A 55,546-nucleotide genomic window follows, 5' to 3' on the forward strand; every position below is an offset into this window, starting at 1 on the left:
CATAACTATTTTGTGAGGTCAGGAATGGTCAGGATCACAATCACCCCAGTGCGTAACGCCAGGGCATTGAGTGCAGCCAAGGAGCGGCACTGATGCCCAGCCAAGCCAACACCCAATTCCATAGCGATCTGGACAGCTCGCCCCCGCTGCTGCCGGCCAAGGTACTGCGCAACGACGCCGAAGCCCTGCAAGCGGCCCGCGAACTGGCCGATGTCGCCCGTGAGCAAGCTGCCCGGCGCGACCAGCAACGCAAACTGCCCTGGGCCGAAATCGAACTGTTTACCCGCAGCGGTCTGGGCAGCATCAGCGTACCCAAGGCCTACGGTGGCCCCGACGTATCGTTCGCAACGGTCGCCGAAGTGTTCCGCCTGATCAGCGCCGCCGACCCCGCCTTGGGGCAGATCCCGCAGAACCAGTTCGGCATGCTGCAACTGCTGCGCCTGACGGCCAGCGAGGCGCAGCAAGCGCGGATCTTTCGCAGCGTGCTCGACGGCTGGCGCATCGGCAATGCCGGGCCTGAGCGTGGCACCAGGGATACCCTCACCCTCAAGGCCCGAATCACGCGCGCCGGCGACAGCTACCGCATAAGTGGCGAGAAGTTCTACTCCACCGGTGCCTTGTTCGCCCATTGGGTGGCGGTAAAAGCCCTCGACGACGAAGGCCGCCAGCGCCTGGCATTCGTGCGCCGGGGCAGCCCGGGGTTGCGCATTGTCGATGACTGGTCCGGGTTCGGCCAGCGCACCACCGCCAGCGGTACCGTGCTGCTGGACCAGGTGCCGGTGGACGCGGAACTGGTAATCGACAACTGGCGCCAGCGCGATATCCCCAACATTCAGGGCGCCGCTTCGCAGCTGATCCAGGCGGCGATCGACGCTGGCATCGCCGAAGCAGCTATCGATGATGCGATCACCTTCGTGCGCGAAAAGTCCCGGCCGTGGATTGAAGCCAACGTCGACCGTGCCAGTGACGACCCTTATGTAATTGCCGACATCGGCCGCCTGAAACTCGAGCTGCACGCCGCCGAAGCGCTGCTGCGCAAAGCCGCTCGGGTACTCGACGAGGTCAATGCTGCGCCTATCGACGCAGCCAGTGCGGCACGTGCCTCGATTGCGGTGGCCGAGGCTAAGGTGCTGACTACCGAAATTGCCCTGCAGGCCAGCGAAAAGCTGTTCGAGCTGGCCGGCAGCCGCGCCACCCTTGCCGAGTTCAACCTCGACCGCCACTGGCGAAATGCTCGGGTGCACACCCTGCACGACCCGGTGCGCTGGAAGTACCACGCGGTGGGCGCTTACCACCTTAACGGCACCCTGCCTGCACGGCATTCCTGGATCTGATTTGCTGCCTTTGGGGCTGCTGCGCAGCCCTTCGCGGGCTTGCCCGCTCCCACAGGATTGCCACCGCCTGAACTGGCATCACTTCACCTGTGGGAGCGGGTAAGCCCGCGAAGGGCCACAAAGCGGCCCCCGGAGAACTCCATGACAATCGCTATCATCACCAGCGACGCCCAAGCCCTGGCCGTCGCCGAAGACATCGCTCAGCAACTGCGCCGCGACAGCGCCTTGCGCGACCGCGAGCGCCGCCTGCCGCTGGCCGAACTCGAGCTGTTCACCCGCTCCGGCCTGTGGGCCATCAGCGTGCCCAAAGCCTTCGGCGGTGCAGGCGTATCCAACGTCACCCTGGCCAAGGTCATCGCCCGTATCGCGCAGGCCGACGGTTCGCTCGGGCAGATTCCGCAGAATCATTTCTACGGTCTGGAAGTGCTGCGGGTAAACGGCAGCCCCGAACAGCAACAGCGCCTGTACGCCGAGGTACTGGCCGGCCGCCGCTTCGGCAATGCCCTGGCCGAGCTGGGCACCAAGACCGCCCACGAGCGCACCACCCGCCTGAGCCGTGACGGCGACGGTTTCCGCATCAACGGGCGCAAGTTCTATTCCACGGGCGCCATCTATGCCCAGCGTATTCCAACCTCGGTCGTGGATGAACAAGGCATACAACAGTTGGCCTTCGTCCCGGCCGACAGCCAGGGGCTGCAGGTGATCGACGACTGGAGCGGCTTCGGCCAGCGCACCACCGGCAGCGGTTCGGTGGTGTTCGATAACGTGTACGTCAGCGCAGCCGACGTGGTGCCGTTCCAAAGCGCCTTCGAGCGCCCCACCCCGGTCGGCCCGCTGGCGCAGATCCTCCATGCCGCCATCGACACCGGTATTGCCCGCGCCGCCTATGAAGACGCCCTGCACTTCGTGCGCACCCGCAGCCGTCCGTGGGTCGACTCCGGCCTGGACAAGGCCACGGATGACCCGCTGACGCTGAAAAGCTTCGGCCATCTGGCGGTCCGCTTGCATGCGGCCGAAGCCCTGCTGGAGCGCGCAGGCGAATACCTCGACCGCGCCCGCGACGACAGCACTGCCGACAACGTGGCCGCCGCCTCCATTGCCGTGGCCGAAGCACGCGCCATCAGCACCGAAATTTCCCTCACCGCCGGTACCACCCTGTTCGAACTGGGCGGCAGCCAGGCAACATTGGCCGAACACAACCTCGACCGCCACTGGCGCAACGCTCGCGTGCACACCCTGCACGACCCGGTGCGCTGGAAGTACCACGCCATCGGCAACTACTACCTCAACGATGCCAACCCGCCACGCCGGGGGACCATCTGATGACCAAGCAGATTCTGCTCAATGCCTTCAACATGAACTGCATCGGGCACATCAACCACGGTCTGTGGACCCACCCACGGGACACTTCAACCCAGTACAAGACCCTGGACTATTGGACCAACCTGGCACGCCTGCTGGAGCGGGGCCTGTTCGACGGGCTTTTCATTGCCGACATCGTCGGCACCTACGACATCTACGGCCAGTCACTGGACGTCACCCTCAAGGAGTCGATCCAGCTGCCAGTCAACGACCCGCTGCTGCTGGTCTCCGCCATGGCTGCGGTCACCCGTCACCTGGGTTTTGGCCTTACCGCCAACCTCACCTACGAGGCGCCGTACCTGTTCGCCCGGCGACTTTCCACACTCGACCACCTGAGCAATGGCCGGGTGGGCTGGAACATTGTCACCGGCTACCTCGACAGCGCTGCCCGGGCCATGGGCCTGGCGCAGCAACCGGCGCATGATCGCCGCTACGACCAGGCCGATGAATACCTGCAGGTGTTGTACAAGCTGCTGGAAGGCAGCTGGGCCGATGACGCAGTGGTCGCCGACCGCGAGCATCGCGTCTATGCCACGCCCGACAAGGTGCGCAAGGTTCAGCACCAGGGCGAGTTCTACAAGGTCGAAGGCTACCACCTGTGCGAGCCCTCACCGCAGCGCACCCCGGTGCTGTTCCAGGCTGGCAGCTCTGCGCGTGGCTTGGCCTTCGCCGGCAACCATGCCGAATGCGTGTTCATCAGTGGCCAAGACAAGGCAGCCACCCGTGCCCAGGTCGACAAGGTTCGCGCGGCCGCCCAGGCCGCCGGCCGCGACCCGCAGGCAGTCAAAGTGTTCATGGGCATCACGGTGATCGTCGCGGCCACCGAGCAACTGGCCCAGGCCAAACATGCCGAGTACCTGCGCCACGCCAGCGCCGAAGCGGGCGTCGCGCACTTCGCCGCGTCCACTGGCATCGACTTCGCCGCCTATGAACTGGACCAACCCATTGCCTTCAGCCAGGGCAACGCCATCCAGTCAGCCACGCGCCAGTTGCAAGACAACGCCTGGACCCGCCGGCGCCTGTTGCAGCAACACGCCCTGGGCGGCCGCTACGTAACCCTGGTCGGCGCGCCTGAACAGGTGGCCGAGCAGTTGATCGCGTGGATCGATGAAACCGGCCTGGACGGTTTCAACCTGACCCGCACCGTCACCCCGGAGAGCTTCGAGGACTTCGTCGAGCTGGTCATCCCGCAACTTCAGCTGCGTGGCCGCTACAAGACGGCCTACACCGAAGGCACCCTGCGCGAAAAACTGTTCCAGGCCGACCACCCGCACTTACCCGCCGACCATCCTGGCTCGGCTTACCGCTTTACCCCTGCCCCGACTGGAGCCCTGCACCATGCTTGAGAAACTGTTCCGGCCCGTCGCGGCCATTGCCATCACCCTCGGCCTGTGCGCCGGTGCCCTTGCTGCCGAGCCGTTGAAGATCGGCACCACCTCGGCCTTTGCCATTCCGCTGGAAGCCGCGGTGGAAGAAGCCCACAAGCGAGGCCTGGAAGTGAAGCTGATCGAGTTCAGCGACTGGATTGCGCCCAATGTCAGCCTCAACAGCGGCGACATCGACGTGAACTACTTCCAGCACATCCCGTTCCTGGAAAACGCCAAGGCTGCTGCAGGCTTCAACCTTGTGCCTTACGCCCCGGGCATCATCAACAACGTTGGCCTGTACTCGAAAAAGTACAAAAGCTTTGCCGAGCTGCCTGAAGGCGCCAGCGTGGCCATCGCCAACGACCCGATCAACAGCGGCCGTGGCCTGCTGCTGCTGGCCAAGGCCGGGTTGATCACCCTGAAGCCCGGCGTGGGCTACAAGGCCACCGAGGATGACATCCTCGCCAACCCGAAAAAGCTGAAGATCCTTCAGGTCGAGGCGGTGCAACTGGTACGCGCCTACGACGACGCCGACCTGGTGCAGGGTTACCCGGCCTACATCCGCCTGGCCAACACCTTCGATGCCACCTCGTCGTTGCTGTTCGATGGGCTGGAAAACAAGGAATACGTGATCCAGTTCGTCATTCGCCCGCAAAGCAAGGACGACCCACGCCTGGCCCAGTTCGTCGACATCTACCAGCATTCGCCAGTGGTGCGCGCTGCGTTGAACAACGCTCACGGCAAGCTCTACCAAGCCGGCTGGGAAGGCTGACATGAGCCAGGCCAGCGCGCTCAGGGCGCCTACACCCCAAGCACTGCCGCCTATGGCCAGGGAACAGGCCCTGCGCCCCGAGGTCAATGAAGCCCACGTGCGCTTCATCGGCCTGGGCAAGACCTACCCGGGCCAGGCGCAACCGGCCTTGCAAGGCATTGACTTGAACATCCGCCATGGCGAGATCTTCGGCATCATCGGCCGCAGCGGCGCCGGTAAGTCATCACTGCTGCGCACCATCAACCGCCTGGAGCAACCCAGCCAGGGCCGCGTATTGATCGACCAGGTGGATATCGCGCCTTTCAATGAGGACCAGCTTGTGGCCCTTCGCCGGCGCATCGGCATGATCTTCCAGCACTTCAACCTGATGTCGGCCAAGACCGTGTGGCAGAACGTCGAGTTGCCGTTGAAAGTCGCCGGCGTGGCAAAAGCCGAACGCCAGCGCAAGGTGCGCGAGTTGCTGGAACTGGTCGGCCTGCAGGAAAAACATCACGTGTACCCGGCACAACTGTCCGGCGGGCAGAAACAGCGCGTGGGCATTGCCCGGGCACTGGTGCACACCCCCGAGATCCTGCTGTGCGACGAGGCCACCTCGGCGCTGGACCCGGAAACCACCGCCTCGATCCTGGAGCTGCTGCGCGATATCAACCAGCGCCTGGGGCTGACCATCGTGCTGATCACCCACGAAATGGCGGTGATTCGCGACATCTGCCACCGGGTTGTGGTGCTGGAACGCGGCGCAGTGGTCGAGCAGGGCGAGGTCTGGCGGGTGTTTGGTTCACCTCGTCACGAGGTTACCCGCACCCTGCTCGCCCCTTTGCAGGCCAAGCTACCCGCCGCACTTCAAGCCAGCCTCCAGGCCCACCCGGCGAGCGGCAACAGCGCCGTAGTGCTGAAACTGACGGTGCTTGGCGAGCCAGAGCTGTCTGCCCTGTTCAACGACCTGGGCGGGCGTGTGCGTCTGCTGCAGGGCGGCGTGGAAACCATCGGCGACCATGCCTTGGGGCAACTCATCCTCTCGGTGCAACACTCGCCGCACGACACCCATCAATTGCTGGAACGTGCCCGCCGTTGGGCCGAGGACGTGGAGGTATTGGGCCATGTGGTTTGATCGCCTGCTGGAAGGCTTGCTTGATACGCTGCTGATGGTTGGGGTTTCGTCACTGATCGCCCTGCTGGTGGGTGTACCCATGGCGGTGCTGCTGGTCACCAGCGACAAGGGTGGGATCTTCGAGGCGCGGCTGCTGAACCGGGTGCTGGGCGCCTTCGTCAACCTGTTCCGCTCGATTCCGTTTCTGATCCTGATGGTTGCGCTGATTCCTTTCACCCGCCTGGTGGTGGGTACCACTTATGGTGTGTGGGCGGCAGTGGTGCCGCTGACCATTGCCGCCACACCGTTCTTTGCGCGGATTGCCGAGGTCAGCCTGCGTGAGGTCGACCATGGTCTGGTGGAAGCCGCACAGGCCATGGGCTGCCGGCGCTGGCACATCGTCTGGCATGTACTGTTGCCCGAGGCGCTGCCGGGGATCGTCGGGGGCTTCACCATTACCTTGGTGACCTTGATCAACTCGTCGGCGATGGCCGGGGCGATTGGTGCCGGCGGGCTGGGGGATATCGCCTATCGGTATGGCTACCAACGTTTCGACAGCCAGATCATGCTGACCGTGATCGCCATGCTGGTAGCGTTAGTGGCGTTGATCCAGCTGGGCGGGGACCGCCTGGCGAAGGGTTTGAACAAGCGCTGAAATCCAGGGCTGCTTTGCAGCCCGGTCTCAATCCCAGCGAAGATCCGCAGCCGGCACTGGCCGCCCGAACCAGTACCCTTGCCCCAACTGGCACTCCTCCTGCAACAGGAAGCTGGCCTGTTCCGCCTGCTCGATGCCCTCGGCATGCACCTGCATACCCATGCTACGGGCCAAGGCGATGATCACCCGCACAATGGCGATGTCGTCTTCATCCACTGGCAACCCAGCCACAAACCCTTGGTCTATTTTCAGTTTCTGCACCGGCAAACGCTTGAGCCGCAGCAGTGACGAATACCCCGTGCCAAAGTCGTCGATGGCCAGGGTCACCCCCAGTTCGCGCAAGCGGTGCAGTTGCTCCAGCGCCACCTCAGGGTCTTCCATCACCGCGCTTTCGGTCACTTCCAGTTCCAGCAAGGCCGGGGCCAGGCCGGTGTCGTGCAGCACTTCGGCTACCTGCCGATACAGCTCATGCTGGCCAAACAGGCGACTGGAGATGTTCACCCCAACAAATGCCAGCTGCCGGCCTTCAGCCTGCCACTGCACCATTTGCCGACAGGCCTGCTGCAGCACCCAGGTATCGATCTCGGCAATCAGGCCGGTGCGTTCGGCAATCGGGATGAACTCACTCGGCGGTACCAGGCCGCGCCCGGGGTGCTGCCAGCGCACCAACGCCTCGACCCCGACCTGCCGGCCCGTCGCCAAGTCGTGTACCGGCTGAAAGTACACCCGCAGTTCATCCTGCTCCAGGGCCCGACGCAATTCGGCGGCGGTCTCGACCCGATGCTGGGCGTGGGCGGTCAGCTCTTCGGTGTACAGCGCATAACAGGCCCGACCGTTGCTTTTGGCCTTGTACAACGCCGAGTCGGCATTGCGCAGCAACTGCTCGGCACTCAAGGCATCGCTGGGGAACAGGCTGATTCCGACGCTGGCGCTGATGAACAGACGATTACCCTCGAACTGAAACGGCTCACGCATGCGCTCGATGATGCACTGCGCCAGCTTGCCCGCCTGGCCAACCTGCTGGCAGTTTTCGGCCAGCACGCCGAACTCGTCGCCGCCCAGACGCGCCAGGGTCATGCCGTTACCCAACACATCTCCCAGACGCTCGCCTACCAGCTTCAGCAACTGGTCGCCAATGGTATGGCCCAGGCCGTCGTTTATGCTCTGGAAATGATCCAGGTCCAGCAGCAACAGGGCGCAACCGCGCTTGTTGGCCTGCGCCGCCGCCAATGCCTGCTCCACCCGGTCGGTAAACAGCAGGCGGTTGGGCAGGCCGGTCAGCGGGTCGTGGTGGGCGAGGTAGGCAAGCTCTTGTTCCGAATGCTTGATGGCGCTGATATCACTGAACACCGCCACGTAATGGCTGAGCTCACCTTCGTCATCACGAATGGCGCAAATGGTCTGCCACTGCGGGTAGATTTCCCCGCTTTTGCGCCGGTTCCAGATTTCACCGCTCCACTCGCCCTTCTCGGCCAGGGTGGCAAAAATTTCTTGGTAGAAGGCCAGGCCATGGCGGCCCGACTTGAACTTGCTCGGGCGCTGGCCGATGACCTCATCCTGCTGGTAGCCGGTGATGCGCATGAAGGCACGATTGACGTGCACGATCAGGCCTTGGCGGTCGGTCACCAGCACACCCTCGAGGGTACTGTCGAACACCGCGGCAGCCATGCGCAGCCGTTCACGGTCTTCGCAACGCAAACGCGCGCCATGGCCGATGAAATTGAGCAGGCGCACGCGCGACACGTAGATCAGCAAGGCACTGAGCAGCACCCAGACCACCACGTTGATCTGCCGCCCCACAGTCAATGCCAAGGGGTCGTCAGTCATGCTGTGCAGCATCACCTCTGCCAGCGCAAGCCAGAGGATCGAGAGCACCACATACAGCGCAGCCATGCGCAAGGCGTCGCGAACGGAAACAGACATGTCGGGTGGGAAAGGCCATCAAAAAGGAGCGGGCATTATAAAGGCTGAAACATGTCGTGACCTCCTATCTCAACGGTTGACTGGTTTTATTTCCCCGCCAAGGGATAATCAGCCCTTCCCCCTGCATTTCGAGGGTATTTGCACCTATGTGGTATAACGGCCTGCTCGACCTGTCGGCCTGGCAACTGGTCGGCATCACTCTGTTGATGACCCACGTGACCATTGTCAGCGTCACGGTCTACCTGCATCGCTACTCCGCGCACCGGGCCCTGGAGCTCAACGGCGCGCTCAAGCACTTCTTCCGCTTCTGGCTGTGGCTGACCACGGCGCAGAACACCCGTGAGTGGACCGCCGTCCACCGCAAGCACCACGCCAAGTGCGAAACCCCCGACGACCCGCACAGCCCGGTGTACAAGGGCCTGGGCACGGTGCTGCGCAAAGGTGCCGAGCTGTACCGTGAAGAGGCACGCAACCCCGAAACCCTGCGCATCTATGGCAAGAACTGCCCGGATGACTGGATTGAGCGCAACCTGTACTCGCGTTACAAACTGGGCGGCATCGCACTGATGGCGGTGATCGACCTGCTGCTGTTCGGCACCCTGGGCATCACCATCTGGGCGGTGCAGATGATGTGGATTCCGTTCTGGGCCGCCGGTGTGGTCAACGGCCTGGGCCATGCCCTGGGCTATCGCAACTTCGAATGCCGCGACGCCGCCACCAACCTGGTGCCCTGGGGCATCATCATCGGCGGTGAAGAACTGCACAATAACCACCACACCTACCCCAACTCGGCCAAGCTCTCGGTCAAACGCTGGGAGTTCGACATGGGCTGGGCGTGGATCCGCTTGTTCTGCCTGCTGCGTCTGGCCAAGGTGCAGCGCGTGGCGCCCATCGCCCACCGGGTGGCCGGCAAGGCCAGCCTGGACATGGACACCGCCATGGCCATCCTCAACAACCGCTTCCAGATCATGGCCCAGTACCGCAAGCTGGTGATCGGCCCGCTGGTGAAACAGGAACTGGCCCGTGTCGACGCCTCGGTGCGTCACCGCTTCCGCCGTGCCAAACGGCTGCTCTCGCGCGAAACCAGCCTGCTGGAGGACCGCCACCACGTGCGCATCGAGTCCATGCTCGCGCACAGCCAGGCACTGAAAACCATCTACGAAAAGCGCCTGGCCCTGCAGCAGATCTGGGCGCGCACCAGTGCCAACGGCCACGACATGCTGGCAGCCATGAAAGACTGGGTACACGAGGCCGAAACCAGCGGCATCCAGGCACTGCGCGACTTCGCAGCACAACTCAAGACTTACTCACTGCGCCCGACCGGCGCCTGACCGCCGTTGATCGGCACGCCCCGCAACGGGGCGTGCCGTTCGGAACTTCGCCCCCGCCTCTCCACTCGAATCCGGAATATCGCCTGCGTGGCGGGCCGGATGTTGGCCGCACGCTTTCACGTTGAGACCTGCTCCGTGCACATGGCCAAGAACATTCCAACGATTTTCCCCGGCACCCCTCCTCCCGAAGCCGCCCAGACTTTACTGGCGTTGCTCCACGCCCAAGGTGAGGTTGCCCGCCTGAGTGAGCGTGATCAGCTGTTCAGCTCGTTGCTCGACAGCGTCAACGCAGTGCTTTGGGCCTTCGACTGGGAAACCCGTCAGGTGCTGTACGTGAGCCCAGCCTACGAGCGCATCTTCGGCCGCCCGGTCAGCCTGGTGCTGGCTGACTACAACGAATGGCGTGACAGCATCTACCCCGACGACCTCGAGTTCGCCGAACGTAGCCTGGCCCAGGTACTGCTCAAGGGGGCGGTGGAAGACCGCGAGTACCGCATCCTCAATGCCGATGGGCAACTGCGCTGGCTGAGCGACAAGTGCTACATCAACCAGCAGCACGATGGCGACCGGGTAATCATTGTCGGTATCGCCGAAGACATCACCGAGAAGAAGCAGCTTGAAGGCGAACTGCAGCGCCTGGCCACCACCGACGTGCTGACCCAGAGCAGTAACCGCAGGCACTTTTTCGAATGTGCCCAGCAAGCCTTCGACAGTGCACGCGAGGACGGTACACCGCTGGCTTTCCTGCTGTTGGATATCGACGACTTCAAACGCATCAATGACAGCTATGGCCACCAGGAAGGCGACCAGGTGCTGCAACACATCGCCGACAGCGGCAAGGCCGTGCTACGCCGGGGCGACCTGTTCGGACGCATTGGCGGCGAAGAATTTGCGGCGGTGTTTCCGGGCTGCAACGCCCAGGTCGCGGAGCAGATTGCCGAGCGCTTGCAACGGCAGATTCAGCACTTGAGCTTCAGCCATGACCAGCAGACGTACGGGGTGACGGTGAGCCAGGGGCTGACCGAGCTGACCGATGAGGATGTGGCGCTGGACAGCCTGTATGCGCGGGCCGATGCGGCAATGTACCAGGCCAAGCGGCAGGGCAAGAACCAGATAGTCCGCGGCTGATCAGGCGGCAAGGGCACCGGCTTTGGCCGGTATTCGCGGGCCCGGCGCCACACCTGTGGGAGCGGGCAAGCCCGCGAAGGGCCGCAATGCGGCCCCCGAATCTCAGCTGGAAACCTCGGCCCCAGCCACCGGCGGTTCTTCCTGCGGTTTTACTTCCGGGTTCTCCTCTTTGCGCAACCGCCTCAGCTCCGGCAGGCCAAGCTTGAGCAGGCGGGCCGTCTTGCCGCTGGCCACCTTCTCCAGCCCCTGCCCAGCCGGCAGCCGCGACAACTGCCCAGCCAGGTTCATGGCCAGGATCTCCCGCGAGTAAACGCCACCGCCCAACTGGTAGATCGCAGCGATCAACTCGCGCAGTGCCAGCGGCAAACGCCAGCGAGTACGCAGCGCCGAGCCGAACGCCGCACCAAACTCTTCCAGCGATTGCTGCACATTGCGCTCGTCCAGGTCTCCCCCGGCCAACCGCCACTCTTGCAGGCAGCGCAACACCGCCAGGTCGCCCAGGCAATGCAGCAAGCCCGCGCAATAACAACGGCCCTCGTCCAGTTCGAGCATGCGCGCCAAGGTGCGGCCATATTCGGCAGTGTGCAGTGACAGGTCCCAGTAACGGGCTGCGTGCTCTGCCAACAGTGGGTCGCTGAGGCGTGCGCTGCGCTTGAGGGTCATGCCCAGGATCAGGTTCATGCTTTGGGTACTGCCAAGCTTGTTCAGGGCCTGCAGCAACGTCTGCACCGGGGCTTCACGGTGCAATGCCGCACTATTGGCGGCAGCGATCAGCACCGCCGTCACCTGCGGGTCGTTACGCACCTCCTCTTCGAGCACCCTGAGGTTCAGGCCCTGAGGGTTTAGCGCTCGATTGATCGCTACCTGCACATCGGCCAGCAGCGGCCCGCCATCGGCGGTAGCGCGGCGCTGCTCAAGGTAGGCTGGCAGGCTGGCTCCCGCCTGCAACGCCGGTACCGGGCAGGCAATCTCCTCGCCAACGGCCAGCAGCAACTCTTGCAGGCGCTTGCGCAGGTTATCCAGGTTCAGTGGCTTGCTCAGGTAAGCCGTGGGGTGCAGGGGCAGCGCTTCGCGCACACTGGCGCTGTCATTGCGGTTACTCATGAGAATGAACGGCACCCCTGGCCCTTTGGCGCGCACCTTGCGCAGCAGGTCGAGGCCGTCGACACCGGCCAGCTCGCGGGCAGCGATGATCAGGTCCGGCTTGCTGGACAGGGCACTGAGCGCCTGCGCGCCGTCAGCGCATACCTGCAGGCGGGCGTCACAGCGCACGCTGAGCAGCATCTCGCTGAGCATGTCCCGTACCCAAGGATCGCCTTCGACAATCAGTACGCTTGGTGGGGTGGGGGCTGCAGCGCTCATCACCAACTACTCCTGAATACCCTGACACACAGTCCGTCGCAGCTTCCAAAGCCAATCCTCCGATAACCATAGCGCCACATGGCTTATCTGGGCATAAAAAAACCCGCCGAGGCGGGTTTTTTCTGAAGCGCGTCACATCAGGCGATTTCAGCGAAGCACTCTTCGATGATGGCCAGGCCTTTGTCCAGCAGCGCGTCTTCGGCGGTCAGCGGAACCAGAATACGCAGGACGTTGCCGTAGGTGCCGCAAGACAGCAGGATCAGACCCTTTTCACGAGCCTTGGCGACAACCTGGCCAACAGCAGCAGCGTTCGGGGTGTGAGTGCCTTTCTCGAAGACTTCGACTGCAATCATCGAGCCCAGACCACGGACGTCGCCGATGATCGGGTACTTCTTCTGGATTTCGCGCAGGCCGGCGGTCAGGCGCTCACCCACAGCCTTGCTGCGGTCCAGCAGTTTTTCTTCTTCGAACACTTCGATCACGGCCAGGGCTGCGGCGCAAGCGATCGGCGAACCCGCGTAGGTACCGCCCAGGCCGCCAGGAGCGATGGCGTCCATGTATTCGGCCTTGCCGCACACACCGGCCAGCGGGAAGCCGCCAGCGATGGATTTGGCGAAGGTGGTCAGGTCAGGCGCAACGCCCATCTGTTCCATGGCGAAGAAGGTGCCGGTACGGCCAGCGCCAGTTTGTACTTCGTCGGCGATCAGCAGGATGCCGTGCTGGTCGCACAGGGCGCGCAGGCGTTTCATCAGCTCTTTCGGCGCTGGCAGGAAGCCGCCTTCGCCTTGTACTGGCTCGAGGATGATCGCGGCGATGTCGCGCGGCTCGGCGTCGTTCTTGAAGATGCGCTCGACCGAGGCGATGGCGTCGTCAACGCTGATACCGTGCAGTTCGCTCGGGAACAGGGCGCGGAAGATGCCGCCTGGCATCAGGCCCATGCCAGCGGAGTACGGCACGACCTTGCCGGTCAGGCCCAGGGTCATCATGGTACGGCCGTGATAACCGCCGGTGAAGGCGATGACGCCAGCGCGGCCAGTGGCAGCACGGGCGATCTTGACGGCGTTTTCAACGGCTTCGGAGCCGGTGGTGACCAGCAGGGTCTTCTTGTCGAAGTCGCCTGGGACCAGCTTGTTGATCTTTTCGCACAGCTCTACGTAGGGCTCGTAAGCCAGCACCTGGAAGCAGGTGTGGCTGACCTTGGTCAGCTGCTCTTGCACGGCTGCAACCACTTTCGGGTGCAGGTGGCCGGTGTTCAGTACTGCGATGCCGCCGGCGAAGTCGATCAGTTCGCGGCCTTCAACGTCGATCACGGTCGAGTTCTTCGCGGTGTCGACGAAGATCGGGTGGATCTGGCCGACGCCACGTGGGACGGCAGCTACACGACGTTGCATCAAGGATTCGTTGGTTTTGCTCATAATGCCCTCATTGCGCCGACAGGAATGGCGCTTTTATTCGGGGGCGGCTGGGAGTGCTCGCGAACAGTATTCGTTGATCGACTGTCGTGAACGCCCTGGCCACCAGGTACTGCAATGTAAAAAAGGCCAGCGAGACGTCGCTCTCGCGCCCCGCTGGCAGAGGTAAAGCCTTTACCGTGCTATCAGACGCTGATGCACAGGTATTTGATTTCGAGGTAGTCCTCGATACCGTACTTGGAACCTTCGCGGCCCAGGCCCGAAGCCTTGATACCACCGAACGGCGCCACTTCGTTGGAGATCAGGCCGGTGTTGATACCCACCATGCCGTACTCCAGGGCTTCGGCGACACGGAACACACGGCTCATGTCACGGGCGTAGAAGTACGAGGCCAAGCCGAACTCGGTGTCGTTGGACATGGCGATGACTTCGGCTTCGTCTTTGAAGCGGAACAGCGGCGCCAGTGGGCCGAACGTCTCTTCCTTGGCGACAGCAGCGGTCTTCGGTACGTCAACCAGGATGGTCGGCTCGAAGAAGTTGCCTTCGATCAGCTTGCCACCGGACAGCACTTTGGCGCCTTTGCTGACGGCGTCCTCGATGTGTTCCTGGACCTTGGCGACAGCCTTGCCGTCGATCAGTGGGCCAGTGGTGGTGCCTTCTTCCAGGCCGTTACCGATCTTCAGCTTGGCAACTGCAGCGGCCAGCTTCTGGGCGAACGCGTCGTAGACGCCGTCCTGCACGTAGATACGGTTGGCGCAGACGCAGGTCTGGCCGTTGTTACGGTACTTGGAGATGATTGCGCCCTCGACCGCCTTGTCCAGGTCGGCGTCGTCGAACACGATGAACGGGGCGTTGCCACCCAGCTCCAGGGAAACCTTCTTGATGTCCTTGGCGCATTCTTCCATCAGCTGGCGACCGATTTCGGTCGAGCCGGTGAAGGACAGCTTGCGTACCAGGGAGTTGCCGGTCAGTTCGCCGCCAACTTCGCCGGCGCTGCCGGTAACCACACTCAGCACGCCAGCCGGGATGCCGGCACGGTGGGCCAGCTCGACCAGGGCCAGAGCGGAGTATGGGGTTTGCGAAGCCGGCTTGAGGACCATGGTGCAGCCAGCGGCCAGGGCCGGGCCGGCTTTACGGGTGATCATGGCGGCCGGGAAGTTCCACGGGGTGATGGCCGCGGTAACGCCGATTGGCTGCTTGATGACAATCAGGCGCTTGTCTGGCTGGTGGCCTGGGATGGTGTCACCGTAGATGCGCTTGGCTTCTTCGGCGAACCACTCGATGAACGAGGCCGCGTAGGCGATTTCGCCCTTGGCTTCGGCCAGCGGCTTGCCCTGTTCGGTGGTCATCAAGCGAGCCAGGTCGTCCTGGTTCTCGATCATCAGTTCGAACCAGCGACGCAGCTTGGCCGAGCGCTCTTTCGCAGTCAGGGCACGCCAGGCCGGCAGGGCCTTGTCGGCGGCTTCGATGGCACGGCGAGTTTCCGCGGTGCCCATCTTCGGCACGGTACCGATGACTTCGCCGGTGGCCGGGTTGGTCACCTTGATGGTCTGGCCGTTGTCCGCATCCAGCCACTCACCATTGATATAGGCTTGCTGGCGGAACAACTGAGCGTCTTTGAGCTGCATGTCGGCTTCCCGAATTGTTGATTGTTGAAAAGCGCCCAAGGCAGGGCATCGAGCGTTTGAAATCTCAAACGAATGCTAAGCGGCTGCTGGGGTGTTGGACAATAGGCTGTTCGAAAAAAAGAACGAATGGTTGAACAGCCCATCTGAAATCGCCCGCAGAATGGCCGCTGAAGGGTAGACGATGCGGCGGCCGGACTCGGGGCGACGCCAAAAATCGTTTCACTGCTTGTCAAAGCCAATGTTCAACACACCCTGATGGTGGGCTGAAACGATGATGCTGTCGCCATCGGCAGCGTAGTCGACGGCATTGACGCGGGTCCAGTTACGGCCGGTTCCACCCTGGCCGACAGTTTGATCGGTATTGTCGTGTATCCGGCCCCGGGGATCTGCACAGCCAACACGGTAAAAACAGCTACAGATCAAGGCGATGGACGTCAACGATACAGATGGGTATCATGCGTGCGCGTTGCACTCGTAGCTCAGCTGGATAGAGTACTGCCCTCCGAAGGCAGGGGTCGTGGGTTCGAATCCCGCCGAGTGCGCCATATCAAGAAAGCCCTGGGCCTGAGCCCGGGGCTTTTTCGTTTGTGCGCCATGTCACCTTTCTGGTACTCCCGTGCCACGGGTCATTGATGTTAGCGTGGGCGTCTTCCCGTTCTCCGAACGGGTAACCCATAACAATGATTGGCAAAGGAATGCGCACAACCATGCAGTTGAAAAAACTCACCGCCACCACCCTGCTGCTGGCCGGCATTGGCCTGTTCACTCAGCCTGCCCAAGCCAACCTCACCCAGCAGCAGTCCGCAGCTATCGTCAAAGCCTTCGACGGCAGCGACCCAAGCGATTTCAGGCAATTCCTCGGCAAGCTCAAAGGCAGCGACCTGGGCAAGGCCGACAACCTCGAGGCAACCGTCGACGCCTACCTGGCCAACAAGCCATTGGCCGCCGGGCAACAAGACGAGATCAACCGCCTGCTCGGCCTGTATACCCGCATCAAGTACGGCAAAGCCGCTACCGAAACCCTGCGCGAACTGGTAGCCATCCCCACCTTCAATGTCGAGGGTACACCGCAGTACGAAAACCCTGAATTCCTCAAGATCGCCGACAAGATCAAGGCCTTGGCCGACCGCTTCGGCCTGGCCTTCCGCAACATCGACAACCGGGTGTACGAGATCTCGCTGGGCAGCGGGAAGGAAGTGATCGGCATCCATGCCCACGCTGACGTCGTGCCGGTCAACCCGGACAACTGGAAGCTGGCCGACGGTACGCGCCTGGACCCGTTCAAGGTCACCCTGGTGGGTGACCGCATGTACGGCCGCGGCACCGAAGACGACAAGAACGGCATCGTGGTGGCGATGTACGCACTGAAAGTGGCCAAGGACGAAAACCTGCCGCTCGCCCGGCAGTTCAAGCTGCTGATCGACACCACCGAAGAAACCAGCGGTGATGCCATCCCCTACTACTTTGAGCGCAACCCTACGCCCGATTACAACCTGGCCCTCGACGGCGGCTACCCCGTAGTGATTGCCGAGAAAGGCTACGGCACGGTCATGGCCAGCTTCACCAAACGCCCAGCCAGCGGCAAGGGTGCCGAGATCGTCAACCTGACCGGTGGCCTGGCCACCAACCAGATCCCGACAACTTCGGTTGCGACCCTGATTTCTGACAACCCGGCACAGCTGGCCAAGCACCTGCAGCAAGCCGGCGCCAGATATGTGAAGCAGCATGGAAGCGACTTCAGCATCGACGCCAAGGCCGACGGCAAGCAAGTCTTGCTCACCGTGACCGGTGTTTCCGCACACTCTTCGGAGCCGGAATCCGGCATCAACCCGGTGGCGCGTATGCTCGACTTCATCAATGGCCTCGGCCAGCAGGTGTCGCTCAAGCACAACCACTTTACCGACGCGGCCCGCTACGCCGCCGAAAACTGGGGCCTGGACTACCTGGGTAACACGCTAGGCGTGGCCTTCAAGGACCCGTTCATGGGCCCGCTGACCACCTCGCTGACTTTTGTCGGGGTGGATGACAAAGGCTTGAAACTTGCGGTGAATCTGCGCATTCCCAAGGGGAAGCCGATCGCCACGATCAAGGACGAACTGGCCGACAAACTGGGCAAATGGACCCGGCAAAGCAACACCTCGGTGGCGTTCGACTTCAGCCTGGACGAGCCGATGTACCGCAACCCTGAAGGCGAATGGGTCAAGGCCCTGCTCGCTGTGGCCACCGAGAACCTGGGTATGAAGCATGAGTTCGGTACCTCGGCCGGCGCGACTTCGGTGCACGATCTTCCCAACGGTGTGCAATTTGGCCTGGCCATGCCGGACGTGAAGTACACCGGGCACAACGACAACGAGTTCAAGACCGTGGAGCAGTTCATGCTGGACTTGCAGGTGGTGAGCGAAATGGTGGCGCGGATCGGGCAGATGCCGAAGCTTTGATGGGCAGTACCGGCCTTTTCGCGGCTTTAGCCGCGAAAAGGCCGCTACAAGCGAACAGCCATGACGTTTTTCAATCGCCTCCATGCCGTTTCCTGCATTGCCGTGCAGAGCGCCGTACCGGATGCTTTAGTTACTCCGAGACAGTGCTTTTTTCACCCGCAGAGGCCCGTATGAAGACCGTCGAACAAATCCTCAAGACCAAGTCCCAGCACCAGACCGTGTACACCATCGGCCCGGATGACTCGGTGCTCGACGCCCTGAAACTGCTGGCGGAGAAAAACATCGGTGCGCTGCCCGTGGTCGAGGGTGGCCAGGTAGTGGGCATCGTCAGTGAGCGGGACTACGCGCGCAAACTGGTCCTCAAGGGCCGCTCTTCCGCCGCTACGCCGGTACGCGAAATCATGAGCGCACCGGTAGTCACTGTGGATCCCAAGCAAAAGCTCGATTTCTGCATGAACCTGATGACCGACCGGCACCTGCGTCACCTGCCGGTGGTCGACAACGGCAGATTGCTCGGCCTTCTGTCGATCGGCGACCTGGTCAAGGAAACCATTGACGAACAGGCGAGCCTGATCAAGCAAATGGAGCAGTACATCCGCGGCGAATGAAGCGCCTCAATGGTAGGCGCGCTCCAGTTCGTCCAGCTGATGGTCGAAGCTACGCAAGCGCGCCGACCAGGTGTACACCAGCACTTCCAGGTCACGGTTGAGCACTGCCGTATTGCCGTGGCCGCTGTGCGTGGGCTCGCCGAGGTCCAGCTGGTAGCGTTCACGGGCCATCGCCTGTGCCACGCTGGACAGGTCGCGAGCATTGGCCAGCCAGTGGTGATGGCGGTCATGGATTTCGCGGTCGAGCACCCGGCACTGGCGCTTCAGCGCATCCAGGCTCTGCTCCAGCGGAGTGCCCCTGAGCTCGCCCATGACCTCTTCGAAGGTACGCCCCGAATGCCAGTAGCTGCCCCAGAAATAACGGTCGAAAACCGTCTCGACGCGGCGTAGCGCAACCTTGGTGTTCCAGATGGTCAGCAACGTTCGCCCCTGCACCACTTCGCGCTTGTTCAGGCGCAACTGCTGCCAGGCGATCCATGTCAGCGCCAGCAGTGCAACCGCTACAGTGACTGCGGCAGCGGCATACAGGAAATGAACGGCCTGGTTCATCTGTTGCGTCTGCCTGATGCCATAGAAGTAACTGGCCGTCAGGGTGCCCAGGATCGTCACGGAACACCAGAAACCTGGTGCGTAGGGATCTTTCATCGCGCTATCCCCTTATTGTTTTCCTGAGCATAGCAACGGCCGATCACTCGTCAGGTGCCGCTCGGCGCTTTATTTTCGGGGGCGGCGCAAGGCTTCGTTGAGTTGATCGAAGGGCACGGCCCAATCGGAATCTTCAATGATGATGTCCTGGAGAAATGCACGCTGTGAGTCGGTCCAGAACGGCGCATCCACCAGCTTTATTTCGTTCTTCAGCGGGGAATGGCTGCTGATGAACTGATCGATACTCGTGGGATCGTCGGGCAAGCCCAACTGCTTGAACAGGTCGGCAAAGGGATGGATCGGCGCTTCCATGGTTCCTCCTTAGCGCCAGGCAAGCCGTCCACGACGCACGCCTGGCATTGGTTTGAAAACATCAGCACAGCTCGCGCACTTCGGCGTGCGGCACCAGTTTCATGTACTGCTCCATGCTCATGTGAATCAGGTGATCGTGGTCACCCGCCTCCAGGTAGACATCGCCTTGGCGGGTAAGACTCGGGTCGAGCAGCATTTTTATCTGGTAAGCATCGCCAAGGGCCGGCACGGCACCGCGTTCGCAGTCATTGAACAGGCTCGGCAGACCACTTTCACGGGTCAGATGCCAGGCCCCGGACATACGCACCTTGGTCATGTCCAGGTGCCGGTTGGCCGGTAGCACGGCCATGATGTAGTTGCCATGACGGTCATCGAGCATCACCGACTTGGCGACCCGCTCGGCGGGCACGCCGGCCGTTCGGGCCGACTCCAGGCTGGTGGCCGAATGTGGGTGGGGAATGATGTCGTAGTCGCAGTTGGCCTTGTCCAGGCGGGCCTGCAGAGTCTTTGCCATACGCATGATGCACCTCCGGTTTCGCCCCCCAATCTTCAATTTTAGGCCGGGTACGGGTGGGCGGGGCTAAACTTGTGTAATACGCGCAAATGAGGTGACGACAGGTGATCGCCCGCTGCTGGCGTTGGCTGTTGCTACTGTTGTTGCTTGGCATCACGCCAGGTGGCCAGGCAGCGCCCGGCGCGGTGTGGGTGCTGGGCATTGACGACGCCATCGGCCCGGCCAGCGCCGACTACCTGGTGCGCAGCCTCGGCCAGGCCCAGGCGCAAGGCGCGCAACTGGTGGTTATCCGCATGGATACCCCGGGCGGGCTGGACAGTGCCATGCGCCAGATGATCAAGGCGATTCTCGCCAGCTCCGTACCCGTCGCCAGCTACGTTGCCCCCAGCGGCGCCCGCGCCGCCAGCGCCGGCACCTATATTCTCTACGCCAGCCATATTGCAGCGATGGCGCCCGGGACCAACCTGGGCGCCGCCACGCCCGTGCGGATCGGCGGCTCGCCTGGCACGCCCACTGATGACAAGGCAAAAGGCGGCGACGATGAAACCCTTGCACGCAAACAGATCAACGACGCCGCCGCCTACATCCGTGGCCTGGCGCAGATGCGCGGCCGCAACGCCGACTGGGCGGAGAAGGCCGTGCGCGAGGCGGTCAGCCTGTCCGCAAACGAGGCCTTGCGGCTGAACGTGATCGATCAGGTGGCCGATGACCTGCCTGACCTGCTGCGCGAGCTCGACGGCAAAACGCTCCAGGTGGCCGGCCAGCCACGCCAGTTACAGACCGCAGGCGCCAGCGTGGTCGAGCACCTGCCGGACTGGCGCACACGGGTTCTGGCGGTAATCACCAACCCCAGCGTAGCGCTGATCCTGATCATGATCGGCGTTTACGGCCTGTTGTTCGAATTCATGAACCCCGGCTCTGCGGTGGGCGGTGTGGTAGGTGGTATCTGCCTGCTGCTGGCGCTGTATGCGCTGCAGCTATTGCCGGTGAGTTTTGCCGGGGTGGCGCTGATCCTGCTTGGCATCACCTTCATGATCGCCGAAGCCTTCTTGCCCAGTTTCGGCGTGGTCGGCTTCGGCGGCATCGTTGCCTTTGTGGTCGGCGCGTTGATCCTGATCGACACCGACGCCCCCGGTTTCGGCATCCCGCTGGCCTTGATCGGCACCTTGGCGCTGCTCTCGGCACTCCTGATCGGTGGCGTGCTGGGCATGGCCCTCAAGGCCCGCCGACGGGCACTGGTCAGCGGCGACGCCGGCCTGGTCGGCAGCCTGGTTACCGTCACCCAGGTGATGGCAAGCGACCCCTTCTGTGGTGTGGTGCTGGCTCAGGGCGAGCAATGGCAAGTGCAGTGCGCAACGCCGCTGCAAACTGGCCAGAACGTACGGGTGACCGCGCGCCATGGCGTGATGCTGGAAGTGAGCGCCGCCGCCCCAGCGACGCAAGGAGAATAACCATGTTCATGCAAGTCGGTTTCGGCGCCGTTCTGATTGTGCTGGCCATGCTGGTGCTGTCGGCGTTTCGCATCCTGCGCGAATACGAGCGCGGCGTGGTGTTCCAGCTGGGGCGCTTCTGGCAGGTCAAAGGGCCGGGGCTGATCCTGTTGATCCCGGTGATCCAGCAAATGGTGCGGGTCGACCTGCGCACAGTGGTACTGGATGTGCCGCCGCAGGATGTGATCACCCGCGACAACGTTTCGGTCAAGGTCAACGCAGTGTTGTACTTTCGCGTGCTCGACCCGCAGAAAGCGATCATTCAGGTTGAGGATTTTCTGGTGGCAACCAGCCAGCTGGCCCAGACGACCCTGCGTGCGGTGCTGGGCAAACACGAGCTGGATGAGCTGCTGGCAGAACGCGAGCAACTGAACCTGGACATCCGCCAGGTGCTGGACGCGCAGACGGATGCCTGGGGCATCAAGGTGGCCAACGTCGAGATCAAGCACGTTGACCTGAACGAGTCGATGGTACGCGCCATCGCCCGCCAGGCCGAGGCCGAGCGCGAACGTCGGGCCAAGGTGATTCATGCTGAGGGTGAACTGCAGGCGTCGGAGAAACTGATGCAAGCCGCACAAATGCTGAGCAAGGAGCCGGGGGCGATGCAGTTGCGCTATATGCAGACGCTGGGGACGATTGCCGGGGACAAGAGCTCGACCATCGTCTTCCCGCTGCCGATAGATCTGCTGAAGGGTTTGGTGGACAAGGAGAAAGAGTGATGGGCCAATCGCGGGCTTGCCCGCGAATGGCCTGTATGCGGCCTGTCAGACCGGCGCGCGGCGCAAGGTCGCGAGGAAGGTGGCTGCACCAATGAACAACCCGGCAAAGGTGCGGTTCAAACGCTTCTGCTGTTTGGGGGTGCGCAACATGCGCAACACATGCGAAGCCAACCCGGTGTACCCCGCCATCACCAGCAGGTCGACCGTGACCATGGTCACGGTGATCGCCACATATTGCGGCAGCAGCGGCGCATGGGGATTGAGAAACTGCGGCAGCACCGCCAGCATGAACACCAGCGCCTTGGGGTTGCTGATGTTGACCAGGAAACCACGGAACACCAGGCTCAACGGCTTGCCGATCGGGCGCACGCCTGATTCATCGCTCATGTCCATCGGCAGGGCACGCCACTGCTTGTAGGCCAGGTACACAAGGTAGGCGACGCCAAACCACTTGATGACCTGGAACGCCGTGGCCGAGGCGGCCAGGACGGCACCGACGCCGGCGGCGATGATGGCGATCTGCATGATCAGGCCCAGCTGCAGGCCCAGGGCGTTCCAGTAACCACGCCAGAAGCCGTACTGCAGGCCGCTGGACATTGAGGCAATCGCCCCGGCACCGGGTGAAAGGCTGATCACCCAGCAGGCGGCAAAGAAGCCTAACCAAACTTCCATCGACATCACACACCTCGCTCGAACATTTGTTGCAAAACGTTAAGCTAAGGTTTTGGCGAAAAAATAACCAGTGCTTTCTGATGGATTTGTGGTGCCTGACCTGGCCTCTTCGCGGGCACACCCGCTCCCACACCTACAGTGCATTTTCAGACGCTGTGGAATACCTGTGGGAGCGGGCGTGCCCGCGAAGGGGCCAGTACAGGTTCAGTCCGCTTCGGCAGCTGTTTCTTTGTGCAGGGCCTGTACCTCGGCACCGCGCCAGCGCCGCACCGACTTCTGGAAGAACTGACTATTGGGCACCTGCACCAGCGCCCCGCCCGCTTCGGGCACTTCCAGCAGGGTGGTAAACAGCAGGTTGATAGCAATCACCCGGCCTTTCACGCCTGGCTTGTCGAGGGTGTCGACCAGCTCGACCACATCGCCGATGCGAAACGGCCCGACCGTGAAAATCAACACCGCGCACAACAGGTTGGACAGCACGCTCCACATGGCGAAGAAGGCCACCGCCGCTACCGCTACGAAGCCGGAAAGTGCTGTCCACAACACGGTTGCCGAAACGCCCATGCGCTCCAGCACGAACAGCAGCGCGCTGCCCATGATCAGCCAGCGCAGGCCGCCGCGCACGGGCACCAGCAGCTCCGGCGGTAACGGGTAACGCTGGCCCAGGCGGCTCAACCCGCGAGCAATGATGCGCTGCAGGACGAACGCCGCGGCCAGGATCAAGAGGATCTGCAAACCCAGCCAGAAGGTGTCCATCCATTGCCCTGGCAGCAGCGAACGCAGTTCCTCCATCAGGACAACGCCTCGAGTTCGGCCTGCATGCTTTCAAGGGTTTCCAGCGCTTCCATCCAGGCCTCTTCCAGCTCGCCTTCGCGTTGCTTGAGCTTGGTCTGGCGCGCCAGCAGGTCGCGCAACTCGTCCTTGCGCGCCGCCTCGTAAAGGCCACCTTCACCCAGCGCGGTCTCGATCTCGGCCAATTGCGTGTGCACCTGGTTGAGCTCGGTTTCCAGCTTGTCGGCAGCCTTCTTGTGCGGTGCCAACTGCTGACGCAAGGCTGCGGCAGCCTGGCGCTGGGCTTTCTTGTCGGTCTTGTCCGGGTTGGCCGGTGCAGTACTGGCCGGCGCACTGCGCTGGCGGTACTCGACCAGCCAGCGGCTGTAGTCCTCCAGGTCACCGTCGAAGGTGTCGACCTTACCGTCGGCCACCAGCAGGAAGTCGTCCGTGGTGCTCTTGAGCAAATGACGGTCGTGGGACACCACCACCACTGCACCGGCAAACTCCTGCAAGGCCATGGTCAGTGCCAGACGCATTTCCAGGTCCAGGTGGTTGGTCGGTTCGTCAAGCAGCAGCAGGTTTGGCCGCTCCCAGGCAATCAGCGCGAGTGCCAGGCGGGCCTTTTCGCCACCGGAGAAGTTAACCACCGGCTCGTCGCAGCGGGCACCATGGAAATCGAAGCCGCCGAGGAAGTCGCGCAGCGTCTGCTCACGCTCGGCAGGGGCGATGCGCTGCAGGTGCAGCAGCGGGCTGGCCTTGTCGTCCAGCGAGTCCAACTGGTGCTGGGCAAAGTAGCCTACAGCCAGGTTCTCGCCACGAACCAGACGGCCCGACAACGGCTCCAGCTCACCTGCAAGGTTCTTGATCAGGGTCGACTTGCCGGCGCCGTTGGGCCCGAGCAGACCAATACGTGCGCCTGGGGTGAGCTGCAGTTTGACCTTGTCGAGGATGGCCTTGTCGCCATAACCCAGGCGACCTTCGGAAAGGCTCAGCAACGGGCTGGAAATTTTCTGCGATTCACGGAAGACAAAGTCGAACGGCGAATCGACATGCGCCGCCGACAGCTCTTCCATGCGCTCCAGGGCCTTGATTCGGCTTTGCGCCTGGCGGGCCTTGGTGGCTTGCGCCTTGAAGCGGGCAATGTACTTCTCCATGTGCGCGCGCTGCGCTTGCTGCTTCTCGTAGGCCTGCTGCTGCTGCGCCAAGCGCTCGGCACGGGTGCGCTCAAAGGCGGTGTAGCCGCCTTTGTACAAGTTGAGCTTGCGTTGCTCGACGTGCAGCACATGGTCGACCACGGCATCGAGGAAGTCACGGTCGTGGGAGATCAGCAACAACGTGCCGGGGTAGCCCTTGAGCCAGTCTTCCAGCCACAGGATCGCGTCGAGGTCGAGGTGGTTGGTGGGCTCGTCGAGCAGCAACAGGTCGGACGGGCACATCAGTGCCTGGGCCAGGTTCAGGCGCATCCGCCAGCCACCAGAGAAATCGCCGACACGGCGGTCCATCTGTTCGTTGGTGAAGCCCAGCCCAGCCAGCAACTTGCGCGCACGGGCATCGGCGGTATAGCCGTCGGCGCTTTCCAGCTCACTGTGCAGGCGCGCCAGGGCGGTGCCGTCGTGGGCCTGCTCGGCCGCGGCCAGTTCGGCCTGGACCTTGCGCAGGCGCACGTCGCCGTCAAGCACATAGTCCACAGCCAGGCGGTCGAGGGTGTCGACCTCTTGGCGCATGTGGGCGATGCGCCAGTCACCGGGCAGTTGGCAGTCACCGGCATCGGGCGACAGCTCACCGCGCAGCAAGGCGAACAGGCTGGATTTTCCGGCGCCGTTGGCGCCGATCAGGCCGGCCTTGTGACCGGCGTGCAGGGTCATCTCGGCGCCTTCTAGCAAGCGCTGCGGACCACGCTGTAAAGTGAGGTTGGATAGTCTGATCATGATGGTCGCGGAGTCTACCAGCTTCCTCGGCCCATAGCGCGAGTGGAACCATGCACACCGACCTGTGGAATTACGCCCTGGCCCTGTATGCCAGGCCCGGCGTGGAAGCCGCCTGCCTTGAATTGCAGGCACTGGGTGGCGATGTCTGCCTGCTGCTGTGCGCGACCTGGCTGCAAGCACGTGGTGTGGCCGTACTGGGCGAACGTGCGCAAGCACTGCAGGAACTTGCCAAGCCCTGGCAGCGTGACGTGGTCGCCCCGCTGCGCAGCCTGCGCCAGGAATGGCGAGCCACAGCATCGGGTGATACACAACTGGCGGCATTACGTGAGCAGGTGAAGGGGTTGGAGTTGCAGGCTGAGAAAGCCTTGCTGGAGCGCTTGCAGGAACGCTCGCAACAGTGGCCCGTGGGCTCCCATGAGCCCGCGGACGACTGGCTGGCCCGGCTGGCACCGGACCAGGCCCTGCATCATGACGCGCTAGTTCAGTTGCGCGTCGCAGCGGCTGCGCTTCAGGACGCCGAAGGTACCTGAGCCGGAGTACTCACAGGTGCCGACGGTGCAGCAGCAGGCGGGCTCACCGAGTTGGTTGTGGCGGCCGGTGTAGCGGGTTTGGCTTCAGCAGGCTTGGCGGCGGGTTTGGCGGCCGTGCGTGCAGGAGCCTTGGCGGCAGCTGGTTTTGCGGCCGGCTTGGCAGCTGGCTTGGCCGCAGGTTTGGCGGCAGCGGTCGCCTTGGTAGCCGGTTTGGCTGCAGGCTTGGCAGCAGCGGTCGCCTTGGTAGCCGGTTTGGCTGCAGGCTTGGCAGCAGCGGTCGCCTTGGCAGCCGGTTTGGCCGCAGGCTTGGCGGCAGCGGTCGCCTTGGCAGCCGGTTTGGCCGCAGGCTTGGCGGCAGCGGTCGCCTTGGCAGCCGGTTTGGCCGCAGGCTTGGCGGCAGCGGTCGCCTTGGCAGCTGGTTTGGCCGCAGGCTTGGCGGCAGCGGTCGCCTTGGCAGCTGGTTTGGCCGCAGGCTTGGCAGCAGCGGTCGCCTTGGCAGCCGGTTTGGCCGCAGGCTTGGCGGAAGCGGTTGCCTTGGCAGCCGGTTTGGCCGCACGTTGATCAAGGGCCTTGCCTGCAGCTTCGCGTACCTTGCCTACACCCTGAGCCAGCTTGAGGCTGTCCTGAGCATCGCGTTTGAGTTGCTGAATGTAAGAGCGCGTCTGGGTTTGACGCTCCTTGAGAGACTCGAGCAGTTCTTCAAGTTCACCGATGGCTTTTTGCGCCTTGCTTTGCGCCTTGGCTTTACCCGCCTTGGCCGCGTCTTGCAGTTTCAGGCGACCGTTGTGCAGTTTTTCCTGCGCCTTGCCACGCTGCTTTTCCAACTTCGCCAGCAGTTTTTCCGCATCAGCCAGCGCTTGCGAGCAGGCCTCTTCCAAGTGTTCGAGCAAGCTGCCCGAAAGTTGCTGGAGCAGGTGTAACGGCGTACTTACTGGCTTCTTTTTGGCCGACATGGTTTACCTCCTGGCTGACGAGATTGCGGCTCATACTATGCTTCTGCTGCTACCGCCGCTAGGGCATGTTGACCGTAATGTTTACGCCGCGTTGCATGCCTGGGCAAAGTTGTTATCTTGCAGCTGCGTGAAAGTGTAGTTGCTGAATTAATCATTGCTGGTATTTGGGAGTCAGGCGTTGCCTCGATATCTTGTTTTAGGCTTATGCCTGATGGCACCCCTCGCCTTGGCCGACAACGACGACCACGATTTGGCCTACAGCCTGGGTGCCAGCCTGGGTGAGCGCCTGCGCCAGGAGATGCCGGGCTTGCAACTGGACGCACTGGTCGAAGGCCTGAAGCAGTCCTATCAGGGGCAACCCCTGAAACTCGACAAGGCACGCATGCAGGCGGTGCTGCAGCAGCATGAAACCCAGGAAGGCGACGCCGCTGTGCAAAAGCTGCAGGCCGCCGAAACGCGTTTCATGGCTAATGAACGTGGGCGTTATGGGGTGCACGAACTAACGGAAGGTGTGCTGTACAGCGAATTGCAGGCAGGCACGGGTGCACAGCCAAAAGCGGGCGGCAAAGTGCAGGTACGCTATGTGGGCAGATTGCCGGATGGCTCGGTATTCGACCAGAACCAGACCCCCCAATGGTTCAACCTGGATTCGGTTATCGAAGGCTGGCAGGTCGCCTTGCCGAAAATGCACACCGGCGCCAAGTGGCGCTTGGTAATACCTTCAGCGCAAGCCTATGGCGCCGAGGGGGCGGGAGACCTGATTGCACCCTACACCCCCTTGGTATTCGAGATCGAACTGCTGGCGGTTGGCGACTGACGTCAACCTCAGGCCTGCACTGCACCCTCTTCTTTGTGTGCGTTGTGCAGCACTTCGATCAGGCAGTCTTCAAGCTCGAAGCGCTCATGCAACAACCCGCCCAATTTGGCCAGCTTCTCGGCAAAGCGTTCGGTGTCCTTGCACTCCCCCTTGGTGCAATGGTCATTGAAGGCCAGTGCGATCTGAGTACTGTCGTTGATCCGTGGGTTGATCTCTTCGGCCAGCTTCAGCGCCTTCTTGTCTCCGAACGCCTTGGCCTCGCTGACCAGTTGCTCGCAGACTTCGAAGTGCCACGCCGAAACGTAGTCGACCAGAAGGGCACAAAAGTCCCCGTTGGTGTCCTTGTCGGCGAAGGCTGGCCTCACATCGCGCAGGGCGCGGAAAGCCTGCACCAGTTCCTGGCGCTCCTCCAGCCAACGGTCGATCAGCTTGTGAACCCCACCCCAGCGTTCCTGGGCGTTCTGACAACTATCGAGCATGGCGATCTCTTCCCTTCTGGGTAGATGCCGCTGCACCTCGCACCACGACCGCGCAGCACAAAGGTGACATCAGCAGGACGGCATCGAGCAGTTGTTTTTCCGGTATGCGTGCTGGGAGATTATTCCCGCGCGTGCTGCCCTTCAAGGTACGCAGCACACAAAGTTCATACAAGTGTTTAATACCCTGTTACATCACCATTGGTCGCGCTAATGGCACAACCTTGCGCCAGGTCATGTTCTTGCCAGGGTGCGGAAACGATACGCCAGCAGGCAACTCAAGGGCAGCACCGCCAGCAGCAGGAAGGCCAACAGGCTCCATTCCGGCAGTGTCAGATCGAGAAAGCTCCAGGCAAGCGAACGACAATCCGGGCCACCCAGCAACAGTTGCCGTGCCGCCTCACCCCAGGATTGCTCGAACACTCGCCCGATCGGCACCGGGCATACCTCATTGACCCCCTCAGCCCCCTGCAACCAGACATGCCGTGCTGCCAGCAATGCGCCGGCCAGCGAGCAGCCCAGCGCCAGCCGAGCATAACGAAGGATGCCCCGCGTGCCCGGCGCCTGCAGCACGGCTGCGAAGCACAGCAGCGCGTACACGCCAAGCAGCAACCGTTGGCTGAGGCACAACGGGCACGGCATCAGCCCCACTGTGTTTTCCAGACGGAAAGACGCAACCAGTACCGCCAGTGCGACCAGGCAGGCAGGAAGAAAAAAGGTGCGCAAACGGGCCGGCAGCATGGGCGGTGAAGGTCCCGGGGAAAAAGTAGTGGCTTGAAACGGTAGAGGAAAGACACGCTTTGTTTCAAGGCACGACAGCAACGACAAGTCACTGAATCGCGTAGGAAATTTCCAGATATTCCGTAGGAGGCGACGGAAGAAATGGACTTCAGATCAAACTGACAGCGAAAGATAAATTACCTGCCCCCAAAGCCCGCACCTTTGCGCGGGCCTTGGGGTAGGTCAGGCGCGTACGCCTTCTGGCAAAGGCAGCGCCAGCAGGCGCTCGTCCAGCAGGCCAAGGCCCTCCTGGAACAGCTGGTTGCTGCGCTCGGTCTCGCCTAGCCCCGCGAGCAGGCGGGCCAGCTCTGCACAGGCCTCGGGGTTGCGCTCCATGCGCAGGCTGCTTTCAAGGTAGTCACGCGCCTTGCCCCACAAGCGGTTTTGCAGGCTCAGACGGCCCAGGGTCAGCAGCAGGCTGGCGTCTTGCGGGTGAGCCTTGAGCCAACCTTCAGCGGTTTGCAGCTGACGCGCCGGGTCATCACCACGCACCAGGCCGTAAAGGCGGGCCAGGTGGCTTTCGTAGTCGCGCTTGAGGGCCGTGCGCAGCACCTGTTCGGCCTCGTTCTGGGCACCTACCTGGCGCAGTTGCTCGGCGTACGCCAGCACCAGTTGTGGCTCCTGGCGCTGGGCTGCGGTCAGCTGCTGCCAGGCGCGCTCCAAGGATTGACGTGCACTGAGCGCATCTTCGCCACGGGTGGTCGCCAGGCTAAGGTTCTGGCCCCAGGCGCGTTGTTCCAGAGCAGCCAGCTCGGCGGCGGGCAGCACTTTACCCTTGCGCAGGTCGGGCATCAGGCGGATCAGTGCAGACCAGTCGCCGCGCTCCACGTAAAGGCGTTGCAGCAAGCGCAGCACCTGGCCGTTGTGCGGGTGGCGTTCCTGCATGGCCAGCAGGGTTTCCAGGGCCCCATCGTTTTCGCCACGGTCCATTTGCAACTGGGCATGGGTCAGGGCAATGGCCAGCTCCGCTTGCGGTTGGCGCTCCAGGGCACGCTCCAGCAAGTTGTCGCTGTCTTCGGTGCGGCCTTGCTCGTTGGCGGCACGCGCGGCACCAAGGTAGTACAGCAACGGCTGGCGCTCAGCCTCGGCGGCACGGTGCAAGTGCCGTTGGGCACTGGCCCAGCGGCCTTCGGCAAGATCGAGCTGGCCCTGTTCGATCGCCAGGCGGATACGTCGGCTGCGGTTACGCCGTGACCACGGGTTGACCACACCACTGGAAGTCAGCACCAGGCCGACCAGATAGCGCAGCAACCACAGCAGCAGGACGACCGCCAAAATACCCGCCAAGGCAGCCCACAGCCCCGACTGATAACGGAAGCCACCATAGGAAATCAGTACATAGCCGCTGTGCTTGGCGACCGCGATGCCCAGTGCCGCAGCAACCACGATCGCAAGCACGGCCAACAGGTAGACACGCTTCATGGCTTGCCCCCTTCAGCCTCGGCCGGCAGGTGACGGCGCTGAATATAGGCCTGCACTGCCGCCAGGCTTTCACTAAGGTCAGGGGTAACCACCGACACCGGCTGATCGGCCAACGCATTGAGGCTGTCGAGCATGGCCTTGCTTTGCGGGTTGTCTGCATTGAAGTTGGCCAGCAGTACGCTGCGGGCGTCGTCCAGCGCCTGCGTGTAAACCTTGGCATCACCATTGAGCGCCGCCCACTGGGCCTGCTCGATAGTCAGGCTCAGGGCCAGGCGCAGCTGGTTCAGTTGCTGCCCGGCCAGCAACGGACGCACGTTTTCATCAGCGTTGAAGTCAATCTGGAAGTACTTGGATATTTCTGCCCACCACTGCGACAGCCTGCTGGCACCATCACCGTCGGCGGTCAGGGCGCCAAGCGCATCGGCGTTACTGTCGAACTCGGGGGACTGGGCGCTCAGCTGCTGTACCAGCTCACGCTGCGCAGCCAGCTTCAAGAACAGGCCTGTGCGGTCCGGTTGCTGAGTGCTGTTGAGCGTGGCCAGGCTGCGTGCCAGTTGCTCGCGGGCAGCGAAGGCACCCGGGTCGCTCTGCTCGCGCAGGATCTCGTCGGCGCCTTCGACCAGGGCTTTGGCACTGGTGATGTCCTGCAACGCCGAAAGGCGCAGGGTAGCCAGCCGCAGGAGGTGCTCGGCTTCGGCCAGGCGCCACTCTTTGCGGCTTTCTCCCAGCACGGTTTCCAGGCGCTGGCTGAGACGCTGCTGGTCGCCCTGCAACTGGGCTACCAAACGCCGGCGGTCTTCCAGCTCACTGGCGGCTGGCAGACTGGCCAGTTGCGCACTGATCTGCTGTTCACGTTGCTGCAGCGCCTCGGCGCGCTGGGTCAGCGCCTCGATGTGCTGGCCCTGGTTGAACTCACTGCCCTGCAGTTGACGCACCTGCCAGACACCCCAGCCACCTACCGCCACCCCGGCCGCACCCAGCAGCAAGGCCAGCGCTGCCAGGCCACTGCCGGAGCGCTTGGCAGGTGGGGTGGTAACGGGTTCCGCAGGCGCCTGTGCCGACGGTTGATCGTTATTGGACAAGACAGTCTCGCTCACGTATCCATCCTTTGCATGGGGGCGCACCGCATTCAGCTTAGCGCCTTAAGAGGCAGGTGCAGCGCTACGCTGCACGGCTGCCAGCAAGGCCGTGGCACTGGCGCCACGGCAATCCACAACCTGTTGGGCCCCGGCGGCCTTGGCCTGCTCGGCGACCCGCGGGCTGGGCACGAACAACGGCAACTGGGCCAACCGCAGCCAATCGGCACCGGCCATCTGCTGCAAATGTTCAAAACCCTGCCCACTGCTGACCACCAGGCCATTGAGGCGTTCCGCTTCAATGCGGCGCATCAGCGTACCCGCCGGGTAGGCCGGCAGGCAGCGACGATACAGTTCCAGATATTCGACACTAGCACCTTGCTCTGCAAGACGCTCTGCCAGCAGTTCGCGACCTCCGACGCCGCGAACGATCAAGACACGCGGTGCCGGCTCGGTAAGTGCCTGGCGCAGGGCCGGCAGTGCCAGCAAGGCTTCGCTGTCATCGCCACGCGGCGGAAAGCTTACCTCCAGCCCTGCACCCTGCAGCACCCCAGCGGTTGCCTCACCCACGGTGAACCAGCCCCGCTGCGGAGGCTGGATGCTGGTCTCGGCCAGATGCTCAAGCAACAGCCGGGCGGCCGGTTTGCTGACCACAATGATCGCCTGGAAGTCATGCAAGCCCTCCAGCGACAGTCGCTGTGGGGCTTGCACGGTAATAGGTTCAATTTCCAGCAGTGGCAGGCAACTGCTACCCACGCCCGCTGCCGCCAGGCTTTGCGCCAGCGCCGCGCAGTCCTCGGCAGGCCGGGTCAGCAACAGGCGCCATTGGCTCACGGGTGACCGGCCTCGCCGTAGACTTCCTTCAGAATGGCCTCGGCGCCCTGCCCCAGCAGGTCTTCGGCCACCTGTACGCCCAGGGCCTCGGCAGCGGCACGGGGTGCACGGGCATCGGCCACCAGCAAGGTCCCGCCGCTAGGCTGGCCGACCAGGCCACGCAGCCACAGCTGGTCACCTTCAAGGACCGCGTAGCAGGCGATCGGCACTTGGCAGCCACCATTCAGGCGTTTGTTCAGGGCGCGCTCGGCGATCACCCGGTCAGCGGTGTCGACATGGTGCAGTGGCGCCAGCAGTGCATGGATCTCAACGTCGGCACTGCGGCACTCGATGCCCACCGCGCCCTGACCACCTGCCGGCAGGCTGTCATCGACGCTGATGGTGGAGGTGATGCGGTCCTCGAAGCCCAGACGGATCAGGCCCGCCGCGGCGAGGATGATGGCGTCGTACTCGCCGGCATCCAGCTTCGCCAGGCGGGTGTTGACGTTGCCGCGCAGAAAGCGGATTTGCAGGTCTGGGCGGCGCGCCAGTAACTGGGCCTGACGGCGCAGGCTTGAGGTGCCGACGATACTGCCGGCGGGCAGTGCTTCGAGGCTGTCAAAGGTATTGGAAACGAAGGCATCACGCGGGTCTTCACGCTCGCAGATGCAGTACAGGCCCAGGCCCTCGGGGAAGTCCATGGGCACGTCTTTCATCGAGTGCACGGCGATGTCGGCTTCGTTGTCCAACAGCGCGGTTTCCAGTTCCTTGACGAACAGCCCCTTGCCGCCGATTTTTGCCAGCGGCGCGTCGAGCAACTTGTCGCCGCGGCTGACCATGGGCACCAAGGTCACCTGCAGACCGGCGTGGGCCTGCTCGAGGCGGGCCTTGACGTATTCGGCCTGCCACAGGGCCAAAGCACTTTTACGGGTGGCAATGCGGATTTCGCGAGTGGACATGAAACGCCCCGATCCAGAGAAATACCGCCGATCATAACAGCATCGCCGGTATCGCTTGCAGATACGGATCAACAGGCCACACGCAGTCAGGTGCAGGAGCGGCCCGAGTCCAAGGGCCTCAGAGGGTCTGCATCATCTTGCGCACACCGGCCACATGGCGACGGCTGACGGTCAAGGCATCGCCGTCCAGGCCTTTCAGATACAGCTGAAAGTGCCCCAGCGGGGTGCGCTGCAAGCGTTCGATGCGCTCGCGGGCGACCAACGCATTGCGGTGGATGCGCACGAAGCGTTCGCCGAATTCGTCTTCCAGGGCTTTGAGTGGCTCGTCAAGCAGCACCTCCCCGGTTTCGTGACGCAAGGTCACATACTTGTGGTCGGCAATGAAATAGATCACCTGGGATAAAGGGATCAGTTCGATGCCTTTACGCGTGCGGGCACTTATATGGCTGCGAGGGCCGCCGCCTTCATTGGCCGGCCGGGTAAGCGCCGCCAATTGGGCGCGGTTGGGTTTTTCGGCCTTGCGCAAGGCATCGCGCAAGGCCTGGGCCTGGAAGGGCTTGGTCACATGGCTGAGGGTACTGTCCTTGAATGCCTCTGCACCGTATTCATCATCCCCGGAGCAAAACACCACCGCCGGCGGCGCCTCGCGTTCGCACAGGCGAGCGGCAACCTGCAGGCCATCCAGGCCTGGCATGCCGATGTCCAGCAGGACCACATCGGGCTTGAGGCTTTCAATCAGCGCCAAGGCCTCATCGCCGTTGGTGGCGCTGGGCTCCAGCACAGTGTAACCCTCCAGTTCGCCGAGCAGCCGGCTGAGGCGTTCACGGCCTTGGGGTTCGTCATCAACGATCAGGACATTCATAATTGCGCTGGATTCCTGAATGAGTCTCGCACAGGTATAGCGTAGACAGGTGTGGTTCGAGCGACACTGCGGTCACGCTCTAGACCGGTGCGATGGCCAAAGATTCACTCGGCCCGGCAGATTCACTGCCAGTCCTTTGTCCAACTGTAGACGGTCCGTGGAACACTGCCGTTCATTCCTTGAAATCCTTCTATGCGATTTTCCGGGCATTTCTCTCGACCGGCGCCCTGCGGCAGCCAGCCCAACCCTGCTATCATCGACGCCACTTTTTCGTTCACGCCTGCAATGAGTGAATCCATGAGCACCGACAAGACCAATCAGTCCTGGGGCGGCCGCTTCAGTGAGCCCGTCGACGCCTTCGTCGCCCGTTTCACCGCCTCGGTAGATTTCGACAAGCGCCTGTACCGTCACGACATCATGGGTTCGATTGCCCATGCCACCATGCTGGCGCAGGTCGGCGTGCTCAGTGATGCCGAGCGCGACACCATCATCGATGGCCTGAAAACCATCCAGGGCGAGATTGAAGCCGGCAACTTCGACTGGCGTGTCGACCTTGAAGACGTGCACATGAACATCGAAGCACGCCTGACCGACCGCATCGGCATCACCGGCAAGAAGCTGCACACCGGCCGTAGCCGCAACGACCAGGTGGCCACCGACATCCGCCTTTGGCTGCGCGACGAAATCGACCTGATCCTGGGCGAAATCACCCGCCTGCAGCAGGGCCTGCTGGAGCAGGCAGAGCGTGAAGCCGAAACCATCATGCCTGGTTTCACCCACCTGCAGACGGCGCAGCCGGTTACCTTTGGCCACCACCTGCTGGCGTGGTTCGAAATGCTCAGCCGCGACTATGAGCGCCTGGTCGACTGCCGCAAGCGCACCAACCGCATGCCACTGGGCAGCGCCGCGCTGGCCGGCACCACCTACCCGATCGACCGTGAACTGACCTGCAAGCTGCTGGGCTTTGAAGCCGTAGCCGGCAACTCGCTGGATGGCGTGTCGGACCGTGATTTCGCCATCGAATTCTGCGCCGCTGCCAGCGTGGCGATGATGCACCTTTCGCGCTTCTCCGAAGAGCTGGTGCTGTGGACCAGTGCGCAGTTCCAGTTCATCGACCTTCCGGACCGCTTCTGCACCGGCAGCTCGATCATGCCGCAGAAAAAGAACCCGGACGTGCCAGAGCTGGTACGCGGCAAGAGCGGCCGTGTGTTCGGCGCCCTGACCGGCCTGCTGACCCTGATGAAAGGCCAACCACTGGCCTACAACAAGGACAACCAGGAAGACAAGGAACCGCTGTTCGACGCCGCCGATACCCTGCGCGACTCGCTGCGGGCCTTTGCTGACATGATCCCGGCGATCAAGCCCAAGCACGCCATCATGCGTGAAGCGGCCCTGCGTGGCTTCTCCACCGCGACCGACCTGGCCGACTACCTGGTTCGCCGTGGCCTGCCATTCCGTGACTGTCACGAGATCGTTGGCCACGCGGTGAAGTATGGTGTGGACACTGGCAAGGACCTGGCCGAGATGAGCCTGGACGAACTGCGCCAGTTCAGCGATCAGATCGAGCAGGACGTGTTTGCCGTGCTGACGCTGGAAGGCTCGGTGAATGCGCGTGACCACATTGGTGGTACGGCGCCGGCGCAGGTGCGTGCTGCCGTGGTTCGTGGCAAGGCCCTGTTGGCGTCTCGCTAACCTCCGGGGCGAGGGCTTCGCCCTCGTTCGCGGGTAAACCCGCTCCTACAACGGTTGTGCTTTACCTGTAGGAGCGGGTTTACCCGCGAATGACCCAACACAAATCTTAGCGCTTGCCGCTGCGGATCATCTCCATGAAGGCCGGCATCGACGCTTCCTTGTCCGCCAAGATCCGCGCCATGTGCGGGTTTTCCCCCATCAGTTGCAGCAACGCCTTGGCCTGCGGGAAGTCCGCCAGGAAGTCGATGCTCAGCACCTTCTTGCCCACCGCGTTGGCCAGGTCGACCGAGAAGCAGAACATCAGGTCTGCCAGCGTCAACTGCTCGCCCGCAACATAGGGGGCAAAGCGCCCGTTGCGCTTGAGCGTGGCAAACCCGGCCAGCAGGTCCGCACGCGCTTTCTCTTTGATCAGCGAGTCGACCGACATGCCAAAGAACGACTCGGCATAACAGGTACGCGCAGGCAGCTCGATGTACAACTCGATTTCCTTGAGCAGCTCCCGCACCTTGGCTTGGCCGAACGGGTCGGCTGGCAGCAGCGCCTTGCCGCCCTGGGTCTGCTCGATATAGTCGAGGATCACACTGGTTTCGCTGAGGAAGCCATGTTCGGTTTCAAGCACCGGCACCTTGCCCCGCGGGCTCACTTCCAGCGCCTGTGGCGCCTGGCCGCCATAGAAGGTGACTTCCTCGAAAGGCAGGCCTTTTTCGAGCAGGGCCAGCTTTACCATGTTGTAGTAGTTGCTGACCGAAAATCCATGAAGCTTGAGCATGAGGTAACAGCCTCCAGGCCGTAAGGGGTTGGCCTGGCTTTTATAGACTGAACGCCTGCCGCTGACCAGCGTCATGCACCGCGTCAATGCCCAGGCATTGCCGCCATAGGCATGGCACACTGTTGCATCCCATCCTAGGAGTACCGCCATGAGCGAGCCCACCGACATCGGCAATGACGACGACGAAGCCTTCGCCGAGGCAACACTGACCCAAGCCATCGAAAACCAGATCGAGAGCGGCGAGCCGCCTGCAGCAAAGGCCACTTTCAACAAGCTGACGCTGGTCGGCTATGAGCGTGAAGACATTCTGAACCTGATGGCCCATGTGCTGGCCTTCGAAATCGACAACATGCTGGTAGAGGACCGTGCGTTCAACGGCGAGTGGTATGAGAACGCTCTGCGGGCACTGCCGGAGCTGCCGCCTGAGATGGATCAAGGCGACGACGAATAACCCGGCTACACTCGAAGATCAGGCACCGCTGACGGTGCCGCCATCCTTGTCTGGAAGTCAGGAGCTGCCATGCCTTTTACCCCCGATCTGATCGACGAACTGGAAGTACTCGCGCTGTTCAAACACGACAGCAGCCAGGAAGGCATCAAGATAACCAGCACCGCATCCCCCGCCCTGATCGCGGCTGCACAACGCCTGCATGAGAAGGGGCTGACCGATCAACCGGATGGCGGCTACCTGACCAGTCTGGGTCATGACGCCGTTGAAAGTGTCCAACTGCTGCAGAACATTCTCAAGGCGCCACAGCCGGCCTGAGCATCAGGCTAGCGCAAGATCTGAGGCCTTGCGCGGTCCCTGTGGGACCGCGCACGCTCCACTCAGTTGGCCGCAGCACTGCGCCTTTCCGCCAGCCACGAGCGGCCGTAGAGGAGCACGATGGCCAGCAACGCCACCGCCTGCGCCGACAGCGAGTAGGCATCGGCATGAATCCCCAGCCAATCGAACTCGAAGAACGCCACCGGCCGTGTGCCCAGCACGCCGGCCTCTTGCAGCGCCTTCACGCCATGCCCGGCGAATACTACCGACAGCGCGCACAGCAGCGCGGCGTTGATGCTGAAGAACAGCGATAGCGGCAGCTTGGCCGAACCCCGCAGAATCACCCAAGCCAGGCCCACCAGCAGCAACAATGCCGTCGCGCCACCCGCCAGCACCGCCTGATGCCCGGCAGGGCCTGCCTGCAGCCACAGGGTCTCGTAGAACAGGATCACTTCGAACAATTCGCGGTATACCGAGAAGAATGCCAGCACAGCAAAGCCGAAGCGCCCGCCACCGCTGACCAGGCTGCTCTTGATGTAGTCCTTCCAGGCGGCGGCGTGGCGGCGGTCATGCATCCACACACCCAGCCATAGCACCATCACTGCAGCGAACAGTGCGGTGCAGCCTTCCAGCAGCTCGCGCTGGGCCCCCCCCACATCGATCACATAGGCCGCCAGCGCCCAGGTGGCGAAGCCGGCAACCAGCGCCAGGCCCCAGCCGATGTTGACGCTGCGTACTGCCGACTGCTGCCCGGTATTGCGCAGGAAGGCCAGGATCGCCGCCAGCACCAGGATCGCCTCAAGGCCTTCGCGCAGCAGGATCAGCAAACCGGAGATATAACTCAGCGACCAGCTCAGGCCATCGCTTCCCAGCAACTTGGCCGCCTGCTCGAGCTTGGTTTTGGCTTCGGCCAGACGCTGTTCGGCCTGGGCCACGGGCAGACCATCCTGCAGGGATTGACGGTAGGCCATCAGCGATTTTTCGGTGTTCTTACGCGCCTGGGTGTCGATGTTGTCCAGCGAGCTCTCCACCAACTCGAAACCTTCCAGGTAGGCCGCCACCGACAGGTCATAGGCCTGATCGTGGTCGCCTGCGCGGTAGGCCGCCAGGCTCTTGTCCAGTGTGCTGGCAGTGTATTCGAGCAATTGCGCCGGGCCGCGCTTTACTTGGGGCGGCTGGGCACGCTGGGCACGGAATGCCCCTACGGCTTCAGTGCCTTCGCTGGCCGCAACTTCAGCCGGAGTCTGGCGAGCCAGGTCGGCGAGGTTCCACGTCTTGCTACCCTTGCCCGCTTCCGGCTTGGCGGTGAAGCTGGCGATATAAGCAGCCACATCCCAGCGCTGACGGTCGTCCAGTTGGTCAGCAAACGACGGCATTTCGGTGCCGTCGATACCAAGGGCCAGGGTGTTGTAGAGGTCGAACAGGCTCAACTGGTCCAGGCGCGAAACATCGCGCAGGTTGGCGGGTGCAGGCTCCAGGCCCACGCCAGCCGGGCCATCGCCGGCGCCGGTTTCGCCGTGGCAAATCGAGCAGTTTTGCGCGTACAGCGCAGCACCGCGGGCTGGGTCCGGGGTAATCACCGGTGCCTGGCTGACCTCGTAGGCCACAGCCAGTCGCGCACCCAGCTGCCGGGCCTGTTTTGCGACTGCGGCGCCCTCCTGGCGTTGGTCGATGGCTTGGCGTAGCGCTTGAACACCTTGCTCCAGACCATTTTGCTCAGCATTTGCCGGCAGGCCTTTGAGCAGATCGGCCAATACCGCGCTGAACTCCTGTTGTTCGCGATACTCGCCATCGTCGATCACCTTGCCGTCTTGTACGGTCGGCGGGTAGTCGGCACCGATGTAATCGAGCAAATGCAAGGCCTTGATGGCCTCGGCGGGGGCTTCTGCCAGCGCCAGGTTACTGCACAGCGCCAGCACCGGGCCAAGCAACACAGCCGGTAGCCAGGCAAGTAGACGGAAACGGGAATTCATGGCCAGTCTCGGAGGGAATGCGAAAGAGAACATTGTTCACTTACATTTTGCTTCGCTCAAGGCCGCAGGGCGGATTTCATGAAAAATCTTGCTGCAAATTAGGTGAAGCGGGAGGGTTGGCCGAGCGCTTTGCCTTTGGATCGCAGGCAAGCTGCTCCCACAGGTATTGCAGCGCCCTCAAAACCTGTTCTGATCATGTGGGAGCTGGCTTACCAGCGATGGGCCGCACAACGGGCTCAGGTTCTTAAAGGCTATTGACGCACCTTGTTCACCACTTGCTCCATATCATCGATCAGCGCCTTGACCATCTCGCTTAGTATCCGCGCGGCACTATCAGCAATTTTGGCCATCTCCCATTTCAGATTCGACGGGCAGATAACCAGTACAGCCGAGCAGCATGCTTGGCTGCTGGCAGAACAGATCGGAGATGATGACTGTGCTCACACACTTCCTAATTTAAGGACTCAATAAATGACCAATATGCCCTACTGTTCGCCAAGGAAATTTCCCTAATATTATTTGAGTCACCGCTCACCCTGAAGATCTCATAAAGCTCGTGGGCCTGCCCCGGATGAAATCCCTGAGCTTGAGCTTTGGAGGACCAAGCATCGTATAGGTCTGCGCCTATCACGGGGCGCGCTACATTCTCAGGAAGTATCGCGAAAGCTTGCTGCTTGGTATGAAACTGCGTCTCGCCATGAACTCTTCCACGGGGACTATAACGGACATGAATTCCTCGATAACCCGCTGCCGTACCGCTGAAATTTCGAGGTTTTGACTTGAAAATTCGCCCAAGGTCCTTTGCGGCACTGGACATCTGTTCTTGAGGCAAAATCACCATATTTCGAACAATGTCGCCTAGCTCTCTGGGATGCTGAACGCCGAGCCTCTGCACATTATCGATGACTCTTAAACGATTCTGTTTAAATGACGTAGATATTAAGGAGCCACCATAATTTTTCGCAATTCCGGCTGCCTGGCTATCAATGAACTGCTTAGAGGTAGGCGCATAACGATACGTTACAGTGAGCTGCGCGCTAATCCGCCAACGATGAATTTTTTGTGTCATGGCGGCTGAAAAAAAATAGCCGCTTCGGTCGACTCGATTAACCGGATCGCCGGCACAGTAAGCATAGATATTCAAACCACCTAGTGAAAATGGACTATATGGATCCGGGCTCAAAAAGCGCATGAGGATGGAGGAAAATGAACGGACGCCTCTACCGAGAACGTAGAAGCCTGAGAGATCACTTCGATACTCTCCATTGAACCCAAGCACACAGTTCAAAGCACCTGGCCCCGGATACCCATAAGGCGAGTAATTCACATGGCTTTTCACCCCTGTATCCTCCATCTACATAAGTTCAGACTCCACATCTTGCTCAAACACAGGGGTATCCGCCACTAGCAATATTGATAGTATTAATTAAGTCCCAGTGATTACCTGTCCGTCTCCTTCCACCCACCACCCAACGCCAGAAACACCCCAATCTGCCCCATTGCCACTTGGCTGTTCGCCGCCGCCAACTGAGCACGCATATCGGTATAGGTCCGCGTGGCCTGCAAATCCGCCAGGAACGACTCACGCCCCGCCTGGTAATACCGGTGCGTCTGATCCGCCGCTTCTTTCGCCGACCTCTCCGCCTCGGCCAGCGCATCGCGCCGATCGAGCAAGGCGCTGTACTGCGCCAACCGGGTCTGGGTCTCGCGAATGGCGTTCAGCACCACGCCATCGAAATGCGCCAGCGCCGCCTGGGTCGAGGCTTCGGCCATGCGAATGCGGGCACGGGTGCCGTTGGTGGGGATGCTCCAGCTGATCTGCGGGCCAAAACCCCAGCGGTTGGTCGAAGGCTCGCCAAGGTTCTCCAGGATACCGATGGTGCCAACCTGGGCGCCAATGCTGATGTCCGGGTACAAAGCGCCAGTGGCTACGCCAATATAGGCGGTGGCGGCAGCCAGCTGGCGTTCGGCCTGGCGTACGTCGGGGCGGCGCTTGAGCAGGGCCGCGCCATCGCCCACCGGGACCAGCTGGTTCAGGTGCGGCAGCTCGGCGCAATCGGCGGTACCGGCAGGCAACTGGTCGACCGGCTTGGCCAGCAGCGCGGCCAGGGTGTACATGCCCGTCTCGCGTTCGGCCTTGAAGCGTGGCAGTTCGGCACGCAAGGATTTGAACTGGGTCTGCGAGCGGGTGACCTGGGTTTCATCGCCACGCCCAGCATCGCGCAGGCGCTGGTTGAGTTTCACGCTTTGCTCCTGCAAATCGAGGGACTCACGGGCAATGTGGTATTCCTCGTTGGCCGAGCACACCTGGGTATAAGCCTTGACCACGTCCGCCACAAGCGTGATGCGGGCAGTGTCGGCAGCGGCCTGCACTGCGTCGGCATTTGCCTTGGCAGCCTCGGTACCACGCTTGAAGGTGCCCCACAGGTCGAACTGGTACGAGGCACTGATGATGGCCTCACCGATGTTGGCTACCGGCACCTTCTCAGGCTGCAGGAAGGCTTCGCCCGACTCTTGCAACCGCTGAGCGCCGAGTTTGACGCCACCGTTGAAGCCGCCTTGCGATTCCGCCACCTCCACCTGGGCGCGAGCTTTGGCGATGTTGGCCGCCGCCACGCGCAGTTCGGTGTTGGCACTCAGCGCCTGACGCACCAGCTCGTTCAGCCGCTGATCCTGATACAGCTGCCACCAGTCCTCGGGGACCGGCGCCGACACGACGCTGTCGGCATCCTGGCGCAGCGGGCCGTTCAGGTCATTGCGTTGCACGGCCGCATCCCCAGGCACCTCATAGTCGGGGCCCACCATCATGCAGGCCCCCAGCGACAGGCACAGGCCAGCCAGGATCAGCTGTTTCATGGGCGCTGGCCCTCGATGATCGACACCGTGGCAGTACGCCCGGCGATCATGCGGAAGTCTTGCGGCACTTCGTCAAAGGCGATGCGCACCGGAATGCGCTGGGCCAGGCGTACCCAACTGAACGCCGGGTTGACGTTGGGCAGCAGGTTGGCGCCACTGCTACGGTCGCGGTCTTCGATGCCAGCGGCAAAGCTCTGCACATGGCCGCGCAGGCGGGTATTGTCGCCCATCACACGGATGTCCACGGCATCGCCGATGTGTATACCGCCAAGCTTGGTTTCCTCGAAGTAGCCATCGACATGGTACGAGGCGCTATCGACCACCGACAGCACCGGGCGGCCGGCGGTGACGAACTCGTGGTTACGCGGCGCGCGGTCGTTGAGGTAGCCGTCTACCGGGCTGCGCACCACCGAGCGGTCAAGGTTGAGCTGGGCAGTATCGACAGCCACTTGCGCCTCGCTGACAGCCGAACGGGCACGGGCCTCGCGGGACTGGCTTTCTTCCAGTTGCTCCGCGGCCACCAGGTTGCCCAGCTTGCGGTTGCGCTGCGCTTCGCGGGAAGCCTGGGCGAGGGTCTCCTGGCGCTCGCCCAGGGTTGCCTTGGCTTGACGCAAGGCCAGGGTGAAGCGGTCCTGGTCGATGGTGAACAGCACGTCGCCGCGTTTGACGGTCTGGTTGTCACGCACCTCGACCTTCTGGATCAATCCCGACACATCGGGGGCGATCTGGATCACGTCGGCGCGTATGTGGCCGTCACGGGTCCAGGGGGCAAACATGTAGTAGACCACCATCTGCCACACGAGCACGGCGGCGAAGGTCACTACCAGCAAGGTCAGGACCACACGGCCCAAGGTCAGCATCGGTTTTTTCATGGCAGCATCAGGTTTCGGCAAAAGTGGTCCACCGCACCAAGCAGCACGGCATACAGAGCAACATTGAACAATGCCCGGTGCCAGACCAGGCGGTAGAAATGCAGGCGCACCAGCACCGCGTGCACCCCAAGGAACAGCAGGTAGGTGCCAAACATCATCACCAGCAGCGTGGGCAGGAACACCCCGCTGATATCCAGTTCACCAATCACAGGGGTGCTCCGTCGAGGCCGGGGGGCAGTTGCGGTTGTTCAGCTGGCTCGAGCATCACCTCCACACCCGGCAACAGCGCCAGGCGCAGGCCGCTCAGGGCATGCAGCAGGTGGGTGCGGGCATCGCCGCGCTCGTACAGCTCATCCAGGTTAAGCGCCAGGCGAGCGCGTTCCATGTTGCGTAACAGTGCGGCCGGGGCATGCAGGCGTTCGCCAGCACGCAGGCAAGCGGCGTAGTGCGCGCCGACTTCCTCGACCACAGTGTTCAGGCGCTCGCGAGCCTGCTGGCCGGCGCGCGGCATGTACGCCAGCAGGTCGAGCAGGTTCAACCCTACGCGCAGGTCGCGCAGTGCCACGCCACTGTCCTGGCCGGTTTGCGACAGGCGTGGCAGGTGCTGCATCAGGCGGTCGAGCATCTGTACGCCAACCTGGCGGTGCTCGGCCAAGGTCGCAGGCTCGGTCATTTCGACGATGTCGCGCCAGGCGAAGCGGGTCATGCGCTTGGCCGCCAGCTCCACGCCGAACGGGCGCATCACCAGGGTCCAGATAAAGGCGAACAGGAGGCCCGCGGGGCCGGCCAGGTTGGAGTTGAGGAAGGTGAAGAAGTCGGCGTCGTAGGCGCCCTGGATGCTGATGAAGGTCGACGTGTTGACGATGGTCAGCAAGGTGCCCAGGTAGAAGCGCGGCTGTACAGTCAGGGTGCCTATGCAGATGAAAGGTACGGCAAAGGCCAGCACCAGCATCGGGAAGTCGTGCAGGTTAGGCAGTACCAAAAACAGGTACAGACTGGAGAAGATGACCGACATCAGCGTCCAGAAAAAGAACCGGTAGATCTGCGGTGCTGGGTCGTCCATAGCGGCGAAGAAGCTACACGCAACTGCCGCGAGGATGACCGCACTGGCGCCGTCGTTCCAGCCCAGGCCGATCCACAGGCCGCAGGCGACCACGATAGCCAGGACCGTGGAGGCTACCGAGTACAGCATCAGGCCACGGTCGAAAAACGCTGTCAGGCGGCCCAGCCGCCAGTGGCGATACACCGCACGCCAAGGCTTGGCATCATCGGTACGCAGGGCGTGCTGCAGGGTGCAGCAGTCCTGCCACAGGTCGGCCCATTCGGTCAGTCGGTACAGGGCGTTGGACAACAGCAGCTCGGCGCGCTGGTCGAGGGCGGCTGTAGCGGGCTGCAGGCGGCCGATCTGCTCGTGCAACGTTGCCCAGTGCGCTACCGAAGCGCTGTCGGCGTTGCCTTTGAGCCATTCTCGAGCGGCTTCAAGCACGGGTTGAACCTGGGCAAACTGGGCCGGGGCGCGGCCTTCCAGGGCTACCAGTGCATCGTCAAGGGCGTCGATCACCGGCAGCAGATGGATCATCCGCCCGCGCAATTCGCGGGCGTTCTTCAGGGTATGCGGGCCGGCACCTTCGTGGGCGAGCTGACCGATCATCAGCTCCAGCGAGTTGAAGGTGGTGACCATCACCCCGCGCATCCCGCCGACCTTGTCGGCACTGGCATCGCGGGCCAGGTAGGTGTCGCTGTAGCGAATCGCCTCGGTGAACCAGTTTCCGGTGGCACCGACTACCACCGGCGCCAGCCGGCGTGGCCAGAAGATAGCCCCGACGACTGCCGCGCAGACAATTCCCAAACAGATTTCCTGCGCGCGAGAAGAGGCCACATCGAACACTGCCAGCGGATTATCCACCACGGCCAAGGCAATCATCGGCAGGGTATAACCGGCCAGCATCAGCACGTAGTTGTTGGCCGTGCGCAGGTTCAGCGAAAGGAACAGCAAGGTGCCGGTCCACAGGGCAATGGCGATGCTCAGCAGCAACGGTGACTGCACCAGCGGCGGCACCAGGAAGATTGCCCCGCCAGCGCCGAGCAACGTGCCGACGGCACGGTACAACGCCTTGGAGCTGGTCGGGCCGACGAAGGGGCTGGAGACGATGTACACCGTAGCCATGGCCCAGTAGGGACGCGGCAGTTGCATGAGCAGAGCAATGTACAGGGCAATCATGGACGCGCCGAAGGTGCGCACGCCGTAGAACCAGTCACGGGCCGGAGGGACAGAGCTGAAGAAACCGTTCATGCCACCCCGCCTGCGCTGCCCAGACCGGCAGCCTCGAAGGCACGAAGCACACGCAAGGCAGCTTCCAGGTCGGCCTGATCGATACCGCCGAGCACATCGCGGCGCAAGCGCACCAGTTCGGCTTCAATGGCTTCGGCCAGGGCACGGCCTTCGGCAGTCAGGCTCAGTGCCTTGGCGCGGCGATCCAGTGGGTCCTCGCTGCGGCACACCAGGCCAGCTTTGCACAGTTGGTCAAGCAGGCGTACCAGCGACGGGCTTTCCAGGCCAGCGGCCTGGGCCACAGCCACCTGGTGCACGCCGTCGCCCAGGCGCACGATCATCAGCAACGGCGCAGCGCAGGCCTCGGAAATGCCGTAGCCGGTCAAGGCGGTATGACAGATGCGCCGCCAGTGGCGGGCAGCAACTACCAGGCCACTGCTGACTTGCAGGCGCAGGAAATCAAGGGACATGAAGAGAACCAAGTATATTCATAGTTTGCTAACTATCAATATACGCCCCGACATCCCCCTGTCGTCAACAGGGGGCGACGGATAGCCGGGGGTTAAATGTTGTTCATTTTTCAGCCAGTGCTGGCGCGCTTCGCGGGTAAACCCGCACACAGGGGCTGCACCGGTTTCGGAATCTACGCAATCCCTGTGCAGCACTGGAGAGAAATACTCAGGGCTGGATCTGGTCTTCCAGCTTCATGGTCAAGGCCAATGTACTGCCCATTTGCACCGCCCGGTCCCGCCACTCCTGATACCGCACCGCATCACGGCTGCTGAAATGCACCGCCAGCTCCTCTGCCGCTTGCACCACCCCCGCCGCTGCTGCCAGCTCAAGCCAGTACAGCGCTGCCTTGAGGTTGGCCTCTACGTGCAGCCCATGCATCAGCCGGTAGCCCACTTCAAAACGACAACGCGCCTCGCCCTGTTCGGCGCCACGCATGAACCACTGGTAGGCCTGCACCAGGTCAACCTGCCACTCCAGGTCACCGTCGCACACCTCCTCCTCATACAGGTCACCCAGTGCGGCGGCGGCATGCAGCATGCCGCGGTCGAAGGCCTGCCGGTAACACTCCGCCGCCTGCACATAGGAAGGGTCGATGCCTTTGCCGAAGTAGTGTTGTTGCCCAAGGTTGAACCAGGCAGCAGCATTGCCCTGCAGGGCCGCCATGCGCAACAGGTGCCCGGCCAGCACGGTATCGGCCCGCCAGTACTTGCCGTTGAGCCAGATCCAGCCGAGATCGTTCAATGCGGACACGCTGCCTTGCAATGCCTGGCGCCGCAGGTCGACATACACCGCCTGCAGGTCGTTGGCCTCATCCAGGCGGTTGACCAGCAGTGACCGCTGGCTGGGCAAGCCCACACCGGAGAACAGCCGCTGTCGCCTTCCTGCAGGGGCAGGAGGGGCGATGACCCGCTCGGGCAGAAGGCGGGCAAGTAGCGAATGGATATTGCTGGCAACAGACATGTTCATCCTCATTGAACGACGCACAGCCCCAACCTTCGGCTGTGATGAGGCGTGATTCTGCGTGATGTCACGTCAAAACCTGTCGCGAACGAACCGGCACGAGGCAACCAAATGCGACTTCCTTGATCTGAGCAGGCTGTGGCCAATTGCCATGCCCCTCGCATGCCGCCATCCTATTGCGGCAAGCCTAGACAAGGACGTTATCTTTTGCCGTTCGCCACCACTCGCGCCACCCTTAGCCGACAGTGGGCGCTGCTGCGCCAGTTGCCCAGCCGTTCCCCAGGCATAACCAGCGCCGAGCTGGTCTGGCGCCTGCGTGACGTGGGGTTCACGGTCAGCAAACGCACTGTCGAGCGTGACCTCAACGAGCTTTCGCTGATATTCCCGCTGGAGCGCAATGACAAGAGCATTCCGTTCGGTTGGCACTGGTCGGCCAGTGCCGTGGGCGAATTGCGCGGCAATTTCGACTTGCTGACACATCTGCGAGGGGATGCGTTGCAGCCATCGCAGGGTGAGGGCGTGGAGCTGGTGGCGCGAATCAGCGATGCACTGGCGCGGCAGTTGCGGGATGCGCCGTTGAGCAGCGACATGCAGCTGACGGCACTGGAGCATGGGCATCGGTTACGCGGTACGGTAAGTGACGGCTGGCCATTACGCTGGTGGCTGTTGAGCCATGGGGACGGGGTGGTAGTTGAGCAGCCTGCCGGCTTGCGGGAAGAGATTGGCAAAATTCTGAGCAATGCGGCAGCTCAGTACCAGAATTTGTAGCCAGTACAGGGTCTTTCGCGGCGGTTCGGCGCCTCGCCCCTTTTTCAAGGACGAAGATCCCGCAGACGCGGATTGTAGCGTCAATCTGCCGCGAAAAGGCCGGTACTGGCTAACCGGCTAGCGCTGCATCCCCCATCGCCGCACCGTCAACCGCTCCAGCGTATTGAACACCAGCCCTTCCACCAGCAGACCGATCAGGATCACCACCGCCAACCCGGCAAAGACCTTGTCGGTATACAGTTCGTTGCGGTTCTGGAAGATGTACCAACCCAACCCGCCTTTGCCACTGCTGGCACCAAACACCAACTCAGCGGCGATCAGGGTACGCCAGGCAAACGCCCAGCCGATCTTCAACCCCGACAAGATCGACGGCAGGGCTGCTGGCACGAGGATGTGCAATACCAGCCGCAGGCCCTTCAGACCATAATTGCGGCCCGCCATGCGAAGCGTCTCCGACACACCGAGGAAGCCGGCATAAGTATTCAGCGCCAACGCCCATAGCACCGAATGCACCAGCACGAAGATCAGGCTGTTGTCACCCAGCCCGAACCACAGCAAGGCCAGCGGCAGCAGGGCAATGGCCGGCAACGGGTTGAACATCGAGGTTAGTGTGCCCAGTAAGTCTCGGCCCAATTGGGTCGACACCGCCAGGCTGGTCAGGCCAAACGCCAAGACGATACCCAGCACATAGCCTTTGAGCAGTATTACCAGCGAAACACCGACCTTGGCGGGCAGTTCACCACTGATCATACCGTCCCATAGCGCCGCGGCGGTTTGCAGAAAACTTGGCAGCAGCAGGTCATTGTCCTGGTAGCGGGCAACGGCTTCCCATAGCACAGCGATCACCAGCAATATGACCGCCTTTCTCAACCAGCCTTGTTGCCACAGGCGTTGGGCCAAGGGGAGTTGTCGTTCTACAGGCACACTGAGCAGGGGCTCCAGCTGCACCTCGTATTCCTGGCGTACAGGTGTAGTGGTCACGGCTGAGGCTCCTGTCAGTAGGCGATACGAATATCGTTGAACCCAAGGTTGTCAGGCTGTTCCGGGATATCGGCTTCATCGAACAGCAAACGGTGGATACGCCGGGCACTGGCCTGGAAGTCGCTGCCACCCAGGCTGCCCAAGCCGTATTGATGGCTGTGCACTTCGGCGCGCACCCGCCCCGGGTGGGGCGACAACAACAGGATGCGGTTGCCGACTACCAGTGCTTCTTCGATGGAGTGGGTGACGAACAACAGGGTGAACCGCACTTCCTCCCACAGCAGCAGCAGCTCTTCTTGCATCTTGCGCCGGGTCAGCGCATCCAGGGCGGCGAACGGCTCATCCATCAACAGGATCTTGGGCTGGGTGGCCAAGGCCCGGGCAATTGCCACACGTGCCTTCATACCACCGGACAACGTGTGTGGATAAGCATCGGCAAAGGCGGCAAGACCGACCTTCTCCAGATAATGCAGCGCCCGCTCCTCCGCCTCCGCACGCTTGAGTTGGCCAGACACCAGCAGCGGAAAGATGACGTTCTGCTTCACCGTTTTCCACGGCGGCAACTGGTCAAACTCCTGGAACACCACGATGCGGTCCGGGCCTGGGCCACGAACTGTCTGGCCCTGCAGCAGAATCTGGCCTTCTTGCGGCTGGATAAAACCGGCCACGGCTTTGAGCAGGGTGGACTTGCCACAGCCGGAGGGGCCGAGCAGTACAAAACGATCAGTGCGGTCGACTTCGAAGCTGACCTGATGGGTGGCCCGCACCACGCGTTGCGCGGTACGGTATTCGAGGCTGAGGTTATCCACCTTGAGCAAAGGCGGCGCTGCAACACGGCTCAGGTTGCTGGCCGTGTGGCCTGGCAATGGGGCGGTCATGATCGGTCAGCTCCCCTGCAGCGGGCGTTCATCCTGGAAGAAGTAATCCTTCCACGATTGCGGCTTGTGCTTGATGGCGCCTACCCGATAGAGAAAATCGGCCAGCTTGTAGGTGTTCTTGGGCGTAACGGTGAATTCGTACTGCGGGTTGTCGATCAGCTTGATCAGCGCGTCGCGGTCGATCTTGGCCTTGGTTACGCGGATATAGGTGTCGGCGGCAGCGGCCTTGTCTTTCTGGGCGAAGTCTGCGGCTTCGGCCAGGGCATCGACGAAGGCCTTGTAGGTCTTGGGGTTGTCCTTGCGGAACTTCTCGGTAGCAAACAGCAAGGTCGGCGAGTTGGGGCCGAGCAGGTCGTAGCTGTTGAGCACCACGTGCACGTCCTTGTTGGCCAGCACCTGGTCCTGGAACGGCGGGTTGGAGAAGTGCCCGTTCAGCTCGGTGCCGCCCGCCAACAGCGCGGCGGTGGCGTCCGGGTGCGGCACGGCCAAGGTGTATTTGTCGAGGCGGTTGTATTCCTTGTCGCCCCACTGCTGGGCAGCGGCGTACTGCAGGAAGCGCGACTGCACCGAAACACCCACCGCCGGAACGGCGATACGGTCTTTGTCGGAGATGTCGGCGATGGTCTTCACGTTGGGGTTGCTGCTGACCAGGTAGTACGGGAAGTTGCCCAGCGAAGCCACGGCCTTCACGTTCTGCCGGCCCTTGGTGCGGTCCCAGACGGTCAACAGCGGTCCGACACCAGCGCCGGCGATGTCCACCGAACCGGACAACAATGCATCGTTGACGGCCGAGCCACCCGACAGCTGCGCCCAATCGACTTCGATGTCGATGCCCTGCTCCTTGCCGTGTTTCTCAATCAGGTGCTGGTCACGCACCACGTTCAGCAGCAGGTAGACGATGCCGAATTGTTCGGCAATACGGATCTTGCCTTCGGCCTGGGCCACGGCGGGGGCGGCTAGGCTGCCGACGACCAGGCTTGCGCCCAGGCCGATGCTTGCCGCCAGGCGGCTGATGGATTTGCGCATGATGGTTTCCTCAGTCGTCAGAACGGGGCATCGCCCTGGATGGTGGTGCGGTACAGCTTGCGCCGCAGGTGCGCGGGGCAGCCGGTGGCCAAGTGGATCAGCGAGCGGTTGTCCCAGAACACCAGGTCATGGGGCTGCCACTGGTGGCGGTAAATGTTCTGCTCCAGCACGCTAAGGGCATACAGCTGCTGCAGCACGTCTCGGCTTTCATCATCAGGCAGGCCGACAATGCGGGTGGTGAAGCCTTCACTGACGAACAGGGCCTTGCGGCCGTTTTCCGGGTGGGTGCGGACTACCGGGTGAATGACCTCCTTTACCTGCGCCAGTTGCTCGGCAGTCAGGGTCGGGCGCCAGTTGCCTTCGAATTTGGTTTCAGCGTAACGGGCGGTATAGGAGTGAGCGGCACTGCGGCCCTCGACCACTTTGCGCAGGGTGTCAGGTACAGCGTCCCAGGCTTTATGCATGTCGGCGAACAAGGTGTCACCGCCTTCACTGGGCAGTTCCTGGGCATGCAGCATGGAACCGAGGCTTGGCAGCTCTTTGTACGACAGGTCCGAATGCCAGAACTTGCCGGCATCACCCAGGCCGATGTTCTGGCCATTTTCGATGATGTTGGAAACGATCAGGATCTCGGGGTGGCCAGTCAGCAAGAACTGCTTGAGCACATGGATCTGTAACTCACCGAAGCGGCGGCTAAAGGCGATCTGCTGTTCCGGGCTGATACGCTGGTCGCGGAACACCAGCACATGGTGGTCGAGGTGGGCGCGATGGATACGGGTGAAATCCTCGGCGCTGACCGGTTTGGCCAGGTCCAGGCCTATGATCTCGGCGCCGACGGCACCCGAGAAGGGGCGAACTTCAAAAACTTGCGGCTGGGCGCTGTCGATGGACGACAAGGCGTTCAAGGCGGCTGACATTTTTCACTCCCACGCAATGCGCAACCTCAATGGCGCGCAACGATCAGAAACGCACGGGGATTTCCCGTGTGGGTTCAAGTCGTGCGGCGCATCGATTGGTCGACGGGTACGCAGTGAAAGCGACTATAAAGTCATAAAGCCAATATTTTAAATACCATTAAGGAATAACAATATCACTCTCGCGGGAGCGTCCTGCAGTCAGATCAGCCCGCCCTGCTCTTCTTCGTCAATCAGGTTATTGAGGCTGCTGAGCGCCTTGCGCGCCGTGGAACGGTTGAGCAGCTTGGCCTGCGCGCCTGCGGGCAGGTCGGTGATCTTGAACACGCCCTTGGCGGTCAACACGTCGATCAGGTCCTCAAGCACGCGGATCATGTCCAGGTCGCTTTGTTTGAGCTGGTTGAGGCTGTTTTCCACGACATCATCGGCAAACCATTCCTGGATATCGGCATGGTCTGAAGGGAGCATTTCGGTGAACTGATCAAACGCGGCTGCTTCCACCCGCAGCAACTGGCCGGCGGCGTTGCGTTGCACGTAGAACATGGCGATGTCCCTCGTCACATTGGTTCCTTGTTGGTAGACAGCAGCATAGGCAAAGATCGCCGGGCGCGCAGGCCCGGCGCCAGAGTATGCGCTGTTGGCGGGTGGCAGGAAAGAGCCGGGGCCGCTGTGCGGCCCCGGTGGTCTGTCAGCTGTCCTTGTTGTGGATGATGATGGTCGGATCGGCACCGCTGATCAACGAGTTGATCGTCTGGTTGGACCAGTTGACGCCTTCCAGCTTGATGGTCACGTCGGCGTTGGCGATACCACCTTCGGCGTTGAGCTTGCCTTCGCTACTGACTTGCAACGTGGTCGTACCCTCCACCGTGGTGAGCTTCAGGTAGTTGTCGATGGTGCTGCCCTTCTCGCCCTGCAGCAGGTCCTTCAGGTCGATACGGTCTCCCTCGGCCTTGTTGAAGTCCTTGATCACGTCGTTACCGATGTCGCCAGCCTTCCATACGAAGGTGTCGGCACCGCTGCCACCGATCAGGATATCGTCGCCCTGGCCACCGATCAGGGAGTCATTGCCGGTACCGCCCAGCAGGATGTCGTTACCTTTGCCACCATCGAGCGTGTCGCTGCCACCTTGGCCGAAGAGGATGTCATTGCCATTGCCGCCCGACAGGATGTCGTTGCCGTCTTTGACACCGGAGATATCGAACTCGGTGTAGTGCTCGGTGATGTACTGGTGAACATTGCTGGTAGTGACAGCACTGACTTCAACACCGCTCTTCTGTGCAACGTACGTCTGCAGGGCCTGGTAGCCCTCGCTGACGACACCGTTGAGGGTGATCAGGTCACCGAAGATGATGTCGTTGCCGTTACCACTATCGATGGTGTCGGCACCTGGCACCGTTGCTTCGGAGTGACCGAGAATCGCCTTGGCCAAATCGGACGGGTCGATATTGGTCTGTGGCTTGCCGGCACTGTCGTAAGGTTTCAGATCGTTCAGCGTGACATCGCTGTTCAGGCCGATAGCCTGGACTTTGCTCAAGCCATTGGTGCCGCCCAATACTGCGAAACTTTCAGTAGAACCTGCGGCCGAGTAGACGTAGTTCCAGTAATCCGCGTAGCCGGTACCGTCCAGGCTGGAGAGTTCATAGGTACCATCACCTTGTGCATGCAGGGTGCCGACCGTCTTGGTGGAGTCAAGCACCAACTCACCGCGGCGGTTCTCGGTATAGGTCAGCACTTTGACCACACCATTGCTGCTGATCTCGACCTTGTGAGTCGCATCGGCCCAGGCGCTGAACGTGTCACCCATCTTGTAATTGTTGACGTTGACTACATCATCCAGGCTCTTGCCATTCTTCCACAGGCTAGGGTTGGTGGACTCACCGCTCTGATAATAGGTTGGCTTACCGTCGGTAATGAAGTAAGTCAGGTTCTCCGCACCTTTGTTGCCGGTGGCCATGGTGCTGTTGAAGAAGTTGGACGTGGTCTTGAACGCGTCTTCATAGTTGGTACCGCCACCGTAGTAGCCGCCCACCATCGAGTTCAATACCGCCTGCAACTTGCTCAAAGCATCCGGGTCGGCAAGGTTCACTGCCACGTTCTTGTTTACCTGGGTATCGAAGTCGACCAGGAAGATGTTTACGGTACCCGAGGTGTCCGAGCCCAGGCTGGCCTTGAGCGTGTTGAACACCGAGGCCAACTGCGTCTTGGCGTCGGCAATCGACTTGTCGCTCATACTGCCCGAGCTGTCGACCATGAAGGCGATGTTGTAGTTCTTGCCCTGAACCACGTTCAGCCCGGATACGTCAGCGACGATGATGTCGTTGCCTTCACTACCGGTCATCGTGTCATTGCCCGAGGTACCCACACTGGCCTTGTAGGTCGCAGCGTACACCGTCACCGGGATATTGCCGGTGGTGATGGCCGAGCCGCCCAGGCTTTCGGTGGCAGTCGAGGTAACCGTGATGTCGAACGAGCCTTTGTAATAGGCCGGCGGGGTCAGCGTCAGGCTGCTGAGTTTCCAGCCTGTCACATCGACCGGGGCAGTACCAACCGTGACCGTGTGGCCTGCACCATCGCTCAATACGGTACCTTTCGGGATACCGCTGAGTGTCACGTTCAGGCTTTCGGAGCCGTCAGTGTCGGTCAGGGCGGTGGAAATACCGACCAGTTTCACCGAGCCACCCTCAGGCCCTTCGTTGAGCTTGTAGCCGTCGTAGTAGCTCTGACCATTCACGGTGTGCAGGTCGGACACGCCCAGGCCTGCGTTCGCCATCTCGGTCACGTTCTGGTACATCTTGACGTTCGAGCTGCTCAGGTCGGTAACGGCACCGGAGCCTACCTGGATGTTCAGGTCATAGCTGCCTGGACCGGACTGGTTGGCATGGTAGACCTCGATCGGGTAGTAGCCGCTGGTATTTGGGGTAAAGGTACCCGACACCCCACCACCGGCTCCCCAGGTGGCCGTGACTACAGTCTTGCCACCGATGGTGACCACGAAGCTGTCGTCGGCCAAACCACTGAAGGTATAGACCTTGCCGGCTTCCAGGTAGATCAGGCCCGACGTTTTCGAACCGGTGCCAGCGGTGACGCTGCCATCGGACTGCACGTTGGTAGTGGTGCTGCTGGAGTTCGCGCTGCCGGAGTTGGCAAAGACCGTCTTCAGATCCTCGCCGGTAATGCCGTTGCCGCCAGTACCCAGGCCTTTGAGGCTGGTCCAGACTTCCTTGGTCAGCCCTTTGGACTCGATATCGGCGCTGCCGAAGCTCAGGGTCGGTTTGTCGGCAACCGGGCTGATATCGACCTTCATGGTCACTTCGCTGCCCAAGTTGGTGCCATCGTTCGGCTTGAACTTGAACTGGGCGTAGTCAGCCTTCTGGTTACCCACGCCATTACCACCGTAGTTGTCCGCACCCGACTGGTTAAGGGCCGGAACGAACTTCAGGTTCTTGGCAGTGATATCAGCCTGGCTGACCACCTGGCCAACGGCCACATTCACCCAGGCAGTACCGTTGAAGAACTGCAAGTTGCCGGCGGCCGGGAGCGAGGTAATGGTCACAGACAGGTTAGTGTTGCCGTCGGCATCAGTGACTTTGAAATCACTCCAGGCAAACACGTAATCGGTGTCCTCCACGCCAAATACTGCGCCGCCAGGCGAAACCGGCAGGTGGTCATTGTCAAGAATGGTGGTCGTCACGCTCGATTTGCTGCTATCAACCTGCAGGTTCTCGAAGTTACCACCCGTGGCGGTTTCGATCTTCACGACGAAGTTCTCGGTACCTTCGACCAGTTTGTCATCGAGGGTAGCGATGTTGAACGTCGTGCCTGTGCTGTTGGCCGGAATCTTCACGGTCGCAACACCGGTGAAGTCATCACCGTTTTTGGCGGTACCGCTGTAGCTAAGGGTGATAGTGACTTCGGACTTGGACGCGTTGCTCAGGGTCAGCGTGTACTGGCCGGTTTCACCTTCGGTCAGAGAAGACGTGCCGGTAATACCAACGGTGGTGACGTCACCCTGGTTGCCGGTGCCCGGCGTTCCCGTACCTGGTTCGTCGGTCACAGCGGTGCTGACCGGGGTTTTGTCCAGCGTCAGTTGCTCGAACTTGCCGACATCTGCGCCCGCAACGGTTGCGATCGATTTGATCACAGGGTCGTTGGTA

52 protein-coding genes and 1 tRNA gene are annotated in these 55,546 nt (G+C 62.0%); 19 read left to right on the top strand and 34 right to left on the bottom strand.

The annotated features are described in order from the left end of the window. The first annotated feature begins 92 nt into the window (after positions 1-92). The 6 genes from ACK59Z_RS18825 to ACK59Z_RS18850 all read left to right on the top strand — a co-directional run bounded on the left by ACK59Z_RS18825 (position 93) and on the right by ACK59Z_RS18850 (position 6,580). A complete protein-coding gene (locus tag ACK59Z_RS18825; RefSeq protein WP_070096095.1) occupies positions 93-1,334 on the top strand; it encodes an SfnB family sulfur acquisition oxidoreductase in 1,242 nt (413 codons plus the stop codon). A 141-nt stretch (positions 1,335-1,475) separates the two neighbouring features. Further along, positions 1,476-2,657, top strand: coding sequence for an SfnB family sulfur acquisition oxidoreductase (locus tag ACK59Z_RS18830; protein ID WP_011953204.1), 1,182 nt, complete (start codon positions 1,476-1,478; stop codon positions 2,655-2,657). Continuing rightward, complete coding sequence (locus tag ACK59Z_RS18835; protein WP_108191926.1) at positions 2,657-4,042, top strand: LLM class flavin-dependent oxidoreductase; 1,386 nt, start codon at positions 2,657-2,659, stop codon at positions 4,040-4,042. Before ACK59Z_RS18830 ends, ACK59Z_RS18835 begins: the two co-directional genes overlap by 1 nt. Next, on the top strand, positions 4,035-4,835 hold the full coding sequence (locus ACK59Z_RS18840) for a MetQ/NlpA family ABC transporter substrate-binding protein (RefSeq protein ID WP_409293553.1): 801 nt from the start codon (positions 4,035-4,037) through the stop codon (positions 4,833-4,835). Before ACK59Z_RS18835 ends, ACK59Z_RS18840 begins: the two co-directional genes overlap by 8 nt. Position 4,836: 1 nt before the next feature. Beyond that, positions 4,837-5,946 (top strand): methionine ABC transporter ATP-binding protein, encoded by a 1,110-nt coding sequence (locus ACK59Z_RS18845; RefSeq protein WP_409293554.1) that lies wholly within the window; start codon positions 4,837-4,839, stop codon positions 5,944-5,946. Further along, positions 5,936-6,580, top strand: coding sequence for a methionine ABC transporter permease (locus ACK59Z_RS18850; RefSeq protein WP_003255861.1), 645 nt, complete (start codon positions 5,936-5,938; stop codon positions 6,578-6,580). The genes ACK59Z_RS18845 and ACK59Z_RS18850 overlap by 11 nt, the downstream gene beginning before the upstream one ends. Positions 6,581-6,607: 27 nt before the next feature. Here ACK59Z_RS18850 and dibA read toward each other — a convergent pair whose 3' ends face one another. Next, positions 6,608-8,503, bottom strand: coding sequence for a phosphodiesterase DibA (dibA, locus tag ACK59Z_RS18855; RefSeq protein WP_409293555.1), 1,896 nt, complete (start codon positions 8,501-8,503; stop codon positions 6,608-6,610). Between the two features lie 146 nt (positions 8,504-8,649). Between dibA and desA the strand changes: the two genes are divergently transcribed. Together desA and ACK59Z_RS18865 are read left to right on the top strand one after the other, a co-directional pair. Next, on the top strand, positions 8,650-9,834 hold the full coding sequence (desA, locus tag ACK59Z_RS18860; RefSeq protein ID WP_003255863.1) for a delta-9 fatty acid desaturase DesA: 1,185 nt from the start codon (positions 8,650-8,652) through the stop codon (positions 9,832-9,834). Positions 9,835-9,933: 99 nt separating this feature from the next. Further along, positions 9,934-10,962 (top strand): sensor domain-containing diguanylate cyclase, encoded by a 1,029-nt coding sequence (locus ACK59Z_RS18865; protein WP_108191923.1) that lies wholly within the window; start codon positions 9,934-9,936, stop codon positions 10,960-10,962. Positions 10,963-11,064: 102 nt separating this feature from the next. On the opposite strand, the gene ACK59Z_RS18870 is transcribed toward ACK59Z_RS18865, so the two are convergent. The 4 genes from ACK59Z_RS18870 to ACK59Z_RS18885 all read right to left on the bottom strand — a co-directional run bounded on the left by ACK59Z_RS18870 (position 11,065) and on the right by ACK59Z_RS18885 (position 15,802). Next, a complete protein-coding gene (locus ACK59Z_RS18870; protein ID WP_003255865.1) occupies positions 11,065-12,324 on the bottom strand; it encodes a response regulator in 1,260 nt (419 codons plus the stop codon). Positions 12,325-12,461: 137 nt separating this feature from the next. After that, a complete protein-coding gene (gabT, locus tag ACK59Z_RS18875; RefSeq protein ID WP_003255866.1) occupies positions 12,462-13,739 on the bottom strand; it encodes a 4-aminobutyrate--2-oxoglutarate transaminase in 1,278 nt (425 codons plus the stop codon). Positions 13,740-13,921: 182 nt separating this feature from the next. Further along, positions 13,922-15,364, bottom strand: a complete 1,443-nt coding sequence (gabD, locus tag ACK59Z_RS18880; protein WP_003255867.1) for an NADP-dependent succinate-semialdehyde dehydrogenase — start codon at positions 15,362-15,364, stop codon at positions 13,922-13,924. 219 nt (positions 15,365-15,583) lie between these two features. After that, positions 15,584-15,802 carry an aryl-sulfate sulfotransferase gene (locus tag ACK59Z_RS18885; protein ID WP_004576384.1) on the bottom strand — a complete coding sequence of 73 codons (219 nt, stop codon included), beginning with the start codon at positions 15,800-15,802 and terminating at the stop codon, positions 15,584-15,586. Positions 15,803-15,832: 30 nt separating this feature from the next. Between ACK59Z_RS18885 and ACK59Z_RS18890 the strand changes: the two genes are divergently transcribed. The 3 genes from ACK59Z_RS18890 (at position 15,833) to ACK59Z_RS18900 (ending at position 18,410) form a co-directional block, all read left to right on the top strand. Continuing rightward, positions 15,833-15,909 (top strand) — tRNA-Arg (locus tag ACK59Z_RS18890). Positions 15,910-16,071: 162 nt separating this feature from the next. Further along, positions 16,072-17,802, top strand: coding sequence for a dipeptidase (locus tag ACK59Z_RS18895; RefSeq protein WP_108192047.1), 1,731 nt, complete (start codon positions 16,072-16,074; stop codon positions 17,800-17,802). A gap of 170 nt (positions 17,803-17,972) precedes the next feature. Then, on the top strand, positions 17,973-18,410 hold the full coding sequence (locus tag ACK59Z_RS18900) for a CBS domain-containing protein (RefSeq protein WP_003255870.1): 438 nt from the start codon (positions 17,973-17,975) through the stop codon (positions 18,408-18,410). Positions 18,411-18,416: 6 nt separating this feature from the next. On the opposite strand, the gene ACK59Z_RS18905 is transcribed toward ACK59Z_RS18900, so the two are convergent. From ACK59Z_RS18905 to ACK59Z_RS18915, 3 genes are all read right to left on the bottom strand, one after another. Further along, entirely contained in the window at positions 18,417-19,055 is a 639-nt protein-coding gene (locus ACK59Z_RS18905; protein ID WP_108192046.1) for an NADH:ubiquinone oxidoreductase subunit N, read from the bottom strand. Positions 19,056-19,124: 69 nt separating this feature from the next. After that, a complete protein-coding gene (locus ACK59Z_RS18910; protein ID WP_108192045.1) occupies positions 19,125-19,367 on the bottom strand; it encodes a DUF2789 domain-containing protein in 243 nt (80 codons plus the stop codon). A 61-nt stretch (positions 19,368-19,428) separates the two neighbouring features. Beyond that, on the bottom strand, positions 19,429-19,887 hold the full coding sequence (locus ACK59Z_RS18915; protein WP_003255874.1) for an aminoacyl-tRNA deacylase: 459 nt from the start codon (positions 19,885-19,887) through the stop codon (positions 19,429-19,431). A 98-nt stretch (positions 19,888-19,985) separates the two neighbouring features. Between ACK59Z_RS18915 and ACK59Z_RS18920 the strand changes: the two genes are divergently transcribed. Together ACK59Z_RS18920 and ACK59Z_RS18925 are read left to right on the top strand one after the other, a co-directional pair. Then, positions 19,986-21,332, top strand: coding sequence for an NfeD family protein (locus ACK59Z_RS18920; RefSeq protein WP_409293556.1), 1,347 nt, complete (start codon positions 19,986-19,988; stop codon positions 21,330-21,332). Positions 21,333-21,334: 2 nt separating this feature from the next. Continuing rightward, the gene (locus tag ACK59Z_RS18925) at positions 21,335-22,090 is read left to right on the top strand and encodes a slipin family protein (protein WP_014861487.1); all 756 of its coding nucleotides are present in this window, start codon (positions 21,335-21,337) and stop codon (positions 22,088-22,090) included. A gap of 45 nt (positions 22,091-22,135) precedes the next feature. Here ACK59Z_RS18925 and ACK59Z_RS18930 read toward each other — a convergent pair whose 3' ends face one another. The 3 genes from ACK59Z_RS18930 to ACK59Z_RS18940 form a co-directional block, all read right to left on the bottom strand. Continuing rightward, positions 22,136-22,768 (bottom strand): LysE family transporter, encoded by a 633-nt coding sequence (locus ACK59Z_RS18930; protein ID WP_003255879.1) that lies wholly within the window; start codon positions 22,766-22,768, stop codon positions 22,136-22,138. A 198-nt stretch (positions 22,769-22,966) separates the two neighbouring features. Next, positions 22,967-23,554 carry a mechanosensitive ion channel family protein gene (locus tag ACK59Z_RS18935; RefSeq protein ID WP_003255880.1) on the bottom strand — a complete coding sequence of 196 codons (588 nt, stop codon included), beginning with the start codon at positions 23,552-23,554 and terminating at the stop codon, positions 22,967-22,969. Beyond that, positions 23,554-25,464: an ATP-binding cassette domain-containing protein gene (locus ACK59Z_RS18940; protein ID WP_409293557.1), complete on the bottom strand. Its 1,911-nt coding sequence runs from the start codon at positions 25,462-25,464 to the stop codon at positions 23,554-23,556. Before ACK59Z_RS18940 ends, ACK59Z_RS18935 begins: the two co-directional genes overlap by 1 nt. A 50-nt stretch (positions 25,465-25,514) precedes the next feature. Between ACK59Z_RS18940 and ACK59Z_RS18945 the strand changes: the two genes are divergently transcribed. After that, positions 25,515-25,994, top strand: a complete 480-nt coding sequence (locus tag ACK59Z_RS18945) for a TIGR02444 family protein (RefSeq protein WP_409293558.1) — start codon at positions 25,515-25,517, stop codon at positions 25,992-25,994. On the opposite strand, the gene ACK59Z_RS18950 is transcribed toward ACK59Z_RS18945, so the two are convergent. Then, positions 25,973-26,947, bottom strand: a complete 975-nt coding sequence (locus ACK59Z_RS18950) for an AlgP family protein (protein ID WP_409293559.1) — start codon at positions 26,945-26,947, stop codon at positions 25,973-25,975. The genes ACK59Z_RS18945 and ACK59Z_RS18950 overlap by 22 nt on opposite strands. Before the next feature lie 178 nt (positions 26,948-27,125). Here ACK59Z_RS18950 and ACK59Z_RS18955 point away from each other — a divergent pair, with 178 nt between their 5' ends. Then, positions 27,126-27,764, top strand: coding sequence for an FKBP-type peptidyl-prolyl cis-trans isomerase (locus ACK59Z_RS18955; RefSeq protein WP_108190270.1), 639 nt, complete (start codon positions 27,126-27,128; stop codon positions 27,762-27,764). An 8-nt stretch (positions 27,765-27,772) separates the two neighbouring features. Here the strand turns inward: ACK59Z_RS18955 and ACK59Z_RS18960 are convergent, their stop codons facing one another. From ACK59Z_RS18960 to ACK59Z_RS18990, 7 genes are all read right to left on the bottom strand, one after another. Further along, on the bottom strand, positions 27,773-28,243 hold the full coding sequence (locus tag ACK59Z_RS18960; protein WP_003255887.1) for an Rsd/AlgQ family anti-sigma factor: 471 nt from the start codon (positions 28,241-28,243) through the stop codon (positions 27,773-27,775). A 231-nt stretch (positions 28,244-28,474) separates the two neighbouring features. After that, entirely contained in the window at positions 28,475-28,981 is a 507-nt protein-coding gene (locus ACK59Z_RS18965) for a disulfide bond formation protein B (RefSeq protein ID WP_108190271.1), read from the bottom strand. Positions 28,982-29,203: 222 nt separating this feature from the next. After that, positions 29,204-30,442 carry a heme biosynthesis protein HemY gene (locus ACK59Z_RS18970; protein ID WP_108190272.1) on the bottom strand — a complete coding sequence of 413 codons (1,239 nt, stop codon included), beginning with the start codon at positions 30,440-30,442 and terminating at the stop codon, positions 29,204-29,206. Continuing rightward, positions 30,439-31,539 (bottom strand): uroporphyrinogen-III C-methyltransferase, encoded by a 1,101-nt coding sequence (locus tag ACK59Z_RS18975; RefSeq protein WP_003255892.1) that lies wholly within the window; start codon positions 31,537-31,539, stop codon positions 30,439-30,441. The genes ACK59Z_RS18970 and ACK59Z_RS18975 overlap by 4 nt, the downstream gene beginning before the upstream one ends. Positions 31,540-31,584: 45 nt before the next feature. Further along, positions 31,585-32,352, bottom strand: coding sequence for a uroporphyrinogen-III synthase (locus tag ACK59Z_RS18980; protein WP_003255894.1), 768 nt, complete (start codon positions 32,350-32,352; stop codon positions 31,585-31,587). Further along, entirely contained in the window at positions 32,349-33,290 is a 942-nt protein-coding gene (gene hemC, locus ACK59Z_RS18985; RefSeq protein ID WP_108190273.1) for a hydroxymethylbilane synthase, read from the bottom strand. The genes ACK59Z_RS18980 and hemC overlap by 4 nt, the downstream gene beginning before the upstream one ends. Positions 33,291-33,408: 118 nt before the next feature. Then, positions 33,409-34,152: a LytTR family DNA-binding domain-containing protein gene (locus ACK59Z_RS18990; protein ID WP_003255896.1), complete on the bottom strand. Its 744-nt coding sequence runs from the start codon at positions 34,150-34,152 to the stop codon at positions 33,409-33,411. 297 nt (positions 34,153-34,449) lie between these two features. Here ACK59Z_RS18990 and argH point away from each other — a divergent pair, with 297 nt between their 5' ends. Beyond that, a complete protein-coding gene (gene argH, locus ACK59Z_RS18995; RefSeq protein WP_003255897.1) occupies positions 34,450-35,844 on the top strand; it encodes an argininosuccinate lyase in 1,395 nt (464 codons plus the stop codon). A 106-nt stretch (positions 35,845-35,950) separates the two neighbouring features. On the opposite strand, the gene ACK59Z_RS19000 is transcribed toward argH, so the two are convergent. Beyond that, positions 35,951-36,613, bottom strand: a complete 663-nt coding sequence (locus tag ACK59Z_RS19000; RefSeq protein WP_003255898.1) for a glutathione S-transferase — start codon at positions 36,611-36,613, stop codon at positions 35,951-35,953. A 148-nt stretch (positions 36,614-36,761) separates the two neighbouring features. Between ACK59Z_RS19000 and ACK59Z_RS19005 the strand changes: the two genes are divergently transcribed. Both ACK59Z_RS19005 and ACK59Z_RS19010 read left to right on the top strand, forming a co-directional pair. Then, complete coding sequence (locus ACK59Z_RS19005) at positions 36,762-37,064, top strand: hypothetical protein (RefSeq protein WP_021782550.1); 303 nt, start codon at positions 36,762-36,764, stop codon at positions 37,062-37,064. A 69-nt stretch (positions 37,065-37,133) separates the two neighbouring features. Beyond that, the gene (locus ACK59Z_RS19010; RefSeq protein WP_021782549.1) at positions 37,134-37,379 is read left to right on the top strand and encodes a TIGR02647 family protein; all 246 of its coding nucleotides are present in this window, start codon (positions 37,134-37,136) and stop codon (positions 37,377-37,379) included. 62 nt (positions 37,380-37,441) lie between these two features. Here ACK59Z_RS19010 and ACK59Z_RS19015 read toward each other — a convergent pair whose 3' ends face one another. The 8 genes from ACK59Z_RS19015 to ACK59Z_RS19050 all read right to left on the bottom strand — a co-directional run bounded on the left by ACK59Z_RS19015 (position 37,442) and on the right by ACK59Z_RS19050 (position 46,825). Beyond that, complete coding sequence (locus ACK59Z_RS19015; RefSeq protein ID WP_108190274.1) at positions 37,442-39,385, bottom strand: FTR1 family protein; 1,944 nt, start codon at positions 39,383-39,385, stop codon at positions 37,442-37,444. Between the two features lie 418 nt (positions 39,386-39,803). Continuing rightward, on the bottom strand, positions 39,804-40,691 hold the full coding sequence (locus tag ACK59Z_RS19020; protein WP_230849510.1) for an RHS repeat-associated core domain-containing protein: 888 nt from the start codon (positions 40,689-40,691) through the stop codon (positions 39,804-39,806). Between the two features lie 101 nt (positions 40,692-40,792). Further along, positions 40,793-42,208 (bottom strand): efflux transporter outer membrane subunit, encoded by a 1,416-nt coding sequence (locus ACK59Z_RS19025; protein WP_021782546.1) that lies wholly within the window; start codon positions 42,206-42,208, stop codon positions 40,793-40,795. Next, a complete protein-coding gene (locus ACK59Z_RS19030) occupies positions 42,205-43,080 on the bottom strand; it encodes an HlyD family secretion protein (RefSeq protein WP_003255903.1) in 876 nt (291 codons plus the stop codon). The genes ACK59Z_RS19025 and ACK59Z_RS19030 overlap by 4 nt, the downstream gene beginning before the upstream one ends. Next, on the bottom strand, positions 43,077-43,289 hold the full coding sequence (locus ACK59Z_RS19035) for a DUF1656 domain-containing protein (RefSeq protein ID WP_003255905.1): 213 nt from the start codon (positions 43,287-43,289) through the stop codon (positions 43,077-43,079). The genes ACK59Z_RS19030 and ACK59Z_RS19035 overlap by 4 nt, the downstream gene beginning before the upstream one ends. After that, positions 43,286-45,373, bottom strand: coding sequence for an FUSC family protein (locus tag ACK59Z_RS19040; RefSeq protein ID WP_409293560.1), 2,088 nt, complete (start codon positions 45,371-45,373; stop codon positions 43,286-43,288). Before ACK59Z_RS19040 ends, ACK59Z_RS19035 begins: the two co-directional genes overlap by 4 nt. Then, entirely contained in the window at positions 45,370-45,822 is a 453-nt protein-coding gene (locus tag ACK59Z_RS19045) for a MarR family winged helix-turn-helix transcriptional regulator (protein ID WP_003255908.1), read from the bottom strand. Before ACK59Z_RS19045 ends, ACK59Z_RS19040 begins: the two co-directional genes overlap by 4 nt. 208 nt (positions 45,823-46,030) lie before the next feature. Beyond that, positions 46,031-46,825 (bottom strand): tetratricopeptide repeat protein, encoded by a 795-nt coding sequence (locus ACK59Z_RS19050; RefSeq protein ID WP_017147865.1) that lies wholly within the window; start codon positions 46,823-46,825, stop codon positions 46,031-46,033. A 207-nt stretch (positions 46,826-47,032) separates the two neighbouring features. Between ACK59Z_RS19050 and ACK59Z_RS19055 the strand changes: the two genes are divergently transcribed. Continuing rightward, complete coding sequence (locus tag ACK59Z_RS19055) at positions 47,033-47,593, top strand: WYL domain-containing protein (RefSeq protein WP_070096106.1); 561 nt, start codon at positions 47,033-47,035, stop codon at positions 47,591-47,593. A 117-nt stretch (positions 47,594-47,710) separates the two neighbouring features. On the opposite strand, the gene ACK59Z_RS19060 is transcribed toward ACK59Z_RS19055, so the two are convergent. The 6 genes from ACK59Z_RS19060 to ACK59Z_RS19085 all read right to left on the bottom strand — a co-directional run. Beyond that, positions 47,711-48,574 carry an ABC transporter permease gene (locus tag ACK59Z_RS19060; RefSeq protein ID WP_047603252.1) on the bottom strand — a complete coding sequence of 288 codons (864 nt, stop codon included), beginning with the start codon at positions 48,572-48,574 and terminating at the stop codon, positions 47,711-47,713. Between the two features lie 14 nt (positions 48,575-48,588). Next, a complete protein-coding gene (locus tag ACK59Z_RS19065) occupies positions 48,589-49,452 on the bottom strand; it encodes an ABC transporter ATP-binding protein (RefSeq protein ID WP_003255915.1) in 864 nt (287 codons plus the stop codon). Positions 49,453-49,458: 6 nt separating this feature from the next. Then, positions 49,459-50,478, bottom strand: coding sequence for an ABC transporter substrate-binding protein (locus tag ACK59Z_RS19070; RefSeq protein WP_010951558.1), 1,020 nt, complete (start codon positions 50,476-50,478; stop codon positions 49,459-49,461). Positions 50,479-50,495: 17 nt separating this feature from the next. Beyond that, complete coding sequence (locus ACK59Z_RS19075) at positions 50,496-51,395, bottom strand: TauD/TfdA family dioxygenase (RefSeq protein WP_003255919.1); 900 nt, start codon at positions 51,393-51,395, stop codon at positions 50,496-50,498. Between the two features lie 198 nt (positions 51,396-51,593). Then, positions 51,594-51,935, bottom strand: coding sequence for a hypothetical protein (locus ACK59Z_RS19080; protein ID WP_003255921.1), 342 nt, complete (start codon positions 51,933-51,935; stop codon positions 51,594-51,596). Between the two features lie 145 nt (positions 51,936-52,080). Then, on the bottom strand, positions 52,081-55,546 hold a 3,466-nt coding region (locus ACK59Z_RS19085; RefSeq protein WP_409293561.1), incomplete at its 5' end, for a type I secretion C-terminal target domain-containing protein.

This window comes from Pseudomonas sp. KCJK9058 (genome assembly GCF_046230975.1).
Taxonomy (GTDB): Bacteria; Pseudomonadota; Gammaproteobacteria; order Pseudomonadales; family Pseudomonadaceae; genus Aquipseudomonas; species Aquipseudomonas alloputida.

What these genes read in the sequence shown, in the direction of transcription:
- gabT (WP_003255866.1), bottom strand. Translation starts at nt 13,739, where the DNA reads ATGAGCAAAACCAACGAATCCTTGATGCAACGTCGTGTAGCTGCCGTC.
- ACK59Z_RS18840 (WP_409293553.1), top strand. Translation starts at nt 4,035, where the DNA reads ATGCTTGAGAAACTGTTCCGGCCCGTCGCGGCCATTGCCATCACCCTC.
- ACK59Z_RS18950 (WP_409293559.1), bottom strand. Translation starts at nt 26,947, where the DNA reads ATGTCGGCCAAAAAGAAGCCAGTAAGTACGCCGTTACACCTGCTCCAG.
- ACK59Z_RS18960 (WP_003255887.1), bottom strand. Translation starts at nt 28,243, where the DNA reads ATGCTCGATAGTTGTCAGAACGCCCAGGAACGCTGGGGTGGGGTTCAC.
- ACK59Z_RS18830 (WP_011953204.1), top strand. Translation starts at nt 1,476, where the DNA reads ATGACAATCGCTATCATCACCAGCGACGCCCAAGCCCTGGCCGTCGCC.
- ACK59Z_RS19000 (WP_003255898.1), bottom strand. Translation starts at nt 36,613, where the DNA reads ATGCTCAAGCTTCATGGATTTTCGGTCAGCAACTACTACAACATGGTA.
- ACK59Z_RS19050 (WP_017147865.1), bottom strand. Translation starts at nt 46,825, where the DNA reads ATGTCTGTTGCCAGCAATATCCATTCGCTACTTGCCCGCCTTCTGCCC.
- ACK59Z_RS18935 (WP_003255880.1), bottom strand. Translation starts at nt 23,554, where the DNA reads ATGGAGGAACTGCGTTCGCTGCTGCCAGGGCAATGGATGGACACCTTC.
- ACK59Z_RS18870 (WP_003255865.1), bottom strand. Translation starts at nt 12,324, where the DNA reads ATGAGCGCTGCAGCCCCCACCCCACCAAGCGTACTGATTGTCGAAGGC.
- ACK59Z_RS19030 (WP_003255903.1), bottom strand. Translation starts at nt 43,080, where the DNA reads ATGAAAAAACCGATGCTGACCTTGGGCCGTGTGGTCCTGACCTTGCTG.
- ACK59Z_RS18850 (WP_003255861.1), top strand. Translation starts at nt 5,936, where the DNA reads ATGTGGTTTGATCGCCTGCTGGAAGGCTTGCTTGATACGCTGCTGATG.
- ACK59Z_RS19010 (WP_021782549.1), top strand. Translation starts at nt 37,134, where the DNA reads ATGCCTTTTACCCCCGATCTGATCGACGAACTGGAAGTACTCGCGCTG.
- dibA (WP_409293555.1), bottom strand. Translation starts at nt 8,503, where the DNA reads ATGTCTGTTTCCGTTCGCGACGCCTTGCGCATGGCTGCGCTGTATGTG.
- ACK59Z_RS18900 (WP_003255870.1), top strand. Translation starts at nt 17,973, where the DNA reads ATGAAGACCGTCGAACAAATCCTCAAGACCAAGTCCCAGCACCAGACC.
- ACK59Z_RS19065 (WP_003255915.1), bottom strand. Translation starts at nt 49,452, where the DNA reads ATGACCGCCCCATTGCCAGGCCACACGGCCAGCAACCTGAGCCGTGTT.
- ACK59Z_RS18825 (WP_070096095.1), top strand. Translation starts at nt 93, where the DNA reads ATGCCCAGCCAAGCCAACACCCAATTCCATAGCGATCTGGACAGCTCG.
- ACK59Z_RS18845 (WP_409293554.1), top strand. Translation starts at nt 4,837, where the DNA reads ATGAGCCAGGCCAGCGCGCTCAGGGCGCCTACACCCCAAGCACTGCCG.
- ACK59Z_RS18945 (WP_409293558.1), top strand. Translation starts at nt 25,515, where the DNA reads ATGCACACCGACCTGTGGAATTACGCCCTGGCCCTGTATGCCAGGCCC.
- ACK59Z_RS18865 (WP_108191923.1), top strand. Translation starts at nt 9,934, where the DNA reads ATGTTGGCCGCACGCTTTCACGTTGAGACCTGCTCCGTGCACATGGCC.
- hemC (WP_108190273.1), bottom strand. Translation starts at nt 33,290, where the DNA reads ATGTCCACTCGCGAAATCCGCATTGCCACCCGTAAAAGTGCTTTGGCC.
- ACK59Z_RS18895 (WP_108192047.1), top strand. Translation starts at nt 16,072, where the DNA reads ATGCAGTTGAAAAAACTCACCGCCACCACCCTGCTGCTGGCCGGCATT.
- ACK59Z_RS19015 (WP_108190274.1), bottom strand. Translation starts at nt 39,385, where the DNA reads ATGTTCTCTTTCGCATTCCCTCCGAGACTGGCCATGAATTCCCGTTTC.
- ACK59Z_RS18835 (WP_108191926.1), top strand. Translation starts at nt 2,657, where the DNA reads ATGACCAAGCAGATTCTGCTCAATGCCTTCAACATGAACTGCATCGGG.
- ACK59Z_RS19005 (WP_021782550.1), top strand. Translation starts at nt 36,762, where the DNA reads ATGAGCGAGCCCACCGACATCGGCAATGACGACGACGAAGCCTTCGCC.
- ACK59Z_RS18990 (WP_003255896.1), bottom strand. Translation starts at nt 34,152, where the DNA reads ATGAATGTCCTGATCGTTGATGACGAACCCCAAGGCCGTGAACGCCTC.
- ACK59Z_RS19075 (WP_003255919.1), bottom strand. Translation starts at nt 51,395, where the DNA reads ATGTCAGCCGCCTTGAACGCCTTGTCGTCCATCGACAGCGCCCAGCCG.
- desA (WP_003255863.1), top strand. Translation starts at nt 8,650, where the DNA reads ATGTGGTATAACGGCCTGCTCGACCTGTCGGCCTGGCAACTGGTCGGC.
- argH (WP_003255897.1), top strand. Translation starts at nt 34,450, where the DNA reads ATGAGCACCGACAAGACCAATCAGTCCTGGGGCGGCCGCTTCAGTGAG.
- ACK59Z_RS18970 (WP_108190272.1), bottom strand. Translation starts at nt 30,442, where the DNA reads ATGAAGCGTGTCTACCTGTTGGCCGTGCTTGCGATCGTGGTTGCTGCG.
- ACK59Z_RS19040 (WP_409293560.1), bottom strand. Translation starts at nt 45,373, where the DNA reads ATGAACGGTTTCTTCAGCTCTGTCCCTCCGGCCCGTGACTGGTTCTAC.
- ACK59Z_RS18925 (WP_014861487.1), top strand. Translation starts at nt 21,335, where the DNA reads ATGTTCATGCAAGTCGGTTTCGGCGCCGTTCTGATTGTGCTGGCCATG.
- ACK59Z_RS18940 (WP_409293557.1), bottom strand. Translation starts at nt 25,464, where the DNA reads ATGATCAGACTATCCAACCTCACTTTACAGCGTGGTCCGCAGCGCTTG.
- ACK59Z_RS18905 (WP_108192046.1), bottom strand. Translation starts at nt 19,055, where the DNA reads ATGAAAGATCCCTACGCACCAGGTTTCTGGTGTTCCGTGACGATCCTG.
- ACK59Z_RS18910 (WP_108192045.1), bottom strand. Translation starts at nt 19,367, where the DNA reads ATGGAAGCGCCGATCCATCCCTTTGCCGACCTGTTCAAGCAGTTGGGC.
- ACK59Z_RS19025 (WP_021782546.1), bottom strand. Translation starts at nt 42,208, where the DNA reads ATGAAACAGCTGATCCTGGCTGGCCTGTGCCTGTCGCTGGGGGCCTGC.
- gabD (WP_003255867.1), bottom strand. Translation starts at nt 15,364, where the DNA reads ATGCAGCTCAAAGACGCTCAGTTGTTCCGCCAGCAAGCCTATATCAAT.
- ACK59Z_RS19080 (WP_003255921.1), bottom strand. Translation starts at nt 51,935, where the DNA reads ATGTTCTACGTGCAACGCAACGCCGCCGGCCAGTTGCTGCGGGTGGAA.
- ACK59Z_RS18930 (WP_003255879.1), bottom strand. Translation starts at nt 22,768, where the DNA reads ATGTCGATGGAAGTTTGGTTAGGCTTCTTTGCCGCCTGCTGGGTGATC.
- ACK59Z_RS18965 (WP_108190271.1), bottom strand. Translation starts at nt 28,981, where the DNA reads ATGCTGCCGGCCCGTTTGCGCACCTTTTTTCTTCCTGCCTGCCTGGTC.
- ACK59Z_RS19045 (WP_003255908.1), bottom strand. Translation starts at nt 45,822, where the DNA reads ATGTCCCTTGATTTCCTGCGCCTGCAAGTCAGCAGTGGCCTGGTAGTT.
- ACK59Z_RS18915 (WP_003255874.1), bottom strand. Translation starts at nt 19,887, where the DNA reads ATGCGTATGGCAAAGACTCTGCAGGCCCGCCTGGACAAGGCCAACTGC.
- ACK59Z_RS19070 (WP_010951558.1), bottom strand. Translation starts at nt 50,478, where the DNA reads ATGCGCAAATCCATCAGCCGCCTGGCGGCAAGCATCGGCCTGGGCGCA.